Source organism: Corallibacter vietnamensis, from assembly GCF_039537875.1.
Taxonomy (GTDB): Bacteria; Bacteroidota; Bacteroidia; order Flavobacteriales; family Flavobacteriaceae; genus Corallibacter; species Corallibacter vietnamensis.
The window spans coordinates 1,697,642-1,755,312 of sequence record NZ_BAABBI010000001.1 but is presented as its reverse complement, the minus strand read 5'-3'; the positions used below and the strand labels follow the sequence as shown (position 1 = coordinate 1,755,312).

Here is a 57,671-nt window from a genome sequence, read left to right as displayed (position 1 = left end):
TGCTGAATTACTTCCTGTTGATTTTACGACCATATCATCTGGACGTACTATATCGTTATCTTCAACGTACTTTGCTATGAAATTCACAAAGTCTTTTCCGTATTTTTTAGCTTTTCCATCTCCTACGCCATGTACATTACTTAACTCTTCTAATGTAATTGGGTATTTTAATGCCATATCTTCTAAAGAAGGATCTTGAAAAATAACAAAAGGAGGTACGCCTAGTTTTTTAGCGTTCTTTTTTCGTAAATCCTTTAGCATTGCCATAAGCTTTTCGTCTGCCGATGCGCCTCCAGATTTTGATGCCGTTATGATACTATCATCATTACTTTCATCAAATACATGATCTTCAGTCATCATAAAAGACTGCGGATTATTAATAAAATCTGCTCCTGCTTTTGTGAGTTTTATAACACCGTAAGTTTCTATATCTTTCTTTAAATAACCAGCTACCAAAACTTGACGAACTAATGCCATCCAATAGGTGTTTTCTTTATATTTTCCTTTTCCAAAAAACGGCTGCTCATTTGTTTTATGAGATTTTATTAGCGCATTTTCCTTTCCTATTATAACGTTTACAAGATCTTTAGATTTATACTTCTCGTTTGTTTTTGAAACAATTTCTAACAGTAACACCAAATCCTCTTTAGCTTCATATTGCTTTTTAGGATGCCTAACATTATCATCTAAATCGCCACCTTCGCCTGTTTCGTTATCAAACTCTTCACCAAAATAGTGCAAAATAAATTTACGTCTAGACATGGAGGTTTCTGCATATGCAACCACTTCTTGTAACAAAGCATGCCCTATTTCTTGTTCAGCAACAGGTTTTCCTGACATAAATTTTTCTAATTTTTCTATGTCTTTATATGCATAAAATGCTAAACAATGGCCTTCGCCACCATCTCTACCTGCACGTCCTGTCTCTTGATAGTAGCTCTCTATACTTTTTGGAATGTCATGATGAATTACAAAACGTACATCAGGTTTATCTATTCCCATTCCAAAAGCTATGGTTGCAACAACAACATCAACATCTTCCATCAAAAACATATCTTGATGTTTGGCGCGTGTTTTTGCGTCTAATCCTGCATGATAAGGCACTGCATTTATGCCGTTTACTTGAAGCGTTTGTGCTAGCTCTTCAACACGCTTTCTACTTAAACAGTAAACAATTCCTGATTTGCCATCGTTTTGTTTTATGAAACGAATGATATCAGCATCTACTTGTTTTGTTTTAGGGCGTACTTCATAATATAGATTAGGACGGTTAAACGATGCTTTGAACGTTGTTGCGTCATTCATTCCCAAATTTTTAAGAATATCTTCTTGTACTTTTGGTGTCGCTGTAGCTGTTAGTCCTATTATAGGAATATCATCTCCAATACGTTTTATAATGTGTCTTAAATTCCTGTATTCTGGCCTAAAATCATGTCCCCATTCACTTATACAGTGAGCTTCATCTATAGCCATGAATGATATTTTTACAGAACGTAAAAAATCAACATGCTCTTCTTTTGTTAATGATTCTGGAGCAACATAAAGTAATTTGGTAACACCATCAACGATATCTTGCTTTACTTTCTTAACTTCAGTTTTATTTAGGGAAGAATTTAATACATGAGCAATGCCTTCATCATTAGAAATACCTCTTATGGCATCTACTTGATTTTTCATAAGTGCAATTAATGGCGAAACGATAATGGCTGTTCCTTCTTGCATCAATGCTGGCAACTGATAACATAATGATTTACCACCGCCTGTAGGCATAATCACAAATGTGTTATGTTTTGAAAGAATGCTTTTAATAACGGCTTCTTGCAGCCCCTTAAACTTACTAAAACCAAAATATTTTTTTAATGCGGCATGTAAGTCTGTTTGTACTGTAGACATGAATTACTATTAATTAATTTTTATGATTCTAAAAACGCAATACTTTTTGAATTAATTAAGAATGCATATAAAGAACCCTCATAATTTTTTTGTTAGCTTTGTAGCATACTTAAAACGTAACAAAAAATTATTCTATTTTCAACGATATTTTAAAGATAACAAAAACTTTAAAAGCATCAACCTAAAAAATTATTAAATTTTGAACAGTCAAAATTCAATCATAGATATTGCCAAGAAAACCATAGAGATGGAAAGCCAGGCAATTTTAAATTTATCGCAACTTGTCGATACAAATTTTTCAAAATCTGTAGAGCTTATATATAATTCTAAAGGTCGTGTTATTATCACAGGTATTGGTAAAAGTGCTATTATAGCTACAAAAATAGTTGCTACATTAAACTCAACAGGAACTCCAGCTGTTTTTATGCATGCTGCTGATGCTATTCATGGTGATTTAGGCCTAATTCTAGAAGACGATGTTGTTATTTGTATTTCTAAAAGTGGAAACACTCCTGAAATTAAAGTTCTTGTTCCGCTTATAAAAAATGCAAAAAATAAAATGATTGCCATTACTGGTAATCCAGATTCTTTTTTAGGTAAACAAGCTGATTTTGTTCTGAATGCTTTTGTTGAAAAAGAAGCGTGTCCTAACAATTTAGCTCCTACTACTAGTACTACTGCACAGTTAGTAATAGGTGATGCACTTGCGGTTTGCTTATTAAAATTACGAGGCTTCTCAAGTAATGATTTTGCTAAATATCATCCTGGTGGTGCTTTAGGCAAAAAACTTTACTTACGCGTTAGCGACATGTCTGAAGCCAATCAAAAACCTGCAGTAACACCAAATACCAATATAAAGGATATCATTATTGAAATTTCTGAAAAAATGCTTGGTGTAACGGCTGTTGTTGAAAACGATACAATTGTAGGTATTATTACCGATGGTGATTTAAGACGAATGCTTACAAAAACTGATGATTTTTCTTCACTAACCGCTAAAGATATTATGGGAACCAATCCAAAACGTATCAAAGCTAATGCTATGGCTGTTGACGCCAAAGATACTATGGAAGCTAATGGTATCTCTCAATTACTGGTTGAAAAAGATGGCAAATATGCAGGCATTGTACACTTACATGATTTAATAAGAGAAGGTATTATATAATGGCAAAAAAGGATATCAACAACATGTCTTTTTTAGATCATCTGGAAGATCTACGTTGGCACCTTATCAGAGCTACTTTAGCAATTCTTATTGTTGCTACTGTAGCATTTATTTTTAGTAAAGAGATTTTTAAGCACATCATATTTGCACCGTTAGATATGAGTTTTCCTACCTATAGCTTTCTATGTAAATGTGCTAACCTAATAAATGTTGAAACTAGTTTTTGTGGTGAAACACTACCCATGATGATACAAAACAGAACCATGGGCGGACAATTTTCTGCAGATATTTGGACTTCAATTTACACCGGATTGGTTGTAGCATTCCCATATGTTGTATATCAATTTTGGTCGTTTTTAAAACCCGGATTACATCCTAACGAACAAAAACATTCTCGTGGTTTTATCATTGTTACATCGCTATTGTTTTTTATAGGCGTGCTGTTTGGTTACTACATTGTAACACCTTTATCTATAAACTTTTTAGCAAATTACAATATTTCTGATGTTGTTGATAACCAAATTGATATTAGCTCATATATTGCTTTAGTTAGATCATCTGCTTTAGCTTCTGGTCTTATTTTTGAACTACCTATCATTATTTACTTTTTAACAAAAATTGGCTTAGTAACACCCGAATTTTTAAAACGTTCTCGTAAATTTGCACTGGTTATCGTATTAATATTATCTGCAGTTATTACGCCGCCAGATATTGCTAGTCAAATAATAGTTGCTATTCCTATTTTAGTGCTTTATCAAGTTAGCATATACATATCAAAAATTGTTATTAAAAATCAGAAAAAGCAACAAGCATAAGCTATGTCAGATATTGTAAATGAATTTAACGCCTATCGTTCTAAAATGAATGAAGAAATTTTAGGAGATAACAACAAAATAATTAAACGTATTTTTAATCTAGACACCAATGCGTTTCAAGCAGGTGCTCTAGATGTAAAAACCAAAGAGCTTTTAGGATTAGTAGCATCTGTTGTACTTCGATGTGATGATTGTATTAAGTATCACATAGGAAGAAGTTACGAAGCTGGTTTAAACCGAGAACAAATTGTAGAGGCTTTAAGTATTGCAACACTTGTAGGCGGTACTATTGTGATACCTCATTTAAGACGCGCTTACGAATATATGGACGCTGTTGAAGCACAGCGTTAAACTTATAATAAATACCACTACAAGTCTCTTGTAATTTTACTATTTTAGCACCTATTACTTTAATTTTATGAAATTAAAAGCAGAGCATTTAATGAAGTCCTACAACGGACGAAAAGTTGTAAAAGACGTTTCTCTTGAAGTAAACCAAGGAGAAATTGTGGGATTATTAGGACCTAATGGTGCTGGAAAAACAACATCATTTTATATGATTGTTGGTTTAATAAAACCTAATGGTGGTAATATTTTTTTAGAAAGTACAGATATCACCAAATACCCAATGTATAAGCGTGCTCAAAACGGTATTGGCTATTTAGCTCAAGAAGCATCTGTATTTAGAAAATTAAGTATTGAAGACAACATATTAAGTGTACTACAGCTTACAAAGCTTTCTAAAAAAGAGCAACAAATGAAAATGGAAGCTCTTATAGACGAGTTTAGTTTAGGACACATTCGTAAAAACCGTGGAGACTTATTATCTGGTGGAGAACGTAGACGTACTGAAATCGCTAGAGCTCTAGCTACAGACCCTAATTTTATTCTACTAGATGAGCCTTTTGCAGGTGTTGATCCTGTTGCCGTAGAAGATATTCAACGTATTGTTGCACAATTAACCAAAAAGAACATTGGTATTCTTATCACAGATCATAATGTGCAAGAAACATTAGCCATTACAGATAGAACCTACCTCATGTTTGAAGGAAGCATATTGAAAGCTGGAGAACCAGAAGAACTTGCTAATGATGAAATGGTAAGAAAAGTATATTTAGGTCAAAACTTTGAACTTCGTAAAAAGAAAATCAGAGATGATTAATACATTACTTTTTTATAGCCTTAAATAGCTTTTTTACAAGTTTAAATACAAGTAAAGCCAAAAACCCTACAACAACTCCTATTAAAAACTCCTTGATAATACTTGGCCAGTTTTCTAATATATGATGAAAAAAGTCAATATTATGAGCAAAAATGCCGCCAGCCACTAGCATTAATGCTATTGTTCCTACTATTGATAAACCTTTAATTACCAATGGTAAAGCTTTTACAAGCATATTACCAAAGGCATACAAAAACCCTTTTCCGTTACTAGCAGATACTAAACGCAACCCTAAATCGTCCATTCTTACTATAAGCGCCACAATACCATAAACACCTACAGTTGCTATAATAGCTACAATAGAAACAACTAATATTTGAACTGTTAAGGTTTCTTCTATAACAACTCCTAATGCGATAATAACAATCTCTACAGACAGAATAAAATCGGTTAATATGGCTGATTTTATCTTTTTCTTTTCTTGTTCTAAAATTTCTGATTTAGTAGGCGTTGTATCAGATATATGTTTACCAGATGGTTTATGAGGCACAAATACTTCGTATATTTTTTCAGCGCCTTCAAAAGCTAAATAAATACCTCCTATAACTAATATAACAGTAACAACCCAAGGCACAAAAGCACTCAATAAAAATGCAATTGGTAAAATAATAAGTTTATTAAGAAATGAACCTTTGGTAATTGCCCATAACACAGGTAATTCTCGTGATGATACAAATCCTGATGCTTTTTCTGCATTTACTGCTAAATCATCGCCAAGTATGCCTGCTGTCTTTTTTGTAGTGATTTTACTCATAGCAGCTACATCATCCATTAATGCAGCAATATCATCAAAAAGGGCAAAAAATCCTGAAGCCATAAAGTGAACTTGAAAAATTATTAATACGTTTTAGTAACTAATGATAACCCTATATAAAGTAAAATTATTAATGGTATCGCTGCAAATTGCAATACAATAAGTAATACAAAACTCAATATTATAAAGATGTAGCGTATGGCATTGTTCTTGAAACTCCAATCTTTAAATTTTAATGCAAACAACTTAACAGGAGCATTAAGTAAAAAGCAACTTAATACGGTTAAAGCCAATAAAAACCACTCATTAATTATAATCGCATTCATCGTGTCATTATTCTGAAACTCTAAAATAAGTGGTAACGACAATATAAGTAATGCATTGGCTGGTGTTGGTAAACCTTTAAAGTAAGACTGTTGGTCTTCATCTATATTAAATCGTGCCAATCTATAAGCTGATCCTAAAGTTATGCACAACCCAAGTAACGGAATAACTGCCACATGAACGTTTGCCCAATGCATAGAATCTCCCCAATCATGAGTTGATTGTAATGCTGGTGTTTCAGTTGCAAGCGTAAGTAACTTAAACATGACAATACCAGGAACCAAACCACTTGTAACCATATCTGCTAGTGAATCTAACTGTACTCCTAAAGCACTTTGTACCTGAAGTATTCTCGCTAAAAACCCATCAAAAAAATCGAAGATAATTCCTAAAAAAACAAAAAAAGCAGCGCCTACAAAATTAGAATGCACAGCTAATATTACTGCAATACAGCCACAAAACAAATTAAGTAGCGTAACAAAATTAGGAAGATGTTGTTTCATAAATAATGTGCTAATTGGTGTAAAAATAGCAAACTATTTTCGTCTAAAATAACAATTGGGCAATATCTGTTGTATTTTCAAGTTTAATATGTTGAAAAATAATAGCATATTTGCAAAAAAGAATTGTATTTGAAAACTTTACTAACTACAGTTTTATTGATTCTGTCCCTAACTTTTTATGGGCAAACAACGCGTAAATACTCCAATGAGTTTATGAATATTGGTGTAGATGCTGCTGCTTTAGGTATGAGTAATGCAGTTACCGCACACTCTGCTGATGTAAATTCAGGTTACTGGAACCCAGCAGGATTGATTCATCTAGAAGACAAACAACTCGCCTTAATGCACTCTAGCTATTTTGCTAATATTGCAAACTATGATTACATAGGGTTTGCCATGCCTTTAGATGAGAGAAGTGCTGTTGGTATTTCGGTCATTCGTTTTGCTGTAGATGACATTTTAAACACAACACAATTAATTGATGACCAAGGACAAATAAATTACGATCGTATCAGTATGTTTTCAACTGCTGATTATGGCGTAACATTATCTTATGCACGTTCATTACCGCTTGATGGTTTAAATTACGGAATTAACGCCAAGGTAATAAGACGTATTATTGGTGATTTTGCTTCATCTTGGGGATTTGGTTTTGACGCAGCCATTCAATTTCAAACGCGTAATGATTGGAAATTTGGAATCATGGCTAGAGATATAACTACAACTTACAACTCTTGGGCTATTGACGAAGATGAATTTGCTACTATTCAAAATGCTGTTGAAGGACAAAACCAAGAGCTTCCTGAAACATCAGAGATTACTATTCCTAAATTACAAATTGGAGTTTCTAAAAAGTATACCATCGCTTATGATTATGCTTTACTTGCAGAATTTGATTTAAATATGCGCTTTGAGCAAAATAATGATATCATTTCCACATCTATTGTAAGTATTAATCCAGCATTAGGTTTTGAGGCCTCGTATCTTGATATGATTTTCTTGAGAGGTGGTGTTGGAAACTTCCAAAATGAGTTACAATTTGACCAAAGTGAAGATTTAACCTTTCAACCTAGTTTTGGTGTTGGTTTCAAGTACAAAGGCATTCAAGTGGATTATGCATTTACAGATATTGGTGATCAAAGTATTGCATTATACTCTAATGTATTTTCTTTAAAATTAGATTTTAGCATTTTCAGATAACATATACTACCACATGAAAATAAAACTATTTCTCACATTCTTATTATTTGGTTTATTTTCAACAACAGCGCAAGAATTAACAAAAAACGCGCAAGTAAGTGTTTTAACTATTGGTCCAGGAACATCTCTTAATGATGCTTTTGGGCATAGCGCTTTCAGGATAAAAGACAGTAATTTTGATTATGTTTTTAATTATGGTGTTTACAACTTTAACACACCAAATTTTTATACAAAATTTGCAAGAGGAAAGCTTGAATACTTAATAGGTCTTGATTATTACGAAGCCTTTTTTAATGCTTATGTGAGACAAAATCGTACCGTTAAAGAACAAATACTAAACATCTCTCCTACTGAAAAGCAAAAACTTTTTGACTTTTTGGTCAACAATTACAAACCTGAAAACAGAGCATATCTTTATGACTTTTTTTATGATAATTGTGCCACGAAAATTAGCGATGTTTTACAAAAGACTTTAAACAATACTGTTGTGTTTCACACTCCAGAAAACTATAAAGAAAAATCCTTTAGAACACTTATTCAAGATAATTTAAACTATAATTCTTGGGGAAGTTTAGGCATTGATATTGCATTAGGTTCTGTTATTGACAAAACAGCAACACCTGAAGAGCACATGTTTTTACCTGAAAATATTTTTACATTTTTCAATGATGCAGAAGTACATAATAAGACCTTGGTAAAAGAGGTAAAAATACTCTATAAAAAACAAGAATCTAAAACCTCAACAAACTTATTTACGAGTCCGTTATTCATTTTAGGCTTGATATCTCTGGGAATTATTTTTATAACCTATCGTGATTATAAAAATAAGACTCGTGCTGCTTGGTTAGATAATACGCTATTTGTGCTAACAAGCATTATAGGTGTTCTATTACTACTACTTTGGTTTGCTACCGATCATACAGCAACAGCTCAAAATTATAATTTACTTTGGGCTTTTCCTCTTAATATTTTATTACTGTTTCAATTACAAAAGCCCCTTATTAAATCTTGGTCTATTAAGTTTATCAAGTTTTTAGTGATTATGCTTTGCCTTATGACGTTTCATTGGGTCGTTGGTGTTCAAGTATTTGCAATTGCTTTAGCACCTATAATCGTTGCGCTTTTTATCAGATACATTTATTTGATTTATTTCTTCCAGGATAAACAACAGCTTTCTAATTAAGCTAGGATAATTTAAAAATATTGATTTTTTATTTCAGCTGAAAATATAGCGTGTGATCTAAAATTATTGCCCTCTAAAGAACAACATTGTGCTAAAGGTTTTTATAATAACATTAGCATCCAAGAAAAAACTTCGGTGTTTTATGTAATATAAGTCATATTGAAGTTTCATTAAGCTATCCTCTACTGTTGACCCATAACGAACCTTTACTTGCGCCCATCCTGTAAGTCCAGGTTTTACAATATGACGCGTTTCGTAAAACGGAATGACTTGCGATAACTCTTTTACAAAATAAGGGCGCTCTGGCCTTGGCCCTATTAAACTCATATCACCTTTGAGGATATTTAGAAACTGTGGAAATTCATCTAATCTTGAACGCCTTAAAAACTTTCCAAAAACTGTTACTCTTGCATCATTTTTTGTAGCCCAAACAGCATTACCGCTACGCTCTGCATCAACCACCATGGTTCTAAACTTAATGATACTAAAAATCTTTCCGTTTTTACCAACGCGTTCCTGTTTGTAGAACAAAGGACCTCGGTTTCCTAATAGGTTTCCTATCAATATAAACGGTATAAATAACGCTCCTATAACAGCTCCTATGAAAGAAAAAACCAAATCAAACAATCTATGAAAAAACAAGTATAGCTTGTTGTGATTACTCCTACTAAAAGGGAAATACTTATAAAAATCTTTACCCACAAATTGCACAGGAACTCGATAGGTCATATCCTCATATACTTGAGTATATTCTTTTATTAAAAACCCTTTTTCTAAAAGTAACATCAAATCATTATAAATTTCTGAAGTAATTGTTTCGGCATTGTAGCTAGCTACAACAATTTCAGAAATATTATGTTCTTTTATAACGTCATGCATAGCACTTGGCGGATACTCTGTAACACCTTTATATTTCAACCCTTCTTGGTTTGTTTCCTCACAATTTATAAAACCAACAATTCTGTAATTTGGGTCAGAATCTTTAAATGTATTTACTATAGTATCAATATTAGATATCTCTCCTACAACAAGAACTTTTTTATAAAACCTAGGAGAGCTTATAAAGTTGATATAAAAAAACCTCCAAAGGAATAGCGCTATAATTATGGCTAAATAAAAGTAAACAATCTGTAAACGGTTGGTTGGTAGAAAAGGTGTATAAAATGGTGTCAATAAATAGAACAACACGGTTACCGAAGCTGTTAAAACCACACTTCCAATCATTTTATCAGACTTACTAGCCTTTTGCAAGTCGTAAAGTTCAAAAATGGTTCCAAAAACACTTAAATAAACAGCTAGAACCAATATCCAAGTCCAATTTTCCTTATCAATGGTAAAGTAGTCAAAATCAAACGAAGCACTTACTAAATACAGCATGCCTAAAATGGATAAAACATCTATTAGTCTTAATAGTATTTTACGTTCAGAAATATTAAAATGTATTTCTTGTTTAGCCATAATTTTTTATACAGATATAGGTGAGTAAATATAATAAGTTCAAAAAACGTAACAAGATTAAAAACCAATTATTTATAATATTTGTTTTACAAAAACACTTTTTTTTAATGTGATAAAAAGCCCTGCTGTTTTCACTTAAATCACTAAAAAAACATTTTGTAAAACACGATATTATAAGTTATCTTTTTGTAAAATTTTATGCCAACTATTACATACAGCTTGCCAATCAAAATGCATAACCTTTTGCCTAGCGTTATGAGCTATTTGTTGAGATTTTTCTGGCTTTGTTTTTAGCTGGATTATAGCATTTACAAAAGCATCTATGTTGTTTGGAGGAACTAACAACCCGTTTTTATCATGATCAATTAAAAATGGCATACCTCCTACATTTGTTGAAACTACTGGTAAACCAAGTGCCATAGCTTCTATAACACTTACAGGCATGTTATCAAAATTTGTTGTATTTATAAAAACATTATAATTAGCAGCTAAATCAATCCACATGCTTTTTGATAATTTTCCAGTAAAGGTTACAGAAACACCTAGTTTTGAAGCCAGAGCTTTTGCCTGGTCATAGCTTCCATCTCCGGTATCAGGACCAACCATACATAATTCAGCAGAATACCCTTTATCTTGTAATGTTTTTAAAACATGTATTGCCAACGATGGATTATAAATATGTGAAAACGATCTTACCCATAAGAGTTTTAACGTTTCAAATGATTTAATTAAATACGGATACTTTGTTATAGAAATACTATTTGGAATGTAGGTTATGTTGTCATAACCGTAATCCTTAAATATTTGTTGCATAAAAAGAGAAGGCGCTACAAGTACATCAGCATTATGAAAGAGTAAATGACTTAATTTTGGCGATTTTTTTAAACGATTTACCAAATTACCTCCGTGTAAAATAGGTATGTAAGGCAACCTAACAATACGACATAATTGACTAACAATTAAAGCAAAATAAAAATTTTGCGTACTGTACGTATCTATAAGTACCACCTGAACGTGTTTCGTTTTAAAAGCTACATGCCAAAGCATATCAAATAAACGCGCCAATTTATTGACCTTTGACGAGGCATACAACACCTTATAACCTTCTTTTTCAAGGGCAGGTCCTAACACATCAATAGCTGTAAGGTTTTTATGCTCTTGACGGCTTAATTTGTTTCCTATGTACAGGACGTTTTTCATTTGTAATATGTAATAATGCCAATGCATACATAAAAGCAGGCATGGCAAGTCGCATAGACATATGGTTTATAGTTAAAAACCAAAATGCTAAAAACGCATAAAAATAATAGTTTCGTCGGTTTTTAAAGCGTGCATCAAAAGGTTTAAAAATTAATATTAGTAAAATAAACACCCCAAATAGGCCATGTTCAGCCAATGTTCTACTAAACTCACTATGCGAAGTAACACCTTGTCCTTCAAGTTGAATACGCTGATCTTTAGCGCGGCTAGATCCTATTCCTAAAAATGGGCTTGAAACAAAACCTTCTAGTTCATGCTCAAACAACTCTAAACGTCCTGTTGACAAATCGGCTTTTTCACGCCCTAAATGATCTTTATTAGCATAACGCAGACTAACTAATCCGCTTGTTTGGCTAATACTTACCATCCAAGTCATTGCCAAACTCAAGCAAAACAACAAAAACACAGTAAGCACTTCATTTCGTTTTTTTGAAGATGCATGTCTATAATAATAAAACAGAAAAACCAAAATTGCTAAAACAGCTGTTAGCACTCCACCTCTACTTAAGGTTGTAATAGCCCTAAAAGATATTAATCCCAATATAGCCGCATTGAGTATTTTTAGGTTTAAAGTGGGCGATTTAGTAAACAATCGTATTGCCATAATAAACATCCCTAATCCTAAAATAGCAGATACTTGATTTGCACCCCAACCACCTGCAGCTGCCCTATTTGAAGCCACACTTGACAAGACATCTTTTAAGTTTGGTGTGTAGAAATAAATATAAACTGTATGCGCTATTATTGGTAGCACCATAAAGTATAAGATATTAGAGAGTTGACTGAATGAGATTCGCTTACCATAACAAAATAGTGCTGCTAACCCTAAACAAACAGGACCACTCAATACAAAAGCTATATTCGTTCTAAAATTTGCATCAAAACTTAATGTTGTTGAGGCTACAAATATAGAAGGCACTAAAAATATTAAATACATAAAATAAGGGTAACCTCTTCCCGAAATTCCTTTATAGAACATCCCAACAATTACAAAAAGAATTACCAGATATTTAGCAGCCTCATAAGATATAGCACCTCGTGTTGTTCTTAATAAAACTTCAGCACCAACAAAATATGCACAAGCTTTAAGGATTTCATAGGTTTTATCTTTGTTAGAAGTATTTACAATGCGATAACCAAAATAACAAAGTGCTGCAAAAAAGTACAATTTGGCTAATGGTTCCATTAAAAAAATAATAATTCCAATAGCCACATGAAAGCCTATAGCAGTAATGTACGTAATATTGGTTTTCAAAAGGAGTTATTCATTTTAATAGTCACTGCAAGGTAGCACAAATAGCATTACTTACAAAAATAGTATTTTAATGTTTTATAAAGATATTTTTATAATTGTCTAAAGGAAATTTGTAACTATAGCTTTTGTTGAGTAAGAAAACCGTGAAATGTGTTATAAAAACAGGAAGATAAGGCCTGGTAACCTTCAAAAACTTGTCGTATGTTTTATTGTGATATCCACAAATCAAAAACGGAGCAATATCAGGGTTCAAATAATTTTTGTACACGTTTTCCTTTTGCAATACCTCATTTTTATCAATTACAACATAATTTATTTCTGAAATATTTTCTCGTATTATTTTGTATGTCTCGATAACAGATAATGGCAACTTCAATTTATTAAAAAATAATATACCCCAATATGGGTCAATTAAAACCCATTTTGACAACTCTTTACAATACACCTCATTAAAAGAATGTCCTCCGTAGTTTTTACTAAAAGGAGCCAATGTAGCACCCCACTCTCTTACTTTTATATCATTTATGACACAAAAGTTATTAAATATTTGCACCATATCACTACAAACTCCGCCTTTACCCTCAAGCATAATTTTTAAAGCAACATCAGATGACACACTCAATCCTGGTCCTTTTTTTATATGTTTATGAAGCCATAAGCTTAAACATTTAACTTTATCTAAATCTGTTTTAGGTTTGTAAGATTCAAAAATTCTTGAGTTAATCTCATAAAAACATTCTGGAATCTCATCTTTACTATTATGGTTATTGTATGAGTAATCAGCTATTGTTTCGATATTCGTATTTTTTGATAGTAATCGAAATCGCACTAAATAAAGAAATGGATGTCTTTTAAACATCCACTGAATTTTCCTCCAAGACATTAACTACATGATATTTAAATAGTTTGGAATAAAAATATGATTTTTTTTTAAACTAAAAAGCTTTCTAATAATATCTTTGTGTCAAATAAAAAAACAGGTTGTTTTTTTAACTCTATTTATCATAATACACTTTGTATCAAATGTTCATTATAATAGTTGTATGAAAATTTATTTACGACCTGCACTCTAGCTTCAATGAGTTTCTGATATGTAACCGAATCAATCTTTAAAAACGCGTTTAAAACATTTGCTACAGCATGTGCAGAAAGTTCTGTTATTAAAAACCCGTTTTTCTCATGGATAATATAATCTCTAATTGCATAAATATCTGAAACCACAGGGATACAACCATAATTCAAAGCCTCTGCTATCACTTTAGGGAATCCTTCAGACTTAGATGGTAAAACAATACCATGAGATTTCTTATATATTTCATGAACATCATTTCGTGATAACACGCCATAAAATGTCATTGTTATGTTTAATTTTTCTGCCCATGTTTTATAATTGCTTAACAAAGTTCCTCCACCAACAACATGTACTTTTTTAATAGTTTTTTTTGTTTCTTCTGATAATAACGCCAAAGCATTTAAAAATATATCTAATCCTTTATTAGCCTCAAGTCTACCAACAAAACAAAGCTCTATAGCTTTTTCATTCCATTTTTTGATAGCAGTTATTTCATGTCCTGAAACAATTTCTTGGTCTGTTAAGCATGGATTCTCAAATGTAATACAGTTACTTTTTTGATTAGGCCATGAACCGTTTATTGTTACTTGTCGTTTTTGATTTTTGAGTAAATAATTTTGAAATTTATATGCAATAGGACTCTGTTTTGCAGACCAATCACCTGCATATTTAAACCAACCTTTACCATGATATAGGTATATAAGATAAGGCAACACAAAAACACCTATTCCTGTAGGCGCTCTAAATTGAAAGTAATCTGAATGTTTTAATGTTTTACTTATACGTTTCAGAATGGCAGGCATTTGCCCTACTATTGCTAGCTTATCTCTTATTTTTTTTCCACCAACTTTAGGTATAGGAACAAACGTAATAGCATTTGACGTATAAGGCAGACAACTGGCAGGTGCAGGATTCTTATACAACATTGCTACATGATAAATTTTATCAAAGACGCTCAACAACTGATTAATTTCCATAACAGTAGCACCAAGTCCAACTAACTGTCCTTCCTTATCATAATAATGCTCTGTATGTGATATAATTGTTAATGTTCTCATTTTAATAGTGCTTCATACTGTTCTATAATAGAATTCCAATCATGTTTTTTTGCCCACTGTCTTGCCTTGGAAGAAAACTTTTCAGGATTCTCTAGTAGCTTTTCAACTGCATGTTTTAAAGCCAATGTGTTGTCAGGTTCAATGAGAAACCCTGTTGCACCAGTATTTATAGCATCTTCAATACCACATCCTTTAGATCCTATGGCAGGAACTCCTACGGCATTAGCTTCAAGTATAGCAATGCCGAATCCCTCTACATCTCCAGAAACACTTTCTGAACTTAACATAACAAATATGTCGGTTGCTTTAAGTGCTTGTTTTAGTTGTTTTGACGATACAGCCCCATGAAACGTTACATACTTTTCAACACCTAGCTTTTTTGCTATAGCCGTAAAGGCCTCTGCTTGAGAAGGAATACCTATAGAGTGATAGTGCACGTTTGGAAAACATTTAATTAGCTCTGGAAGTTGTTTAATAACATTAAGCTGGCCTTTTCTATCACTTACACGGCCTACAGTAGTTAATACTGGTTTACCCGATAATAGTATATCACCATGGGTTGGTTTTTCCCAAAACGCCACATCAATACCATTAGGAATCACAAATACTGGCTTTTTTAGATGAGATACGAAATGCTTCGTAAAATGTGATACAGCTACTAATTTATTAAATCGTTTTAGGCTTTTAGTAGTAAGGTATTGTAAAACGCCATTCTTTAAGTTAACCTCGCTACCATGTAAAACAGCTATTGTCTCTCTATTAAAAAAGAGTGAGCAGAACGCTACGTTCCATAAAGAAAACTTTCCAGTTGCAAATACAATGTTTGATTTTCTAATTGCATTAGCAGTCATAAAAACTCGTTGTATGTACATTAAGAACCTGAAGCGTTTTAGTGCGATTCGTTTTATTTTAAAACGTTGAGATTCATCAAAAATAAAATCGGTATTATCATTAGCGCGTTGATCAGTAACCACTTGTATTTGATATCCTTTTTCACAAAAATAAGAAGCTAAATTATAGGCATGATTACCTATGCCTCCTGGCAATGGAGGAAATTCAGAAGATACAATAAGTATTTTTTTATTTTTCAAGAGTTTATACCGTGTTAACTAGTGGTTCTCTGATAATTTTTCAATTATAGGCCCTTGTTTTAATTTTATTGATGCTAATTTCCAAGATCTATAAACTTGAAGACATATTACAGGAGCTATGACAAGAGATAAAACCCCAGCTAATATCAACATTGCTTTATTTTTTTTAAACTGATACGGAAAAACAGACATTGGCACAGTACGCCATAATGCTCTTCGTGTTGCTTTTTTCCCAAAATAGCGTCTAAAAAAATAAATAACACTAGGTATAGGGCGAGGTGCCAAAAATGTTGAAGGCCTAAAAGCATCCCAACTTCCCATTTCACGAAGTCCACCAACACCTGCTTTCACATCAACACACGAAGCATCTGGATTTGAAACACTTTGTATTCCTTCTAAGAATAAACGCATACCAAACTCTCCGTCCCCCATTCGTTGTTTTTCAAATTGTCTGTCAAACAGTCCCACTATATTAAATACCTTTTTATACAACATAGCATTGCCAGTGGCAAACTGACTTGCAACTGAAAAAAAAGCACGGTCATTCGGTATATTTTGTCCTTCAGGATAAAACACACCAGCAGATACTTGAACTTGAAAAAAGTCTAAACAACGTATATGTGCCTCTATCCAATCAGGTTTTATACGAACATCATCTTCAGATAATGCTATTAATTTTCCTTTTGCATGCTTAATGGCTGTGTTTCTTGCTAACCAAAGTGCTTTTTCTTTTTGGTTGATATATTTAATATCTAGTTTAAAGGCTTTATAAAAATCTGGGGTAAATGGTTCTGACTGATCTACAATTATAACCTCAAAATTTGTATAGGTTTGTTGCTCTAAATCTTTTAAGACATTTTTTAAATACGCATACCTATTTAACGTAGGAATCACAACACTTACCAAGGGTTTGCTAGCTAATAAATTCGACTCAAAGCTTGTGTAATCCTCATAGGTTATGGGTTGTAATGTTGCAATTTTTCTTGATATATGCCGCGTTTTAACAAAAGCAGCAATCTCTTTAATAGGATTATGCAAACTTAAAACACGTAATAACAAGACATATAGCACCCAAGCTTTATGAAAGTGTTTACGAATAAACCTATAATTATCATACACTGGCACTTTATTGAAACTTTGATATGTTTCGGCATCACCTATATATCCTAGTTGTATAGCTTGCCAAGATATATCATAATCTTTAGCATGACTAGATAGGTAGTTAGAGTCTTGTTCTAATTTTTCTAAAACGCTTTCAGGTAAAGCTTCTACTTTAGGAAAAACGGTATCCCCTTTTAGGTTTTTTAACCTAAAATAATGTGTGGGTTGTAGATATTTTAGAAAAACAAAAGGCATTCCTAATAGTGTTTATTTTTTCCTGTAAGCAATAGCGACTAAATGTGCAGTACCGTGTGCTTGATTTTTCATTGCTTTAGATTGATATTTGTTCACCAGCGTTCCTAGAAGTGTTTTGGTTATACTGATTATATTTTTTGTTTTTAAACTTTTTAAACTCCACACCCGATATTTACCTGTTTTTACGGCATAGGATACGGTCACTTGGTCAAAGTATTTTTTTAGTAATGCTTCTAGTTGTGCTTTAGTATAATGCCTAACATGGTCTGGGTTTTTATTGGGGCCTTCGTTTTTTATAAAGTCTCCATTAGGCGTTGTTAAATACACCCAACCACCAGGTTTAATTACTTTAGCAATGTTTTTTATAAACATTTCATCTTCTGGCACATGCTCTATAACCTCAATAGAGACCACGGCATCATAACTGGCGTCTGGCAAGGTTGATTTTGTCATATCTTCAATAACCACATCAGTTATATTAGAGCGTTTTTTTTTAATGGTTTCTAAAATAGATGTCGTAAACCCCAATTGTAAGTCGGCTTTAACACCAGATTCTTGAGGTACATCTAGTAGTGTAATGTTTGCAGGCACACCTATAGTGTAAGGTGATTTTCTACCTCCTACATCTAAAATTTTTATAGTTTTTTGAAAGCTAGAGCTTTTTTTCACTAAATATTTAATATGCTGACGTACCGTTTGTAAGTGCACTGTCATTAATGGAAAGGTTATCCATCGAAACCATTCGTAGGAGGTCATATCAAAATTATTTTTATACAATAATAAAAGTTCTGATTATATTATATATACATATTTACATTTATTTATTGTAAAATTTTAAAAACTGCTGTTGTTGCTGTTCTAATGTAAACGTGTTTTGTACACGGTTCATTGCTTGTTTGGAAACTGACAGACGTTCTTCAGGTGTCAAATTATTTACCATGTTTATTGTTTTTGCTAACGATTTTGGTTGTCGTTTAGGCACTACCCAACCTGTTTTTCTGTGTATGATATTTTCAGCTAAACCTTCGGCGTCACTTACAATACAAAGTAATCCCATAGCTTGAGCCTCTAATACTGCATTACAAAACCCCTCTTGTATGCTATATTGGAGGTAGATATTAGACTCGTTTAGTTTTGCTCTTACCTGTTTTGGGTTTAAGCGCCCAGCAAACGTTACATTATCATGCAACTGAAGCTGATGGGTTGCAAACATTAAGCGTTCATAATCTTCTCCTGAACCAATAATGGTATAATGAAATAACACACCTTGTTTTTTTAATAATGCTAATGCCTCAAGTGTATATTCTAACCCTTTTTTCCAATGCAACCTAGCCACAGTTACTATGCGTATTGGTTGCTTATCAAAGGGAGCTGTTTGTAAAGGTTGTGGTTTAAAAAACTGCACATCTATGGCTGGTGTAATTATATGTATTTTTTTAACAGACACACCGTAACTAGATAAATCTGTACGCATTTCATTTGATAACACATGGTATTTCACTGATTTCATAGCAAATAATAATGCATAACACCCAGGATGTTTTAAAGGAGATAAGTATAAATCAAAACCTCTAAAGCTAACAGCCATTTGGGCTTGTATGGTTTTTGCTACATGCTCACGACCTACGGCTAACATTCCAAAGCCAAAATGCAGCCAATCTAGATTAAGGTGCATTATATAAGCGTTTTGCAATAATCTTTTAAACGCTTGTTTATTTGTTTGTCCTGATTTCTTATCTAACTGATAATGCGTCCAAGCTCGTTTAGGAAAAAGAAATGTTATTTTGAATAGAGCTAATAGCACTTGTATAATAACCCGCCAATAAGCCCCTTTAAAACTAGGAGCTACAATGACGTCACAGTTTAAGACTTTGGTGTTATTTTTTTCTGGATTTGTAACTATTAAAACAACCTTATATCCTGCTTTTTGTAATCCTAAAATTTTATTTCTAAAAAAAGTTTCAGAGTACCCAGGCACTTTAGATAATACCAAACCTATTTGTTGTTTCATATTACTTCATTTTTTAGCACATGCTTATAGAGTTTTAACATCTCAGAAGCCATTGAGGTACTTTGGTGCTGTTCTTTTATGGTTTTTAAAGCAGCTATTTTTATTTGTTGTTGCTTTACTGGTTTTAAATCATAAACATTAAGCAATTGTTTGGCTATAGCGTTTGAATCACGAATAGGTACTAAAAACCCATTCTTACCATGTGTAATTACTTCGTTCATCCCACCACAATTTGTACTAACTACAAGCGTTTCTTGTGCCATTGCTTCTAAAACTACATTAGCTATTCCTTCTTCTACGCTAGGCAATAATAACACGTTTGCTTGCTTCATTAATGCTTGAACCTCACTAAACGTCTGTTTACTTAATAAGGTTACACAGTCTTGTATACCTAAATCTTTACAATGGTATTGGTACTCTATAGTATTTGCAGCTCCTACTATGGTATAAGAGAAATTTAGGCCCTTATCTTTTAATAGTTTGCAAGCATCTAAAGCATATGTATATCCTTTTTTCCAGTGAGGCCTTCCAACAGAAAGAATATGTAACTTACTAGAACATAAGTTTTTTACAGGATTTAATGTGTTTTTTTGAGCTAGATTAAGACCGCTATACGCTACGAATATGTTGTGAGCTTGTGCGCCATAATTTTGAGCTTCAATTCCTATGGCTTTAGATACTGCATGAAAGCCATCTACTTTTGGGAAGGTTTCGCGGTACATTTCAGCCAATAATGGATCAGCTATAGGCGAGTAATTAATATGCGCGCCTCTTAAGCTTACAACTAATTTAATTCCAAATTGCTTAACCCACATCCATTCATGAATTCCTTTAGCCCACTGTACATGAAATACATGAGGTTTGTGCCAAAGTACAGGATAGTATTTTACTTTATCGTGTCGTGTTGTTTTTGCTGTTTTTTTTAATATGCTATCTAACTGTTTTTTTTCATGATATCGAAAGAGCGATAATAGGATGGTATATCTTAACAAGAACAGCCCTTTAAGAAATGTGTTAGATCTAAATCCTAAAACGGTTATGTTATTTAAGTCTTTTACTTTTTTATTCAATCTACCAAATAACAACACATGACAGCCAGATTTAGCGAGTTCGGCTATGAGACGTTCAATAAAGGTCGTGCTAGGTATTTCTCCTGAGTAGACTGCTATTTTTAATGGTCGCTGCAATGGGTATTTGTTTTGCGTTTAAAAGTACTAATCTTTACTAAATAAGTTATTTTTTTAAGAAATTTCTTAATCTTTTAAAATCATTTTATGGCAACATAAATGTTTTACTAAAAAAAAGAAAGGAGCTCAACAGCCAACTTTTCACTTGCTAGTTGTCTGCCGTAAATATTAACATGGATATCGTCATAAAAGTATTTCGTATTATTCAGAAGTCCTGTGTGATTTATAACATGGTAATCTGATTTTACAAATGTGGCTTGCTCCTTTTGCAAGGGTGGCAAGTAACAGATCAATTTTATATCATTGGCATCACATAGTTTTTGTATACGTGCTAAATATTTATTTCTAAAACGCACAGGCACTTGTTTTCTATTTATAATGTGCATATCTCTAATAGCCCTAACAGGATACGTATAATTACCTGCATTATCAAAGCGATTATGTTTATTAGGTTTTAACAAACTGATTATTGCGGGATAAAACAACTCGGTATTATAATATCCTATTCCAAACATAGGCACCCATTTAGAAAGCGCTAATAATTGTGCATGTTGTTCTGGGAACTCATTATAATAAGCACTTACATAATTAGTAAAAACATAAGGTAAAAATCTATAATCATTACTGCTTAACTTATTATGAAGCCTGTCATAATCTGATACGCTAGCAGATAACACACAAATTTTAGTTTTTTTACCAAGCGCTAAAAAATGCTGCAACATTACATACTGGCTAGATAATGCAGTATCATCAATTGATAAGTTTATACCTTTGCCTGGCAATACGGAGTCTAACACATTTGTATTAATAGTGGTAAGTCCCGTACTAGACCCTAAAACGATGTAATCAAAATCAGTTTCAGCAACTGAATTTTCTAAAAAAGATGGTTTATAAAAACTTCCATTTTTCAAGCACAACAAACTAGTAAAAGCTACTAGTTGAGAAACAACTACGAAGCCAAACAACATACCTATTATGTGCTTTACAAACTTTTTCATTAAAACTGAAAATAAATAAATTCTGACGGGTTTTTATAAACCCCCATAAAAACAATTAACACAGCAATTAAAAGCGCTTGATAATAGCCTAAAGTCACTTCTGTATTTCCTTTTTTCATACTTTTTAATTCATAAAAAAGCATAACACCAATACCTAAAGATGTTATTAGGCTTACTAATATGTATTTAGGCGTTTTATAAAAAAAGTGCAGTGAACTAGAGTCCATACTAAAAATATTATACACTATATTGATAGCAATACTTATGTTGTCTGCTCTAAAAAACACCCAAGCCATACACACCAAGACAAATGTAACTAATATATTAGGAAGCTGTTTGACAGATAATTTTATTTGATTTGTATAGGTTTTATTAGCTTTAAAAATCAAAAGAGGTAAAAACAACAAGGCATGAATACCACCCCAAACTACAAAAGTCCAGTTTGCTCCATGCCAAAAACCGCTAACTAAAAACACGACAAACACATTACGCAATTGTTTCCATATATTTCCTCTAGACCCACCTAAAGGAATGTACAAATAATCTCTAAACCATGTTGATAGCGAAATGTGCCAGCGCCTCCAAAATTCAGCAATGTTTCTAGAGAAATAAGGAAAGGTAAAATTGGTCATTAAAGAAAAACCAAATAATCTTGCAACGCCAATTGCTATATCGGAATATCCTGAAAAGTCTCCATAAATTTGAAAAGCAAATAAGACACTTCCCATAAACAACTCTATAGCACTATATCTTCCAGGGTCTTCAAAAATTTGATTTACAAAAAAAGCACAATTATCAGCTATGACCATTTTTTTAAACAATCCCCAAATAATTAAATAAAAACCACTTATAGCAAAGGTGTAATCAAAATTACGTTTTCTTTGAAACTGTGGTAACAATCTACTAGCTCTTTCAATAGGGCCAGCTACAAGTTGTGGAAAAAAAGCAACAAAAGCAGCAAACTCAACAAACTGCGGTGTAGGTTTCAAGCGTTTTTTATACACATCTATTGTATAGCTTAATGTTTGAAAGGTATAAAAACTAATCCCTACAGGCAATATAACATTTAGTGTAGCAGGCGCCATTGAAACCCCTAGAAGCTGCCAAGCATCTATCCAGCTAGAAACAAAAAAGTTATAGTATTTAAACACCCCCAATAAGCCTAAATTACAAACAAGGCTTACAGCTAGTAAGCGCTTTCTTTTTTTAGAATGTGTTTCTTTAAGTAATTGTTTTGCTACAACAAAGTCTACAACCGTACTAAAAAAAATTAATGTTAAGAAACGCCAGTCCCACCAACCATAAAACACGTAACTCACCACAACTAATAGCGCGTTTTGTATTTTAAGGGATTTATTACACACAAACCAGTAGAGTATAAAAACTACTGGAAGAAACCATGCAAAGTCTAATGAATTGAATAACATAGATAGTTTATAGCGCTCTTGGGTATAATGTTACATTAAAAACATCAAATATTGAATTGATTTTACCAATATCATTCTCTGAAAAATGTTTTTTATTTCTATTTTTTAATATCCTGGTACTTTCAGGGTGTGTTTTTGAGGATGGTTGTTTATAAAACTCTTGTAAATTTTCAACAGGCTTTAAGTTATAGTTTTCACACAACCTATAGAACTCTTCAATATTAAGAACCAAATCTTCGTAACGTATTACATTAATTTTTGATTGGTATTCAGTAAAAATGTCTATGGGTACAACATTTTCAATACACCATCGAATTGCCAGTATTTCGATAGGGCTCAAGGATTGATATTGGGTAATATCATAATGAAACGTTTCTTGTATAAGTTTAACTAAATGCGGTTGACTTACAAAATGTGATAAATCATACAGCCAAGGGAATTTCACCTGCTGTTGTGACCGTAGTACCTCATAAGGATTTCTTATAATATGTATAACGGGGATTTGAAATGTCTCTGTTAAATACATTGCAGCCAAGTTAGCTCTTACAAACTTGATGATAAATTTTTTAGGAATAAATGGCCATAAATGACGTTTAAAGCGTCTGTTGCTATTTTGCGCTATCCAGTTACAATCTACCCTGTTTTGAAAAACGCGTTTTAAATAGCGGTATGCTTTAGGTGCATCACTTTTAGTCATCAACCATTTATCACATACTAAATGCCCTTTTTGGGTACGCGTTTCTTGTTCAGGTTCAAACAACATTCTATATCTATAAGGTTGTGCTAATGTTTCACTCAACCAGCTAGTCCCACTTCTAGCACTACCTACAACTATTACATGTTTATTAAACCGTGTCATTTTTCAAGTAGTTTTTTATATAGGAATTCGTGTTTATTAATAAATGACTCCATTGTAAAATGTGTCTCACAATAGGTTCTTAAAGCATGTGCTAAATGCTTTCTAGATGATTCATCCATTGTTTTTATCATATTTATTTTTGAAGCTAAAGCTTTCGTGTCACCAGCTTTAAACAACAAATGATTAAAAGCTTTCAACACAAAGTTAATTCCGGTAATATCAGAGCCTAACACAGGAATTTGCATAGACATAGCCTCAACTAGTGCCATGGGCATTCCCTCTTTTCGTCCTTCATTTAAGGTTGGTATGACATATAAATCTGACGCGACTATATACGGTCTTACATCTAGTTTTTTACCCAAAAACCTTACCTGATTTTCGATACCCAATGTATTAGTAAACGCGCGTAATTTTTCACCATAAGCATTATCACAATCACCTACTATAGTTAATGTTACATGCTTATCATTTAATAAAGAAACAGCCTCTATGAGGACTTCAACACCTTTTACAGGGACCAAGTTTGCAACGGTAATTATATTAAAAATTGCCTCTTTTTTTTTTATGTTTTTAAATAGCGTTGGGTTATAATAAGACGTATCAATTCCAATTGGAATAAGCGTCTGTTGTTTTTTTGTTGGGAAATACGCACGCATTTCATCATTTATGGTTACGATAAAATTGGCTAAATAGCTTTTTATTTTCCAGTGTTTATTGTTGGCTCCCATAGCTTTTTTGGTATACATCCATTTTACACCAACAATTTTAGCAGCTAACGCTTCAGTCCAATCACTACTCCATTGCCAAGAATGAACGATATCGAATTCATGCTGTTTATAAAATTTAGCAATCTTCCATACTCTAGGTAATAGGGTTGTATAAGGGCGATAAGGTGTTTTAGTTTCAAAGATATGTATGGGTACCCCTAGCGTTTCTACCTCTTTAAAAAAAACACCTTTATTACTTCCGCAGGCAATGGCTATATCAAACTTTTGTTTATCAAGGCCTTTTACTAAATCATAAATAACTTTACCGCTACCTGCCGTATGAAAATTTGATGTGGTAAATAAAATTTTAATACGTTTAGTTTTCATCTAATCGTTTGATTATTTTAGCTGGATTTCCAGCCACGATACTATAAGGCGGTACATCTTTGACAACCACAGATCCTGCGCCAATAACAACCTGGTTACCGATTGTGATATCTCCTATAATAACGGCATTTGCACCCACCGTTACATTATCACCAATTACAGGTAACTTGCTATTATCATTACCTTTATTACCAATAGTTAAGCCATTTCTAAACTGAAAATTTTTGCCTATAGATTTTGCATTAATCACTGTTGCAAACGGATGATAACACATCATACCGCCTGCTATTTTAGTGCTTCTAAAAATTTTACATGATCGTGTATCAACAAATATAGATCGCCATAGCATGTTTAATTTATTTATTCTCCAAAAAAACACATAAGCATAATCTGGATAATGTATCATTAAGTGATTAAATTGTTTATTGAGAGGTTGCTTTATTTGTTTACTACCACGTACTTTTAAGCATTGATGAATATCAGCTTGAATAACTGGGTTGTCTTTCACATAACGTTTATACCAGATGTATAACAAACATCTTTTAAAGATATATTTGGTGTAAAATAAACTACGCAAACTCATTTACTTTTTTCTAATAATTGCTTTACTGCAAAAGGCACTATATAGTATCCATATACCTTACGCAATATTTCTAAAGGCAAGATACTTAATATTGTTATATATATATGCATATACCAAGGAATCTTAATAGGTTGCATCTCTTTCTGTAATTGATTTTTTAGCTGTATGCGTGTTTGTATCCCTTTGGTAAAAACTATTTGTCTACCTAAAGCTTGAAATAACTGACTAAACAAAATGGCATTAAATTCTTGAGACCAAGAGTTTTCTAAATAAAACGGTATATGCTCTTTTATTAATCTTGGCCATATCATAAATGCTCTGGGCATGCTTTTTTTAGCTTGTTCTATCGTTGAGTTTTGGTGCTTAAAATATAAGTACACATACCTATCTATAAATGCTACAGCTTGCGTCATTCCTAGTTTTATGTCAAGGGCCGTATCTTCGTTATTTTTTATAGCTTCATTATATAACCCTATTTTATCAAACACAGATTTTCTATATAAAAATGCAGGTGGTCCAACAACTGTTTTAAGGCTTTCAAACCACTTTAGTCCCCAATAAGGTGGTTTATTAATTATTACCTCATTGGTTTCGTTATCTGGTTTTTCAGTTTGCTCAATTCCTTTATGAGACTTTATCATTTTGCCAAAAACCGCCGTTACTTCAGGATGGTTATCTAAAACGTCAATCATCCGATTTAAAGCCCCAGGATAAATTTCGTCATCAACATCAAATACATAAATGTAATCACCTTTGGCTGAAGCAATTCCCATATTTCGTGCAGCAGCAGCTCCTTGCGTTGTTTGTTCTAAGAGTTTTACTCGATTATCAATTTTTGTAATTTGCTGAATATGCGTTACCGATTTGTCTGAAGAGTTATTATTAACATACAGCAACTCAAAATCAATAACATCTTGACTTAGGATTGTTTTATACGATTTTTCAATAAAGTCAGCAGCATTATAAACTGGAATAACCACAGATAATTTCATAAGCTTAGGTATTATTTTTTTTATACCATACAGCCAAGGTTAACAACATGCTTACCGCATGGGCTGTGTTTATAGGATCTTCTTTTAAAAACGTATTGTAAGTTGATTTTACGACATCTTTAGGTATCCAAGTATTAAAATTGTTATCAAACAAGTAACTTTCTAATTTTTCAGCATTGCTATCTCCAAGAAACTGCAATTCCCAGTTGCGTTGTATATAGGGTTTTCCTTGAACGTTTTTAATTGTTCGCTGTAGTTTATTTACTATACGATACGGGATATTGTAAGGTGTTTTATTGTAGGCATAATTAGCAACAGAAAACGGTTTTTGTGCCTGCCATGTAATGTTTGCTAGTGCTTTATCTTGATTTATATGAGCTATTTGCAATCGTCTATCAGCTAAATAAGATTCTGGTGTTTTGCAAACAAACTCACACATTCTATTATCATAATAAGGCAATGTCATGGGGTTAGCAGCTTCAAACACACTTAAATTGGTTGTTGTCCAGCGATGCGCCCATTGACTTGTTTTATAGGCACGCACTTTAGCACTGATGTTGTTTATGTTTATGGCGTTTAAATCTGTAGTAATGCGGTCTATTAAGTAGGTTTTAAAATCACCTTTTAATCCCCAATTACTCCATAACTTTTCAGCCAAAATTAAACCACGAGGTTTCACCATTTTTTTGAGTAATAGGGGCACGACATCTCCTTTTTGGGTTGCTTCAGGCACGCCTCGATCAAATAGTACGTCGCCCCAATGCCCTAAAGAGAAAACACCCGTCATTTTTTTTAGTTCAGGTAAGACCGCCATTTGTCTTGGGTGTGTAAATTCTGAATACCCTCCATTAATGCTTAACAAGTCATCAATAACCTGCCATAAATATCCAGGTGTTATATCAAACTGTTTAAAGCTAAAGCGACATTCTTTTGCTATTTTTTTAGCAATATGGTGTTCGGGGTATCCCCCTTGAAACGCATAACTAAACGCTTGAACTTCATTTTTAAAGTTTTTTAAAACAAGTGCTTGGCTACGGCTATCAAGTCCACCAGAAAGCGGTAGAATTACAGGATTATCTTTTACTTGGTTTTTAGTGATTGTGGTAAGTAGCTCTATGTAGTTACTTAATGTGTCTTTAAAAGGTTTTTGTTCTGGTTGATAATACCAATTAAAATTAGGTGTGCTTTTTAGGAGTCTTCCTTGAGCATCTAGTTCATGGTCATGTGCAGGCAAAAGACACACTTTGTTTTTCCAGTATGTATCTGCACCCATAAAAAAACCTGTAGCAACAAATACACAAATAGCTTCTAAGTTATAAGCGTTCTCTTTGTTTGCTACATTGGCAAAAATTTGCTTGCTGGGTATTATAGGTGTGCTTATCTTCATAGTGTTATGTTTGCTAATATAAAAAAAGCGTTTGTGAGATGTTATATGATAATAAGAAACTTTCTATATTTTATATTGCGTTAACATACGCATATTACATCGTGTTTTTTTAAAAACAACATTGCCGTTATGATGGGTGATTCAACCATTTTTATTTTGTCTATTTTATTTTTTGACACCATGAGCTAGCCACCATTTTTGCCAAGCATAAATATGCCAAACCCCCCAAGCATTATCGTGTTTATTGTCATAGAAATCCTGAACATAATCACGTAAGGCAGCTACATTTATAATCGTGTCTCCATAAAAATTAGTATGAAACACTGTTTTTATTACATCGGTTTTAAGTTGGTTGTGCAACCAATGGTTTAAGGGTACAGAAAAGCCCATTTTTTTCTGGTTAATAAAATGCTCTGGAACTTCATTAGCGAGTAATTGTTTTAAATCTTTTTTTAAGTCTTTTTTTGTTTTTACCACTCTAGATGTTTTCCAAGCCCACTCAATCACATTTTTATCTAAAAAAGGTACGCGCACTTCTAGGCTGTTTGCCATGCTAGCTCTATCAACTTTTATAAGCACACGTTGTAAATGTGCATAAAACTCATTGTACCTAAGCTGGTGTAATAGTTCTGTTTTTTTTTTGTTTTTGAATTTATAAAGGTCTTTTAGTGTACTTGAATATTTAACATTTTTAAAAGCCTTATCTAAAACCGCTTTCGGCAACTTGGCGTGCTTATTAAAAACAAACGCATTAAATACTTTAAAATACGGCGCCCATGTTTGCGTTATTCCTAATTTGTTTGTTAATGCAGCCAATGGTTTTCTTACGGTATATGGCATCTTAAACCACCATCGTTTTTGTAGTATATCTAACATTCTAGGATACCCAAAGAAGAGTTCATCACCACCATCACCAGACAACATCACCGTATGTCGTTTTCTTGCCTCTTTAGAAATCACATAGGTAGGGATACTAGAATAATCACCAAAAGGTTCAGAAAAGGCTAAAAAGTGCGCCTCTATTTCTGACCTTACATCTTCAGGGCTTACTGTTACTATATGCTGTTTTATTTTTAAATGCTTGGCATAGGCTTTAGCGATATCGCTTTCATTTAGTTTGGCGTCAGCAACTTGTAGTGTAAAGGCCTCAATAGCATTCTTTTGTTGCTTTGCATAAGCACCAATTAAGGGGCTATCTATACCACCACTTAAAAAGGTAGCAATAGGCACATCACTCACCAACTGTTTTGAAACCACATTTTTTAAAACCGAAGACAGAGGTTGGTTTTGAGAGGCATCTTGTTGATTTTTACTAAAATGACTTTGTTGTTTTTTATTAATATCGCCTTGTCTGTTAATACATATCAATTCACCTGGTTTTACTTGAAAAACATCTTTATAAACTGTATCAGGAGCTTGCATATACCCTAAAGCAAAATAAGTTTTAACGCTATCGGGTTTTAGTTTTAGATGGTTATTGTGCCAAGGGTGTTTATAGACTTGATTAAATTGAGATGCAGCGACCAATCCTGAAACCGATTTTCCAAAAAACAAAGGTTTTATTCCTGCGAAATCTCGCGTTAAATAACAAAGGTCTGTTTTGGTATCTATAATAACAATGGCAAACATGCCATTTAAAGTTTGAATGGTTGTTTCAACCCCCAACTTATCCAATAAATGCATGAGTACTTCGGTATCGGATGTTGATGCTAAATTGGTTAAGCCATGAGTTTCAGCTAAATCTTTATAATTATATAGTTCTCCATTAAAAACCACATGATATCTGTTGCTGGGGCTTTTTTTAGGTTGGTTTCCTTTGGGTGATGTATCTAAAATGGCCAATCTATTAAACCCTAATTGAACCCCATTGTTTTGTATGGTGTTCGTTGCATCTGGGCCGCGATGCTTTGATAATGCTAATAGTGTTTGAAACGTATTAGGAGGCGTTACAGGTGCACTAAACGTATACTCGGCTAAAAATCCGCACATAGGTTACTGTTTTTCAAGAATGGTTATTATGGATGAGGAAAAAAATCTAGAAGGTTTTTTTAGCAATAGTCTGTTAGCAACATATTTAAAAACAAGACGATGCCCTTTGTAAATTAACTTTTGAAATAGGTTACTCTTTTGGTGTACACCAAGAGGAAACCCTCCAAAATAACCTAAATGAATCACCTTAAGGTCATGTCTTTGAGCAAAATCTTTAAACACTTTAAGTTTCATGCATTTTAAGTTATGAATTTTTAAATTCTGATAATCTACTAGGTATTTATAAAACCTTATATAGCCGCGCATGTTAGGAATCATAATTAGCATTCTTCCTTTAGGTGCTAGATAGTCAACATGTAAATCTAAAATATGGTTATAATCTTCAAAATGCTCAACAAACCCATTAGACAACACATAGTTATAAGTTTGTGGTGTTTTGTATTTAGTAAAATCTTTTTGTAAAACCGAATAGGTTTCAACATTCATAATACGAAATGATGCTTCTATTTGTGAGGTATCTGAATTATAATCTAAACAGGTAGGCAAAAGCTTAAACTTTGACGATAGATACGCCAAGTACCTTCCTGGAAACCCACCAATTTCAATTATGGTGCTTGATTCATTTTTAGAATCAATAAAGGTTTTCCAGAAATCATTATAGTAACCACACACGGTTTTTATGTGTTTTTTATCCGCATGATTGTGGCTGTAATAGGATTCCCAGTATGTTTTGGTCGTTAGCTTATCACCCATATATTGCACATGTTATACATTATACTATAATTTACTTTTAATAAAGGAACTAAAAAGTTTTAAACCTAAAGTAATGTTATTAATACTAATGTGCCCTATAAAACTGATTTTGTCTTTCATATTAGGGCAGTGATTTTGCATTATTTGTAAATAGCGTTTTATTTCCACCTCATCAATAAGCATTATATCAGCTTTGGTAAAGCGGTGTTCACCCCACTTTAAAAGTGCTTTGGTGAGTTTACGATATCTCACAAACTGCTCTGATGGCTTTTGCGTTACTATGAGCGAGGTATTACTATCATGTTTACGCACGCAGGCTAATACATCTTGCAGGGCATAAAATGGGTAATAATAGGCTACCCGACGCCAATACTCCCAATCTTCAAAAATGACAAAGTTTGTATTAAAGAGGCCTACCTTATCAAATACCTCGCGTTTTACTACTGGTGTAATCATTGAAAGTCTGTTTTTTAACAGAATTTCTTCAAATACATATCCATGGTTTCCAGTTTGTTTTATCACTCGTCCGGTACGCAGGCCGTCACTATTTACATACTCTATATTGCCTGTTACTAGACCAACCTCTGGATGTTGCTGAAATATTGGTATTTGTTTTTCTAGTTTATCGTGTAACCAATAGTCGTCGTCGTCACAAAAGGCTATGTATTGCCCTTGCGCTAATGATAGGCCATAGTTTCTACTCCCATTACTGCCTTTAGGGTAGCTGTCTGGGCGGGTTGTATAACGGATTCTATCGTCTTTATCTTGATAGGCGCTAACTACAGTTTTGGTATTATCAGTACTTCCATCATCAATCACCAAACACTCCCAGTGGATATAGGTTTGATTTATAATACTAGTTAATGCCTCCCCTATATATGTTGCACGGTTGTATGTTGGAATGATAATAGATACTTGTACAGCGCTCATTATTTAACTATAAGTATTAATCCATTGTTGCGTTTTAGATACATTTTGCAAATACACTTTATAATTAAAAACCAAATAGTATAGTTTTTTAAAATATGTATAACTCATCATTTTTTGCTCGTAATTGCCAAGGCATAGTCTATAAACATTTTTTAACAAGCCATTTTTTAACAATACAAAAACACGTTGTCTCCGTAAAGTTTTACTCATCACACTTTTAGTTAGAACATCTTTGTAGGCTAAAATAACAAAATTAGAATAGGTCATAGCTTTACGTAACCGTGACAAATATTTTAAATTCAATCTACCTGCTGTCATATAATGCTGAAAATACAGGCGCTCATCATACCATATTTTACACCCTAATAATTGTAACGCATAGCAATATTCTGTATCACCACCAGAGCTTAAGGCCGTTCCTTTTCTACAGCTTAAAATATGTTGAAAACCATGATTTAACAAAGCAACCCAATGTGTTTTACGTAACACCATTCCAGCACCATAAAGATATCCTGTTGTATTTGTAATATCTCCTGAGGTCATTGCTTGTTTTCCAACAGCATAGTATTTAGAATAGTGTTGGAACCATTCTGGTTCCTTATCTTCAAAAACAGCATCACACCACCCACCTAACGCACCTATCTCTGGATGCTCTTGCATTATATCAAAGGCTGTTTGTACATAGGTATCACAAAGCCAATTATCATCATCACAAACCAATAGCAAACTATATTTTGCTTTATCATAGCCTAACTCTTGAGCATAAGACTTCCCAGGTTTAGGCTGACTAAAAGATTGATAGGTTATAGGAGTGTATTTTTTATTAGTGTCCCACCAATTATCAGCTAGCTTTTTACTACCATCAGTAGAAGCATTATCAACAAGAATAATTTCACAAGGTACTTTTATTTTTTGCAACACAATATGCTGTAATGTATCAGGTAATCTTGTTTTACCATTGTAAGTACAAATAATAATTGAAACCCCTAGCGGAGTATCGTTAGACATAGGCTTTGTCATACTTATTTTAAATGCGTTGTTTGTAATGTTAAAAACCTTTGTTGTTTTTTATAATAGTTCCCTAAAACATACTTGCGTATTTTAGTGCTTCTTGATAGAATTTCTATGATATATATTTTTATAAATTTTAGTCTAGATAATCCTGCTGATTTAAAAGGGATTTTAGTCATAAAACGATAAGGTAATGTAAAATACTTTAGAGATACAGGCCGTTTTATTAGCATGGAAAAAATAAGCACCTCTAAATGGACTTTCATATTTTGGTAATACTTCTTATCTCTGGTTAATAAATGAGATATTGTTATAATGGCGCTAGCCATAGCTTTTAAATAATCTTTACTTTTATAAGCGTTTGCTATTCCATCATCAGTAAAGTACCTGTAATAATTGTCTACCTCAACTATAGCTTTTAAGTTGGGTTGATATATTAATGCTCTACAGTGCAACTCCCAATCTTGCCAAGCCTTTAATGTAGGATGCCAAGCACCACCACTCTTTATGAAAAAGTCTCGAGACCAAGTTACACCTGTTGTTTGCCATGGCATATCAGCTTTTAAAAAACGGATTAAAGAGTGCGTAGCAGATATATTTTCATCAATGGTATTCCACTGTTTATCAGTATCACCTATTTTTAACTTAAACACTCCTGATAATGAAATAAGCATATCAATATTTTCATTACCAATATGAGTTATTCTATTTTGTAAAGCATTAGGAATAAGCAAATCATCTGAATCTAAAAATATGATATACATCCCTTTACTTACCTCAAAACCAAAATTCCTACAACTATTTCCTCCTTTAGGCATAACCCCTGGCCGTTTATGGTATTGAAAGCGCGAGTCTTTATCAATGTACGTTTGTAATAGGGTTTCTGTATCATCGGTACTGCCATCATCTACTACAATACATTCCCAATGGGTATATGTTTGAGCTAATATACTATCTAAAGTTTCCCCAATAAGGTGAGCGCGGTTATAGGTAGGAATAATAATGCTTACCAGCGGTTGCATAGCGAGTTTTGTGTTTGCTGCGCTAATATAAGTATTTTATGTTTAGAATTTTGAGGGTAGGAGGCGAGAATCGTGAGATGAGAGATGTGAGATGTGAGTCGTATGTTGTTGGTTGTGGGTTGATGGTTGACGGTTATCGGTTATCGGTTGTGGATTCCGTATCAAGTGCGGAATGACAGCGTGTGGGGTTTGAGCAGGGAGTGGTGCGTAGTGAGAATGGAAAATTGATAATTGAGAATGGAGAATGGATAATGGATAATGGAGAATGGAGAATTGATAATGGAAAATTGAGGATTATGGAGATCGGTTATCGGGTATCGGTTGTTGGTTGTATGTTGTATGTTGTGGGTTGATGGTTGACGGTTATCGGTTATCGGTTGTGGATTCCGTATCAAGTGCGGAATGACAGCGTGTGGGGTTTGAGCAGGGAGTGGTGCGTAGTGAGAATGGAAAATTGATAATTGAGAATGGAGAATGGATAATGGATAATGGAGAATGGAGAATTGATAATGGAAAATTGAGGATTATGGAGATCGGTTATCGGGTATCGGTTGTTGGTTGTATGTTGTATGTTGTGGGTTGTGGGTTTTGACACATAGGTTTCTTCTGGTATGTGCCTATTTTATGCGGTGCGTTTTTTGTTGATCTCATTAAACACATCGTCATACTCTAACCCCATATAGTCACAAAATTCACGTATGGTTACAACCTGATGCTTTTTCTTTTGGTAAACATCTTTTATAGTACGCACTAATGTTTGAGCCGTTTTTTTTGATTTCCCTGTGATTGCCTCTACATCAGATGGGTAAATACAAATTCTTTTCATAATAAATAACAAATCTTTAAAATCAACTTTTCATTTTTGGTTCATTAAGTTTCATATATAAAAGATCATTAGTTATTTACTTGCAAATTAGCATTTTATAGTATTCATTATAAAATCTACTAAAATATGTTCTTAACATTTTCTCAACATTTTTTATAATATTTTGATTTACAACACATTAAAAAACCATATATTTACTAAAAACTTGCTTTTTGGGCATAAAAAAAGGTGTTTTAGTCGTTCTAAAACACCTTTTTTACTACTGATAAAACACGCTGTTATAGCACTTCAACGATTTGAAGGGCGTTGAATGTTCCGTTTTTAAGTGGGTACTGGACATTGTTTATCTCTTGATAAAATGCTATTTTAAACAAATAAAATGCTTGTCCTGTACCCGCAGCTGGAGCTGCAGGCGTTAAGGTTACGGTTGTAGCTGTACCATTGATAGGTGCATTTACAACGTTACTTAACTGCATATCCTTTACCCTTGAATCAAAATCAAGGTTTAAGAAACCGCAACTAAACTCAACATGTGTTGCTCCTTCAGGAAAAAGTAGATGTTGATCAGGGATAAAATTGGTCATTGATATTTCTCCTGATGTGGTATTGAGATTAAAATCACTCAAAAGCACCTCTGATACGCTAGACTTTCTATTAAAGTCAAACCCTTTTAAGGGGCGTTTACCTTCTGGTGATTGTATCCCTACAGCTACATTACGTTTACCACGTGGTGAGGTGGTATCGGCATTTTTTACTTGCGACATTACTTGGGTAAGTCTAGAGGCTAGCTTGCTATCTTTGGCATTTGCCACCAAATCTATTATAGCACGCCTAAGTAGTTTACCACTTGATGCTGCTAATCCGAATTCGCTATTGTTTTCACGTGTTCTTTGAAATGCCGGATCTTTTTTGATACGGTCTTTACTTACTCCGCCTTTAGTTCTTACGCGGTAACCATCTTCTGTCTTGTAGAAGTTTACATCATCTAATGTTCCTTCAATCTTAAATAGGCTTTTATATCTTGCCATCTTTTCATTGTTTTATGTATGCTTCTTATTTGCATACTGTTAATATTTATTTATTGTGTTGCTTTTACTTTAGCTTTTAGATATGGTGCACTTATGTATGAGCTCCTACATAAAAATTTCTGTCTAAAAACTTGAGTGTTACAACACTTGAGACAAATGTAATGTACCAATATCAGGTGTGTTTCGCGTTTGTATGTGTTTGGGGTTTCTTTGCTTTTTATTTATGTTTTTAGGTGTTACTTGTGGGGTTATAGCTTTTAATGGCGTGAATGGTCTTGTTTGTGGTTTATAACGTGTATTTAACCTTTACGTGCTTTTTTAACCTTTTTGGTCTTTTTTGAGGCGTAATGGTATTGGCTGTTTGTACGGCGTATGTACGGGGTATCTACGGGGTATGTACGGGTGAGGCTTGGCGGGAATTGAGTAGTGAGTAGTGAGTATTGAGATCGGTTATCGGTTATCGGGTGTCGGTTGTGGGTTGTGGGTTGTGGGTTGTGGGTAGTTAGTAGTGAGTAGTGAGATGTGAGATGTGAGTCGTATGTTGTTGGTTGTATGTTGTGGGTTGTGGGTTGTGGGTTATTGGTTGGCGGTTGTGAGTAGTTAGTATTGAGTATTGAGTAGTGAGATGTGAGATGTGAGTTGTATGTTGTTGGTTGTGGATTCCGCATCAAGTGCGGAATGACAGCGTGTGGGATTTGAGTAGGGAGTGGTGCGTAGTGAGAATGGAAAATTGATAATGGAAAATTGATAATGGAGAATTGAGGATTATGGAGATCGGTTGGTGGTTGTGGGTTGTTGGTTGTGGGTAGTTAGTAGTGAGTAGTGAGATGTGAGTAGTGAGATGTGAGATGTGAGTCGTATGTTGTTGGTTGTATGTTGTGGGTTGTATGTTGTGGGTTGTGGGTTATTGGTTGGTGGTTGTGGGTAGTTAGTATTGAGTAGTGAGTAGTGAGTTGTATGTTGTTGATTGTGGATTCCGCATCAAGTGCGGAATGACAGCGTGTGGGATTTGAGTAGTGAGTAGTGAGACGTCAATCTTTAGTTATGGGGTGTAGTGGATTATTACATAGAGCCTGTAAAAATGCATCCCATTTTGCAGCTACGTTTTTGGGGTGGTAGTTTTGTAATGTTTCTTCTGGGTATGTATAGGGGTTTTTATACATTTGGAATGCTTTGTTTAAGGCTTTTGTTACACTACTTATATTATGAGGGTTGTACATAGGTAAGTTAAACTGGTGTAACACTTCAGATATGTTACCTATTTCTGGTCCTACAACGACTTTATTAAAGGTCATGCCTAAAAAGACTATACCGGAGTTTAGGGAGTTAATTCGAGGTATGAATACCACATCAGTAGCAGCCATTAGCAATGACAACTGTTCTGGTGGCACAAAACCATACGAAAAGCGATATTTTTTGTTATATTCTTTATTATGTATGTACTCTAGCAGACGTTTTATATCGATATATTTTCTAATTCTGTACCTCCCAGGGAACTCACACGATACTTTTTTATAGTACATATGTGGCGCTAGTAATAGCTTGTTTTTAATCTTTAATTTATTGAAAGCCTTTATTACTAAATCACGTTCTTTAAGCGACCTGACTGCGCCTGGTATAACAACCACATGCTGGTTTGGTTTTATGCCCAATTTCTGGCGTGCATAGGTTTTATCATAGTTTTTAAAGGGTGCTTGATATAGTGGATGCGGTATAACTACCTGTGTTTTTTGAGGGTACTTTAGTTTGTATTTCTCACAACTAAAAGCCCCTAAATGTACAATAGCATGGCAATAATTATAAACTAATTTATATAGCGTTTCAAAATTGGTGGTCATACCATAATGACGCTTTTCATTATGCATCATATACACTATACGTGTATTGTTTTGCCATATTTTAAGTCGCTGTTCTAGTAGATTTAGTTGCTCTTTTGTAGGCTCTTGCCAGTTGAACAAGTGTTCTGGCCAGTGTATTAAAACCACTGCATATCCTTTTACAGAGGTGTTTAAATTACCATAATGAAACTGCCATGTACTTGCTTTTTCAATACCATCAAAAAATACGTTTTCTGGTTTTAGTGCTGGTATCAAGACCCGTTTTTCCATACTGTATTAGCGTATTTTTTTTAAAATAGCTTTCACTAGTGTTTTAATACTATGCGTGTTTTTTAAGGTATTGGTGCTTAACAAACGTTTTTGTTCTTTGTTATAAAAGTCAAACAACAAGTCTCTAGATGTTTTTATGCCGCCCATAGATGCAATCATAAGGTATGTTTCCATAAGCATTTGTTCTACATCGGCCGTTGTTTTTGCTTGCTCATGTATATAAGCGTGAGCTATTTGCTGTGGTATTCGTAAAAACTTAAAATGCTTTGAAATTGCAATCCACAGCGCTACATCCATGCAATAGTTAAGCTCGGTATTTAAAGGACCGCAAGTATCCCAAGCGTTTTTAGAAAAAAAACAACTGGGCTGCATAAAATTTTTACCTTTTGTCCACATAAAGAGTTTGTCCGTTGTTATGTTCTCGTAATATTGAGGTGTATAAACAATGTTTTTATTTAAAGCCACCTTATGCCCTATACCCACTACCGCACCTATATCAGGCTGCCAATTGGCATTTGCTATATGAAACAAGGCTTTTGGCAACAAATAATCATCACTATTTAGCCACCCAAAAATGGTGCCTGTTGCTTTTGCAAATCCTTTGTTTATCGCATCGCTTTGACCTTGATCTGGCTCACTTACCCAATAGGTAATTTGTTTATCATATTTTTTTAAAATAGCTAGCGTATTGTCGGTACTACCACCATCTATAACGATATACTCTAGGTTAGGATATTGTTGTGCCAAGACCGATGTTATGGTTTCTTCAATAAAATCGCCTTGGTTATACGATGGTGTTACTATTGATATTTTTGGATAATGGGCTTGACTCATATAGATTACATTATACTATTACAAACATACTTATATTATTATAAAATATATTTTAAAAACATGCTTACCTAATTGCTCTATGCTTATCAATAAAACTGGTAATCTCGTTTTCTGTATAAAAATGCGTCACGTACGTATTAGTATATAAAGCTTTTAAATCGTCTTCTGGAAATTTAATTTCTTTCTTAAGCGCTTTATAAATAGAGGATATAGACTTATTTTCTGACTGATTAGCAACAACATTAAGTTTAATATTAGTTCCAAAAAATGTTTTCATTGCCTCTTCAAAGCACGCATCTAATGTTTCTAACTTCATAACTAAAATTTTGGTTGCATTATGCTCATAAATACTATAGCCTTTCTCCTTGTCAAATGGTTGCGCATATACATCAAAACCCGTATAAGATTTAAACTCTGAATCAAACCACTGTAATGTATAATCATAATCTAACTTATTCAAATATGCCTTTTTTAAATCTTCTGTGGTATAGGATAGGATATCATTATCAACAAAATCATTAGGGTTTTGCATAAAATTAGACAACTCTCTAGAAACTGGTTCTCTCACCAAAGTGATAATATGTGTCACGTTATTAGGGTTCTGGTCTATATATGAAAACACCTTATTAGCCGCTGCATTATTAGCTTTAAAATGATTTGTCTCCTTTAGTTTTATTTTCAACCAATTATCAGACAAAAAATGCACATGAAATACATTATTCCAAATACTGTAACGTTTTAATTGACTATAAACTGTTGATGACCCTACTTTTCCTAGTGTATACACTAATATCGTTTTGTTTTTAAGATTCCTAAAAACAAATGATTTACAAATACGCTTTACTTTATTAACAATACGGTTTCTCATAGTTTACATTATCTTTTTTAACTGTGTATAGGTATTTATAATAGCATATAGTTTTGGATACGTTGGGCAATAATGCATTAAGGCTATCTGTAAATGAGGTTTCCATAACACATGGTTTTTTAGTTTTTTAGATATCGCCGATTTTAAATAAAAAAGACGCTTTCTAACCGAGATAGCATCAACCTCATCACCAATACCCTTTTTTATAAACCAGTTATACAAACCCAAAACATCATGAGAAGCCTTATGACCTGCCATAAGTTTCTCTAAATAAGCATCGGTAAGTCGCTTTTTTGTAATATAATGTTTAAAAGTAAGCGTCTCTAAATACCATAATTTATACCCCATAATAATAAACCATTTACATAGCTCACTATCGCCTCCTGAACTTAATAATTCTCCTTTTCTATCTGATAACATAGACACAAACCCAGCATCATACAATCTCATAAACAGTACTTTTCTGAATACCATCCCTGCGCCCCACACATAACCTCTATGTGTTATATCGCCACTGCTTAAGGCTTGCTCGCCTACGGCATAGTTCCTTTTCATGTCATCCCACCATAATGGTGTATCGCCTTCTAAAACTCCTTGAGATGCACCTCCTAATGCAGCTACGTCAGGATTTGCTACCATAAAACTATAAGCCGTTTGTATATAATCTTTACACAACCAATTATCATCATCACAAAATATAACAAGATATCCTTTACTCTGTTTTACACCTGTTTCTCTAGCATAAGCCAAACCTGCTTTAGGTTCAGCAACTATATGTAATGGCACGGCTGTTTGTAATGTGTCCCATATAGTTCTTGCTATGGTTGCTGTGTTATCCGTTGAGTTGTTATCTACCAAAACCACCTCATAATTAAGAGACTCCGTAATATGTTGATTAGCTAAATGTGTAAGTGTCTCATCAAGCAAATGCGCACTATTGTAACAGCAGATTATTACTGATATATTAATCATATCGATATGAAAAGTATTTTTTTAAATTATTTATAGGCTTCTCAAAAAAATACCAAGAAGCAGAAGATATTAAAAGTAATAATAAAAGTCCAACTGTATTTTTCTGTATTGGGTTTGATATATTTATCCCTACATACCTCATTATTAAAAAAACAATACTGTGATATAAATAAAGACCATAGCTAATTTTACCTAAGTATATTAAAACTTTACTTGACATAAGCTTACCCAAAAAGCCAGTATATCCTTTTATCGCCAATAAAACCAATGATAAACTTATAAACGTACAACCTATAGCCTTTAAATTAACAGGAAATAATTGATTAGGAATACTATTTTGTGGACCCCAATGAGAATAAATCACAAATATAACAGCAAGTGCTCTTAAGGTATCAATTTGTTTAAAATACATTAATCGTTTCTAATTAAATCAAATAATTCTTTACCTGCATTAACTTTATAACGCTTCATAGCACGCTTATGAGCTACAACACCCATTTCCTTCCATTTTTCTTTATTTTTCCAAGCGTTTTCCATTGCCTTTTCTAAATAAGTTTTTAATGGTGCTTCTGCTATCCAGCCATTTTCATTTTCAACTATAACTTCGGTATTACCTCCTACATCAGTTACTACTGCTGGACGACCACAAATATTAGCTTCTACTAAAGACAAAGGTGTACCTTCGCTAATTGATGGTAAAACCAATAAGTGATTAGCTCTCCATATATCTTCTACAGAATCTACATGTCCTTTTAAAAACACTTTTTCTTTTAACCCATAATGATCTATTAAATCTTTTAAATAGTTTTCATCGTTTCCTTTACCATATAAATTACAAGTCCAATGTCTTACTTTCCATTTATCTTGACTTAAAACTTCAATCAGTATATCTTGACCTTTAAAACGACAATCTAATCTGCCTACTACTGCAAAACTTGGTATTGATAAATCAGGATATTCTATAACGACTTTTCTATCTAAATTAACGGGATTATTAACTAAATGAAAATTATAGCCGTCAGAATTTAAATATCTTTTTGTAAGATTTAAAGAACGTTGAGACACGAAACAGAAGTGTTTAATTTTACTTACAGTAAGTCTTGCTTTTTTTCTTAAATCTTCATTTGGAATACCTACATCATGCAAATGTTGACTTACCAAACTTACAGGAACATTTAAAGTAATTAAGTTAGCTAATAAAGTAGAACCAAATGCTGAAAAAGTATCTCCTTGACTCATTAAAATTCTGTCAGTTTTTTTTAAGCCTATGGCTTTTATTGTTTCAAAGACAGTTAGAGATGTTCTGCTTATTAGTTTTAATATTTTTTTCTTTGATTGTTTTGGGTCTGTATCTAAATAATTAATTTTTGCTCCAAGACTTCTTAAGTTATGTATTTTATCATAATCTTCATCCCATTTTTTAATAAAAACATTCACAACAACACCCTCTTTTAAAGCATAAACAGCTGTGTTATACCACAACTCTTCACTTCCTCCCCATGGAAAACCTTCCATAAGTGATACAATAACTAATTTATCCTTTCTTTTCATAGATAACTAATAAACTATCCCCTTTGTTTAATTTATTTTGATTAAGTTTTTTATAGAGTTTAAGCAAATATTTATTTTGTCCTATTTTACTTTTAACTATCTGATTATTTAATGTTATTCTACCTTTATTTGCTGGCTCTTCATAAATTTCAACCAATGATAATTTACTATAAAAATTAGTTAATTTTTCAAACACATTTCTTCTCCACAATCCCATATGGTGAGGTGGCATGTTAAGAGCTAGGGTTTGTAATTGATTAATATATCTTGGATTAGTTTTTGGTAATTTTTTTTGTTCTTTAAAAAAGACGGCTTCATTATTTGGAACCGCAAAAATTAATTTTCCATTTGGCTTTAGAAGCTTTATACATTGAGAAATAAAATCGTTAATATTCCAAATATGCTCTAAAACCTGAAAAGCACACACTACATCAAACTTAGCATCTTCTTTTTCAGAATAGGTTTCTAACGGTATATTTAAAACTTGTAAACCATTTTTATTTGCCTTTTCAATTGCTTCGCTATTTAATTCTAGACCTAAAGTATTAACCTTTTTTTTGTTTAAATGAGAAAGAAAATAGCCATTACCACAACCAATTTCTAAAACGCTTTGTCCTTCTTTCACAAATGCATCAGTAACTTCATACTCCCATTTCCATTTTTGATAATACCAACTATGTTTTTCTAATGCTTTATAAAACGTTTCGTTACCATAAATAGTAAACGGATAATAAAAGTCATAACCTGTATCTAAACATTTATATAAACAAATTTGGTCTAAATCTTTAAAATAATTTTTAACGTCTAAATCTAAACCTTCTCTATAAATAGAAGCTATTTCTTTAGTAGCTATTTCTTTTAGTAGTTTTACTCTGCCAGAGGTAATAGGTGATTTAGTTATCATATTTTAATTTTTATAAATAGACTCAAACATTATTGACAAATCACTTTGGGTAGATGTGTTTATTGTTAATGCTTCTTTTGATTTTAATTGAATTGAAAAATCATAACTATTGTCAAATAATTCATCTTTAATCCCCATAAATTCTAAAATCTCATTTAGTACAGATATTGTTTGGTTTGAATATCTTGAAAAATCTATTTCTAAAATATTTTCTTTAGGGAAAAAATTTAAAAAGCGATTTAATTGTTGTTCATAATTCCCTCTTGCAATAAAACTTGGTTCATAGATAAATTCTTTTGTTTTTAACAAAATTTCATATTCTTCTTTAACAATATCTATAAATTCAGGAAATGGTTTTCTTTTTAAAAAATCAATCATTTTATCCCCATACACATTATTATACTGAATTACTTTTCTCTTATATTCTTTAGACCACAACTTACCTTCACTTAAAGACTTATACATTTTATAAGCTGAAATTGCTCTTTTAACAGGATCTCTTTTAATAATAATAAATTTTGATTTAGGATTGTACTGTTTTATTCTTTCAGCACAATAAGGTATATATAAATATTCAGTTGAAGAATCAAACCTTATAACTTTATTCTTATTATTATTTCTAAAAAAGGTATGATATTTATTTAATCCCATTTCATACAATCCATCAAAACTAAAAAAATCTGTTTCTTTTGGTATTGAACCTTGAAATGATGGGTGTTGATCTAGGTAATAGTGCAATGATGTAGTACCACATTTTTGAGCTCCCAAAATAAACAGCTCAACCTTATCTCTAGAAATCTTTTTGTTTTTCTTAAACTTCAGTCTTATCATTTTTTTCTTTAAAATAAAATGGCGCAAATACCAACCTATCATTACCTTGCACTTTAAATTCTTTATAATTTATATAGTTAGATAAAACTTGTATATTACCTTCATCAATACAACTATCAAACCTAACCGATATAAAATAAGCGCTTATAGATAAATTAAGCACCCCGAAATCAAAATCAAAATCTTGGTTACTTTCTGCTTTAATACTTATTAACCTTGTCTCTAGTATAGCTACATTTATTTGGGCCATATTATAAATTAGAATAGCTACTCTTACTTTTTTATATTCTTTATTAGAACTTAAATTAAGTTTCAATTTAAAATTTTTATCAGATTCTATATATCCATCATTATCCAAATCTCCTGAAAATACATTAGCATTATTCAAACAAATAACATCTTCTTTGAAGTTTAGTTTACCTGACAAGCTCTGTCTATCAAAATAAGCCTGTATTCCCTCACCAACATTACCTGTATTCATAAGCATTTCTCCTTTATGTAATAAAATAACATGATTACATATTCTAGATATAAAAGGCATACTATGTGACACAAAAATAACAGCAGTATTTTTAAGTATTTCACTAATTTTATTAAAAGATTTCATTGCAAAAGACATATCTCCCACCGCCAATACCTCATCTATAATGAGTACATCGGGTTCCATTTGGGCTGCTACGGCAAACCCCAAGCGCACTTTCATACCAGAGCTGTAATGCTGTACGGGCATATCAATAAACTCTTCTAATTCTGCAAAAGCTATAATATCATGTAACTTGGTATCTATTTCTTTTCGGCTAAAGCCTAAAATAGCACCATTGTTATAAATGTTTTCACGCCCTGTAAGTATGGGGTTAAAGCCAGCACCTAGCTCTATAAGCGCTCCTACTCGCCCTTTGATGGTTACGGTACCAGCATCAGGATTTATGAGTCCGTTAAGTATTTTAAGCAAGGTACTTTTTCCGGCGCCATTATGCCCAATTAAGCCCAAGCACTCTCCACGACGTAATTCAAAATTAATGTCTTTAACCGCCCAAAACTCTTTAGGGCGCAACTGCCGTTCCTGACTGGAACCACGCACACCGCTCACCAAATCCTTAACACCATACCACAGGCTGGTTTTTAGGTCTTTGCAAAACTTTTTGCTTAAGTTTTCAACTTTTACTAAAATTTCACTGTTGTTCATTTTTTTTGGTTATTGGTTGTCTGTTGTCGGTTGTGGGTTATCGGTTGTCGGTTGTTGGTTGTCTGTTGTCGGTTGTCGGTTGTGGGTTATCGGTTGTCGGTTGTGGGTTATCGGTTGTCGGTTGTCGGTTGTTTATAAGCTTCAAACTTTCCAATGTTGTTCTACATATTTTTTAAAGCTATATAATTTTGCTCCTAAGGTATCATATTTTTCAATCAATACTTGAGTTTCTAATTCCGGATAAAGTTTCTGAATCATTTCTAACTGCGATAAACATTCTAATAACGATGCATGTGCATACACTAAAAATTTTATGAAATCTTGTTTGTAACTACGTCTTCCGTATCCTTCTACAATATTATCTTTTATAGATTTAGATGATCTTCGAAGCTGACTTCCTTGTTCATAAAGCTCGTACTTTGGCAGCTTTAATGTGAGTTCATGTACTTCAACAGCATATTGGAAAGCTAAGAGATACATCTCTAAATCTTTATAACTTTTCATTTTTCTTTATTTTTTTGTGAGTTTGCGTTATAACCGAAACTCACGCCTCCCTACGCACTCAACCGTTCTACAATAATAGGAATGGCAATACGGTATATGACTAAACCTAAAAATAATAAAGGTACGCATAGGGCAAGGACTCCTATAAAATAGTTTAAAAATTCCGGCTGAAACCCAACAACCAAATCACGTGTTGTTAGTATAATAGGTGTAATTGGGTTGTATGTCATAAGTGTTTTCATAATCCCTGTTTTAGGAATGGCGTATACCACCGGTGTGACATACATTAAAAACTGCATTCCAAACGAGATGATTTTACTTATATCTTTATACAACAACCCTAAAGGCGTTAAAAACAATCCTAATGTACTACCAAAAAGTACTGCTGCTAAGACGGCAAAAGGCAGTAACAACAAGCTATAATGAAACCCTACACCAAAAATAAAAACAAAAGCCACTAACAGGAGTATTTTTATAGCACTATCAAACAACAGTTTATAAATACCTGAAAGCAAAAGGGCTTCTTTTGGGAAGTTTATTTTGGTTAAAATACCTTTGGCAGCATTGGTACTTTGCATAGGCGAATTTATAGAAGCTACAATTATAGACCAAATCAGGGTTCCTGAGAAGGCGTACACGGGATAAGGCACACCGGTATCAGATAAGCGTACGGTACCACTGTTATTGAGAAAAATCCAAACGGCTGCTGTTGCCAGCGGTGTTACAAACGCCCATAAAATCCCTAAATATGACTGACGGTATTGCGCCTTGATATCGCGCTCGGCTAATTGACGGGCTAAAAATCGTGAACGATACATATCGGTAAGGCTTGCTTTTAAAAGCGCCCCCATTTTTATTGTTCGTTCTTTTTTATATACTCGGGTTTCTAAAGCCATATATTGATTCTAATCACCATCACACTTTGTGTTTTTTTGATTAGGGCTAATATAATAAAACCATTGAAAACCTTTTATGTAGAATATGTATTTAATGTAAAGGTAATAGAGAATTGATAATGGGGAATTGATAATGGAGAATTGATAATGGTTGTGGGTTGTCTGTTGTCTGTTGTCTGTTGTCTGTTGTGGTGTTGGTTGTCGGTTGTGGATTCCGCATCAAGTGCGGAATGACAGCTTGTGGGATTTGGGTAGGGAGTAGTGAGAATTGATAATGGAGAATTGATAATGGATAATGGATAATGGAGAATGGATAATGGGGAATTGATAATTGATAATTGATAATGGGGAATTGATGATTGAGAATTGATAATGGTTGTCGGTTATCGGTTGTTGGTTGTGGATTCCGCATCAAGTGCGGAATGACAGCGTGTGGGATTTGGGTAGTGAGTAGTGAGAATGGAGAATGGAGAATTGAGAATTGAGAATGGAGAATTGAGAATTGAGAATGGTTGTGGTGTTGGTTGTCGGTTGTGGGGTTGGTTGTCGGTTGTGGATTCCGCATCAAGTGCGGAATGACAGCGTGTGGGATTTGGGTAGTGAGTAGTGAGAATTGATAATGGAGAATGGATAATTGATAATGGATAATGGAGAATTTATAATGGGGAATTTATAATGGGGAATTGAGAATTGAGAATGGTTGTGGGTTGTTGGTTGTTGGTTGACTGTTGTGGGTTGTTGGTTGTGGGTTGTGTTTACATGTTATTTGTGTTTAAAAACACTGGTAAGTCATGTAAGGCTAACCAATCCTCATCTACATCATCTTTTAAGAACTGATAATTTAGGGCGCACAGTTTTTTACCCGCAGTAAATTCGCCTAACACGTCTAATAAAATCGTTGTCATATACTCGTTGATCTCCTCTACGGGTCTTGATTGAAGTGATTTAGCTAGATTATTAAATCCCAATAGCAGTCCGTATTTCCCGGTATTATCATCAATAAAATCAGGTTTCCAAACAATATCACTGGCCTTAATAGACATACCACTAAACAGATAAGGCGGGTCTGTTCGTTCTATAAGTTCATCAATTGTGATTTTTGGCTGTATAAAGGCTTGTATTTTCCAATTAGGAATATCTGGTGCCATAGCTACTAAATTTTGAACCATCATAAACCCTTCTGAGTCGCCATTGGTTGTTAGGGTAAATTTTGATAAAGCAGCCGGTGCACCACTTGAAATAACATAACTTACTGTTGCCTCAAATTCTTGCAGTTTACTAGCTAGGGTATGATAGTAGTAAGCTTGTTCAGATTCAGGAAGCGTATGTAAATCATAAAATATATCACGATGCTCATTAAACCAATTCCAAAACATCTTTATTGACGCCATATTACAAGATAAAACAAATTAGCAATTAACTGAAAATTAACGCAATATATTTAATTTTTCATAAACCAATCCCAAGTAAACCTCAACCCTTCTCTAACATTATATTCAGGTTTATAGCCTAAAAGCGTTTCAGCCTTTGAAATATCAGCAAGCGAATCACGCACATCACCCTGTCTTGGTGGTCCGTAAACAGCTTGTAAATCAGTGTTGGCTGCTTGTTGTAAAGATTCCCAAAGGTCATTTACCGAAATACGTTCACCACACGCTACGTTAAAGACTTGGTTTTTGGCAGTTTCTGGCGCAAAAAAGCCGCGCACATTTGCTTGCACTGCATTAGCCACAAAAGTAAAATCGCGAGTTTGCTCGCCATCGCCATTTATTTTCGGTGCCTTATTATCTTTCAAAGCTTGCATAAACAAAGGTATCACAGCAGCATAAGCCCCATTAGGGCTTTGTTTAGGGCCAAATACATTAAAGTATCGCAACCCAACAGTATCGGTATCATATGTTTTACCAAAAACATCGGCATACAACTCGTTTACATATTTTGTTACCGCATATGGCGACAAGGGTTTCCCAATCGTGTCTTCAACTTTAGGCAGCTGCTTACTATCACCATAGGTAGAGCTAGACGCTGCATAAACCATACGCTTTACCGTAGCACTTTCCTTTAGTGCAATCATCATATTAAGAAATCCAGAAATATTCACCGCATTGGTTGTTGCCGGATCATTTATAGAACGTGGCACCGAACCTAAAGCTGCTTGATGACTTACATAATCCATATCCTGCATGGCCGTTTTACAAGTATCTAAATCTCGTATATCGCCCTCTATAAGCTCAAAATTGGGAAGCTGCATAAACTCGGTAAGATTCTCCCTATAACCGTTTGAAAAATTATCAAGTACCCGTACTTTTTTTGCATTATGCTTTAGTAAGTACGCCACAAGGTTAGACCCAATAAAACCTCCTCCACCAGTAATTAGGAATTTCAAACTAGAGATCTCTTGATTATGAAAAGCATTATTGTACATAGTATTTATAAATATGATTTTACAAGCTAAAAATACTATTAATTATAAGAACCCTAATAGAATACCATAAGTATTAGTTAAAACGGCAACCAGCACCGAGTAACTACAACAACACACAACATCATAACTACTAAACCGACTTACTTTGTTACACTGTCTCATCCTGAAATAAGACTATAGGTTAAAAACTGATTTGAGCTGTTAATTTGTATGCCATATTTGGTTGTATAAAAAACGAGCACAAAGTGAAAACTTCGTGCTCGCAATTTTTTAGTTTTGGCGTCGCTAAATTTTTCAGAATACACTGATAGCGAACACTTACTTATAGGCTATGCTGTAAATGTTTATTCTTTTATGAATTTTAAGCTATTTCCGTTTTCAAACATTAAGAAATATATGCCATTTGATAGGTTTTGAATGTTAATCGTGTTATTTTCTTGAATGGTACCGTTTTTAAGTTTTGCTCCAAGCGCATTATAAATTGCATATGCTTTTTTGCCTTCATTAATTCCTGAAACTTGAATGACATTAGACGCAGGGTTAGGAAAAATTGCTATTTTATTCTGATTAAGATTCGTATCATTAAGTGATAGTGTAGATTCAAATTTAAATATCTCAATATCTTTAGGAAAGTTGCCTGTATAGTTATGAACAGTAGTTTTATTAGAACCGTTTAAATTGTATCTATCTAGTAAATCTCCATTATCAGAAAGTAGGTACATATAATTGTTTTCTACATCCAATTCTATATCAATATACAATAAAGAAGCACCAGCCGTATATGTTGTTAAAACAGTTTTTGTATTCCCTGACAAATCCGTTGTAAAAATTTCTGCTGCTGTATTATCTCTGCTTATGTGATAAATTTTGTTATTAGCTATATCTATTGTAAAATCACTAGGATATTGTGTACCTCCAACATAGTTATATATGGTTGTACTGTTATTACCGTTTAAATCATATCGCGTTAAACTATCGCCATTTACATCTAAAGCGTACACATGGTTATTGATAAGATCTAATTGTATTGTATTTAAGAGTTTAGTACCACTTGGTGTATAAGTGATTAAGCTGTTTTTGTTTGTGCCATCTAGGTTTGTTGTAAAAATTTCACCATTCATGACATGATAAATTTTTCCGTTTAATAAATCTAACTCAATATCTCTTGGAGTGGTTGGGTACGTGTATATTAATGTATTGTTAGCACCATTTAAATCGTATTGTATTAAGTTTTTTCCATTTTGGTCAAGCACATACATTTTATTGTTATTTGCATCAATTTCAATATCATTTGCTAATGAGGAAGAGCTAGGTGTGTATGAAGCCAATAGGTTTTTTGAAGTACCATCTAAATTTGTCGTAAAAGCACCTTCGCCAGAATCTATATGGTATATTAAATCAGTTTGCGCATTAATTGCATTTACAATTAAGGTAAATAAAATAAGTAAAGTGTAAGTTTGTTTCATGGTAATAACTGTTTTTTATTATGTTGGTTAATAATAGTTTAGGGGATGTTTTTTTAAAAAATTTTTCGCAACCAAATGTAGTAAATAAAAACGAAAATAAACTAGCACAAATTGCCAACCATGTGTTAACTAATTTTCACAAGTTTTAGCAAAATATCGTTTAAGAACCGAAGCTCACTAGTAAGCTATTTTATCTCTAGATGCATCCTTATTGTTGTTGTAGCACGTTATTTATTAAAGGTTTAACCTTTATTTTTCTAATTTTTCTTTTTCCAGAGTTTATTTTGAGATTATTCCAGATGACATTGATTTTTCGACTTAACATATCCATTGGCAAAAGAATGTCTTGTTCAGCATCTGACTTTAATTCAATTCGATGAGTTGTCTTGTCAATTTCAACTATTATTAGGTAGTCAAACCCTTTATAACTAAATGTTTTTTCTGTCCATCCATTAGTAAATAGGTTGTCCAAAAATTCGTTTAAGTTTTCTATGTTAGCTTTATTATAAGTCAAAACATAGTTTTCGTTATCATCAACCTCAAACAGCTTTTGTTTAACTTTAGTAAAGTTTGGTGCGCTACTGTCAAATAAGATTTTATAGTCGTTACATATTCCGTTTGTGTATGTGCCAAGCTCAACTTTATTTATAGTCGTTGAGTCTAAAAACTCTATTGTCAAATAAGAAGTATGGAAATAATAAGTTTGAGAAAATTTATATTCAGTTTCTAGATTCTCAACATTCGTTGGATTCAATTGAGTTAGTTTTTGTTCCAAATATTTAATCCAATTATCAATCATCTCAAAATGTATTACAACAGTCTCATACAACCGCTAGTTACGTGTTTAAATACGTTAATTTTATTAAAACAATATACTTAATTAAAAGTAAAAGCGGTTGAGAATTATATCTAAACCGCTTTTTTTAACAGATTGTTGGTAGCCGTATTTATTTATGCTTGTGTTTAGGTTCCCATATTAATCTTAAGAAAGAGCTAAATCTTTCGTTTTCTCTGCTCACAGGAATCCCTGCTACAATCCCAATTAATAGGTTGTTGGTTACACCTACACGCATTTGTGGTCGTATTGTCATATCAAAGTCACTATTGTCAATAGTTTTATTGAATTCGACACCAATGAAGTTTCTTGTACCTGTTATCATATAATGAAAACTTGTGTTGATATCATAAGTTGTATGAAATTTATTGGTAATGAAATTCTGTTCAACCATTGGACCTGTATAAATCAATGAATGAAAGTTGTTTCCCCAACGTTTTGCAACAACTAAAAAAGGGTTATAGATATTTCCTTTAATGAAAGGACTTCCAAAATTACTAAAATCTGAAAGCTCAAACTCATTGATATATCCAATAGCCATTGATGTTGCCATTGGTTCACTAACAAAGAATGACCATTGAGTTGCTATTTTAATACTATTTAAGCTGTTTGAAGGAACTGAATCTCGACTTACTCCACTTTGAGGGGAGTAAAAAGTAAAAGGTAACTCCACTTCAAAACCCAACCTGTTAATAGGTGCCCATTCATATTCAATTAATGCTTCATAAGCATCAAATTTTAAATTATCAGTCAAGCCTAAACCTAGGTTCCATTCTTTCTCTCCTTTTCTCGCTCCCAAATCGCGTATAAGATCAATGTAGAGTGGTTCAGCATGTAGAACCTTGTCAGGTTCTTTATGGTCTTCTACTTGTTGGATATAAATACTGTCTTTTTCAGCCTTTGTAATTTGGGCAATTGAATATGTTGAAGATGCCAATAGTATTATTAGCATTAATAATTTTTTTAAATACATTTTTTGATTTGTTTTTTAAGCATTATGATATTATCCCACACCTATTTAATAGGCAGGGATTAGTCTATTCGTAAAACAAATCAAACCTTGGGTGGTGGAATATCGAGCTTTAGAAAGCCTTTTGTTAAATTAGTCGTATACTCTGGAAATTTGTGCTTTTTTATTTCAATGAATGATTGATTTAGGTTATTGTCAACTATGTAATGCGTTGCTAAATCAATTTTAACATTTGTCTTTGTGTTGTGGTCTTCAGTATCGTAATCATCATATTCTTTTATAGCATCTTCATAACCCAATACTTTTTCAATAATTATTTCAATTATACTTTCTTGGTCATTGAAAGTTAAATCTTCAGGAATATGTTCAGGGTTTGGGTCAGCGGGATCAACACTTATGTTTAGCATATATAATCCCATAATTCCCCAAAGGATTTTTGTAAATACGCTATTTCTTATTTGACTTAACACAGGTCAAATATAATGTTATTTTTCATATGGCTAACAGCGACAGTGTTAAGCATAGTTACTTTTTGAATTTAAAAAATAGCATATTTATTTGTTGTTTTTTATAAATGATAGATAAAACATAATAGAGATTCATGAGTGCAAATTAGCAATATAAGATAGGTAAACTAAATTGTGTTTAATGATAATTGATTCAAGTTCCTTCTCGATGTGCAGCGAAAGCTGTGATTAGTACAATACCCAAGATTCCCGTTTTGAGAACAATTTGATACAACGGTCTCATACAACCGCTAGTTTACGGAATTAAAGATAAGGTTTTTCGGTTTGGCACTCACGTTAGTAAACCTTTAGGTTCAGCCCAGCGACCAATGAACTCCTTTTTTTTAATCTAACAATTTGTTCAATCCTTCTTTTTCAAATAAAATTCGACCAACTTTTATGTCAGACCAACCTTTTTTTAGTTGATAAGTAAACGTTGGTATATTTTCAATCAGTTCACAATCTATATAATAGTTTTCAATTTTTTCGTTTGAAACATTTTTAAGTTCTTGAATGTGAGTAGAAATAAAAAAATAAGACTGATTGAATTTACTTAATCCGTTTATTGTTGTTTTGCAAATTTCAAAACCATCTTCCACATTTGTACCGCTAAAAAGTTCATCAAAAACTGCGAAGCATTGTTTTCCTTTTGTTGCTTGCTCGACAACGTTTTTAAGGGTCATCACTTCGGTCATAAAATGGCTGTATCCGTTTAAAATATCATCTCTTCTATTTTAATTAGGACGATACGCGATTGTATTTACAACCTCGCATCTACCTGATTTGCTGGCAGCAAGGATTTAACATCAAAAATAACAGCATTCGTAGCTTTTAACGCCTGAATATCTATTTGTAAAAACTCTTTATGAGATACTGCAAGAACAATAGCATCATAGTGTGTTTTTAATGCATGGGTTGTTGTTATTAAGTCAAGACCATATTCATGCTTCACTTCGTTTACAGAAGCCCAAGGATCATAAACATCTACCTGAACATCATAGGTTTGAAACTCTTTAATGATATCTATAACGCGTGAATTTCTGATATCTGGGCAGTTTTCTTTAAATGTAATGCCCAATACCAAGACATTAGACCCTTTGATTGTAGCACCCTTTTTTATCATGAGCTTTACGGTCTCGGTTGCAACATAAGCTCCCATGCTATCATTCATTTTACGGCCGGCTAAAATAATTTCAGGGTTATACCCAGATTCAATAGCTTTTTGGGCTAAATAATACGGATCTACACCTATACAATGCCCGCCAACCAAACCAGGTTTAAAGTTGATAAAATTCCACTTGGTTCCAGCTGCTTTAAGCACAGCCTCTGTATCAATATCTAATAATCTAAATATTTTTGATAACTCATTAACAAACGCAATGTTGATATCACGCTGTGAGTTCTCAATAACTTTGGCAGCTTCAGCTACTTTTATTGATGGCGCCATATGCGTTCCGGCTGTAATAACAGACTTGTATAAATCATCAACAACCATGGCAATTTCTGGCGTAGAGCCAGAGGTGACTTTAAGTATTTTAGTTACCGTATGCGTTTTGTCACCGGGATTAATACGTTCTGGAGAGTAGCCTGCATAGAAATCTTTATTAAAGCTTAAACCAGAAACACGCTCTAAAATAGGCACACAAATATCTTCAGTAACACCTGGATATACGGTAGACTCATAAATAACAATATCTTGAGGTTTTAATATGCTACCAACAGTTTCACTAGCTTTAATAAGTGGTGTAAATACCGGTTTATTTAAGTCGTCTGTAGGTGTAGGGACTGTTATAATATACACGGTAGATTGCGCCATATCATTTACATCGCTACTTACATACAATCCATTAGATTGGTTGGCTGTGTTTACCAAAACCGTTTTTAAATCAGCATCTGCTACTTCTAGAGTTCGGTCTTTACCTGCTTTTAATTCGGCAATACGGTTGTCATTAATATCAAAACCTACTACAGGATACTGCTTTGCAAACTCTACCGCTAAAGGTAAACCGACATATCCTAACCCAATAATTGCAATACGATGTGAACTCATAATCATGTATTATGTTTTTTTAATAAAGCTTTTTATACGCTGAAAAACCGATTTTTTAGCGTCGGCATGGTATGCATTACCATACACGCCATACCCATAACCATAGCCGTAGCCGTAGCCATAGCCGTAATTATGGTTTGTTTTATGCTTGTAAAAGTTAAGCACAAAATTGATGTTTTTAATCTCACCGCCATGATGTTTGGCATTAATGAGTTGTAACATCCCTTTTTTGGTATAATCTAAGCGCACCATAAAGATTGATGTGTCTGCATACTTAACTAGCTCTAATGCGTCTGTTACCAAGCCTAAAGGCGGTGTATCAAGAATAATAATATCATAATTTTGACGTAAATGTGTCATTAACTCTTTCATACGATTACTCATTAAGAGCTCTGATGGATTAGGCGGAATTGGTCCAGACGGAATAACATCTAAATTATCTACATGCGTGTGATTATTTACTTCGTCAAAGGTTTTTTCTCCAATTAAATAGTTGACAACTCCATGATCATTTGTCATGTGAAAATCATCAAATATTTTAGGTTTTCTTAAATCTAAGCCTAAAAGGATGGTTTTCTTTCCAGATAGCGCATACACGGTGGCTATATTGATAGAGCAAAACGTTTTCCCTTCGCCACTTACTGAAGAGGTAATCATGATTGTTTTACCTTGTTCAGATTCGTCTTTATTTAATATAAACTGTAAGCTAGAACGAATGGCTCTAAATGATTCTGCTACGGCCGATTTAGGTTTCTCAAAAACCACTAAATTATTATGATAACGATACTTACCAATAAGCCCTAAAATAGGAATGCTTGATAAGCGTTCAATCTCATCAGAACCATGAATGGTATTATCTAAAAGAAAAACAACAAATATGATAAACATAGGAATAAAAAAGCCCATCATTAAAGCCATCATATAATTGAGAGACTTATTAGGCCCAATTAATCCGCCTCCTATATCTTTAGCCTCATCAACAATAGATATATCTGATATATTCGCCGCTTTTACAATAGCCGCTTCGCTGCGCTTTGCCATATACACATTGTAGGCTTCTTGACTAATAGTAAGTTTACGTTGTATTCTTAAATATTGTTGTTGGTCTTCAGGGAGGTTACTTAATTTGGCCTCTAAAGCTGCTATATTTCTATTGATGGTATTAAGTTGTAGTCTTATGGTTGTTTTGGTAGCATCAATAGTTTCAAGTAAGACATTTTTTTCTGCATCAATTTGTCTATCTAAATCCAAGAACAAATCAGATCCTTCACGTGTTGTGTATTCAAGATTCTGTCTTTCAATAGCTAAATTAGTTATTTTGCTTACACTATTTAAAATGTTAGTTTCATCAATTCCAACTGAAGTAGGCGCCGCAATATTGATATAATTTGTTTTTGTTTTAAGGTATTGTTCTAGTGATTGCAAATAGTTAAGCTTGGTATTTTCAGCTTCTTTTTGAGCTTCAAAAGCCTGTAACTTGCTAGAAGCTTCGGCCATTTCAGCACTTACATCAAAGACTTTATTCTTTTTTCTAAAGTCGTTCATTTCCTTATTAACATCTTGTAAATCTATATCAACAGCAGCTAGGCTACTATCAATAAATTTAATAGTATTTGTTGCATATAGGTTTTTACGTTCTAATTCGTTTTTACTTAAAATAACCGCAGTTGTATTTAAATAATCAACAATTTTTGCCTTATTACTACCCGTTAACACCAGTTTAATTACCGAAGACGATGCGTTAAAAGGAGCAACGCCAATTGTTTGTTTATAGCCATGAACAACGCTATCATAGTTACTAAAAAGGATAAAAAACTCTTTTCCTGTCTGGGCAGTTTTTGATTTATTACGCCATGTTAAGCTACCATTTAAAAAAGGTAAGTTTATCTTTTGTCCTATTTTATACTGCTTGGTAAAATCTCCTTGCGGTAAATCAACACGTGATTTCGTTTTGGTATCATAACGCTGAACTGTAGCTTGAGGTTGCTCAAATTGAGCAAACAGTTCAAATGTGTTAGCATCTAAAAAACGTATTCCTATGTAGTGTCCTAAAATTTGTGGTTTTTGCAAGTCTAAATTAAACACAAAAGGTGCCTTTTTGTAGATATCAACCTTACGGTATTTTCCTTCAACAAAATAGTTCATGTATGACTGCAAGGAATCTACCACCTTTTCATTGTGCGTTCTGGTTTGTAGGGTTGTTATTGTTTTTCCCATTTTGCCGGAAACGCCGCCCCAGTTAAACGAAATACTCGTATTGGCTGTAAAAAAAGGGTTCTGGTCATTCTCTACAGAAACCAGCGATTCTAATCTGTAAACATTTTGTTTTCTAACATTGATAAGATATGCAATAACTAATGCTATACCAATACAAGCAACAACAAATTTCCAGAGATTCAGTACTTTAAAGAGGTATCCTCTAAAATCAAATATTATGCTACTAGATTCATGAGATTCTATATCGTAATGCTCCTGATTTGACATGGACTAAATACGGTTGATTAATAATACGGTTGTGGTTACTAGTGATAATGCGGTAATAATAGTACCTAATGTTTGTACACCGGTAGTTCCGGTACCCCAGGTTTTTTGTTTTAAAGGCTCTACATAAATAATATCATTAGGCTGAATGTAGTAATATGGCGACTCCATAACCTTGACATCTGTTAAATCAATACTATGTATTTTTTGCCCTTGCGGATACTGCCTAATAATTTTCACGTTCTTTTTATTTCCTGTGACCGGTATTTCACCAGAATTGGCAATAGCTTGAAAGACATTAACGCGCTCTTGATATAAGATATTTGTTCCAGGTTTTCCCACTTCGCCACTTGTTGTATACCGCAGTCCTGTAAGTTTTACAGACACAAAAATATTTGCTGTTTCTTTAAATTGTTCTTTCAGCAATTTATCTTCAATCATTTTCTCAATCTCTTCAGTTGTATATCCTAACACCCCTATTTTGCCTAAAATAGGAATGCGAATTTCGCCGTGTAGGTCAACTGTAAAGCCATCAAAATAAGCACGCTCTTCCCTATCAGCATCTAGATTTTCATCAC

The 57,671-nt window shown here is 33.2% G+C and carries 54 protein-coding genes (2 of these 54 running past the window's edge); 6 read left to right on the top strand and 48 right to left on the bottom strand.

All coding sequences use genetic code 11. The features are described 5' to 3' along the window. Window positions 1-1,893, bottom strand: partial view of a DNA helicase RecQ gene (gene recQ / locus ABD690_RS08105; RefSeq protein ID WP_344729149.1) — the 5' portion only. 309 nt of this gene lie to the left of the window's left edge; 1,893 of the gene's 2,202 nt are visible here — the first part of the coding sequence; it begins with the start codon at window positions 1,891-1,893; the stop codon falls past the left edge of the window. A 247-nt stretch (window positions 1,894-2,140) separates the two neighbouring features. Between recQ and ABD690_RS08100 the strand changes: the two genes are divergently transcribed. The 4 genes from ABD690_RS08100 to lptB all read left to right on the top strand — a co-directional run bounded on the left by ABD690_RS08100 (window position 2,141) and on the right by lptB (window position 5,035). After that, window positions 2,141-3,058, top strand: a complete 918-nt coding sequence (locus ABD690_RS08100) for a KpsF/GutQ family sugar-phosphate isomerase (protein ID WP_344729317.1) — start codon at window positions 2,141-2,143, stop codon at window positions 3,056-3,058. Next, window positions 3,058-3,873 (top strand): twin-arginine translocase subunit TatC, encoded by an 816-nt coding sequence (tatC, locus tag ABD690_RS08095; protein WP_344729147.1) that lies wholly within the window; start codon window positions 3,058-3,060, stop codon window positions 3,871-3,873. Before ABD690_RS08100 ends, tatC begins: the two co-directional genes overlap by 1 nt. Before the next feature lie 3 nt (window positions 3,874-3,876). After that, a complete protein-coding gene (locus ABD690_RS08090; RefSeq protein ID WP_344729145.1) occupies window positions 3,877-4,224 on the top strand; it encodes a carboxymuconolactone decarboxylase family protein in 348 nt (115 codons plus the stop codon). Between the two features lie 67 nt (window positions 4,225-4,291). Next, window positions 4,292-5,035 (top strand): LPS export ABC transporter ATP-binding protein, encoded by a 744-nt coding sequence (lptB, locus tag ABD690_RS08085; RefSeq protein ID WP_344729143.1) that lies wholly within the window; start codon window positions 4,292-4,294, stop codon window positions 5,033-5,035. 4 nt (window positions 5,036-5,039) lie between these two features. Here the strand turns inward: lptB and ABD690_RS08080 are convergent, their stop codons facing one another. Together ABD690_RS08080 and ABD690_RS08075 are read right to left on the bottom strand one after the other, a co-directional pair. After that, window positions 5,040-5,912 carry a DUF808 domain-containing protein gene (locus ABD690_RS08080; RefSeq protein ID WP_344729141.1) on the bottom strand — a complete coding sequence of 291 codons (873 nt, stop codon included), beginning with the start codon at window positions 5,910-5,912 and terminating at the stop codon, window positions 5,040-5,042. Window positions 5,913-5,932: 20 nt separating this feature from the next. Then, complete coding sequence (locus ABD690_RS08075) at window positions 5,933-6,676, bottom strand: CDP-alcohol phosphatidyltransferase family protein (RefSeq protein WP_344729139.1); 744 nt, start codon at window positions 6,674-6,676, stop codon at window positions 5,933-5,935. A gap of 129 nt (window positions 6,677-6,805) precedes the next feature. Here ABD690_RS08075 and ABD690_RS08070 point away from each other — a divergent pair, with 129 nt between their 5' ends. Beyond that, on the top strand, window positions 6,806-7,876 hold the full coding sequence (locus ABD690_RS08070) for a putative type IX sorting system protein PorV2 (RefSeq protein ID WP_344729137.1): 1,071 nt from the start codon (window positions 6,806-6,808) through the stop codon (window positions 7,874-7,876). Window positions 7,877-7,889: 13 nt separating this feature from the next. Further along, window positions 7,890-9,059: a lipoprotein N-acyltransferase Lnb domain-containing protein gene (locus ABD690_RS08065; protein WP_344729135.1), complete on the top strand. Its 1,170-nt coding sequence runs from the start codon at window positions 7,890-7,892 to the stop codon at window positions 9,057-9,059. A gap of 63 nt (window positions 9,060-9,122) precedes the next feature. On the opposite strand, the gene ABD690_RS08060 is transcribed toward ABD690_RS08065, so the two are convergent. From ABD690_RS08060 to ABD690_RS07840, 45 genes are all read right to left on the bottom strand, one after another. Next, the gene (locus ABD690_RS08060) at window positions 9,123-10,517 is read right to left on the bottom strand and encodes a sugar transferase (RefSeq protein WP_344729133.1); all 1,395 of its coding nucleotides are present in this window, start codon (window positions 10,515-10,517) and stop codon (window positions 9,123-9,125) included. A 171-nt stretch (window positions 10,518-10,688) separates the two neighbouring features. Continuing rightward, window positions 10,689-11,717 carry a glycosyltransferase family 4 protein gene (locus ABD690_RS08055; protein WP_344729131.1) on the bottom strand — a complete coding sequence of 343 codons (1,029 nt, stop codon included), beginning with the start codon at window positions 11,715-11,717 and terminating at the stop codon, window positions 10,689-10,691. Then, entirely contained in the window at window positions 11,668-13,032 is a 1,365-nt protein-coding gene (locus ABD690_RS08050; protein WP_344729129.1) for an O-antigen ligase family protein, read from the bottom strand. The genes ABD690_RS08055 and ABD690_RS08050 overlap by 50 nt, the downstream gene beginning before the upstream one ends. Before the next feature lie 67 nt (window positions 13,033-13,099). Continuing rightward, window positions 13,100-13,915 (bottom strand): transglutaminase domain-containing protein, encoded by an 816-nt coding sequence (locus ABD690_RS08045; RefSeq protein ID WP_344729127.1) that lies wholly within the window; start codon window positions 13,913-13,915, stop codon window positions 13,100-13,102. Between the two features lie 119 nt (window positions 13,916-14,034). Continuing rightward, entirely contained in the window at window positions 14,035-15,162 is a 1,128-nt protein-coding gene (locus tag ABD690_RS08040; protein WP_344729125.1) for a glycosyltransferase, read from the bottom strand. Beyond that, window positions 15,159-16,253, bottom strand: a complete 1,095-nt coding sequence (locus ABD690_RS08035; RefSeq protein ID WP_344729123.1) for a glycosyltransferase family 4 protein — start codon at window positions 16,251-16,253, stop codon at window positions 15,159-15,161. The genes ABD690_RS08040 and ABD690_RS08035 overlap by 4 nt, the downstream gene beginning before the upstream one ends. An 18-nt stretch (window positions 16,254-16,271) precedes the next feature. Then, window positions 16,272-17,609: a glycosyltransferase family 2 protein gene (locus ABD690_RS08030; protein WP_344729121.1), complete on the bottom strand. Its 1,338-nt coding sequence runs from the start codon at window positions 17,607-17,609 to the stop codon at window positions 16,272-16,274. 12 nt (window positions 17,610-17,621) lie between these two features. Continuing rightward, window positions 17,622-18,365 carry a methyltransferase domain-containing protein gene (locus ABD690_RS08025; RefSeq protein ID WP_344729119.1) on the bottom strand — a complete coding sequence of 248 codons (744 nt, stop codon included), beginning with the start codon at window positions 18,363-18,365 and terminating at the stop codon, window positions 17,622-17,624. Between the two features lie 61 nt (window positions 18,366-18,426). Further along, on the bottom strand, window positions 18,427-19,620 hold the full coding sequence (locus ABD690_RS08020) for a glycosyltransferase family 4 protein (RefSeq protein ID WP_344729117.1): 1,194 nt from the start codon (window positions 19,618-19,620) through the stop codon (window positions 18,427-18,429). Next, window positions 19,617-20,807: a glycosyltransferase gene (locus tag ABD690_RS08015; RefSeq protein WP_344729115.1), complete on the bottom strand. Its 1,191-nt coding sequence runs from the start codon at window positions 20,805-20,807 to the stop codon at window positions 19,617-19,619. Before ABD690_RS08015 ends, ABD690_RS08020 begins: the two co-directional genes overlap by 4 nt. A gap of 107 nt (window positions 20,808-20,914) precedes the next feature. Next, a complete protein-coding gene (locus ABD690_RS08010) occupies window positions 20,915-21,805 on the bottom strand; it encodes a hypothetical protein (protein WP_344729113.1) in 891 nt (296 codons plus the stop codon). Then, the gene (locus ABD690_RS08005; RefSeq protein WP_344729111.1) at window positions 21,805-23,232 is read right to left on the bottom strand and encodes an MBOAT family O-acyltransferase; all 1,428 of its coding nucleotides are present in this window, start codon (window positions 23,230-23,232) and stop codon (window positions 21,805-21,807) included. Before ABD690_RS08005 ends, ABD690_RS08010 begins: the two co-directional genes overlap by 1 nt. Before the next feature lie 7 nt (window positions 23,233-23,239). Beyond that, window positions 23,240-24,091 (bottom strand): sulfotransferase family protein, encoded by an 852-nt coding sequence (locus ABD690_RS08000; protein ID WP_344729109.1) that lies wholly within the window; start codon window positions 24,089-24,091, stop codon window positions 23,240-23,242. Then, window positions 24,088-25,185: a glycosyltransferase family 4 protein gene (locus ABD690_RS07995; RefSeq protein ID WP_344729107.1), complete on the bottom strand. Its 1,098-nt coding sequence runs from the start codon at window positions 25,183-25,185 to the stop codon at window positions 24,088-24,090. The genes ABD690_RS08000 and ABD690_RS07995 overlap by 4 nt, the downstream gene beginning before the upstream one ends. Beyond that, the gene (locus tag ABD690_RS07990) at window positions 25,175-25,693 is read right to left on the bottom strand and encodes a serine acetyltransferase (protein WP_344729105.1); all 519 of its coding nucleotides are present in this window, start codon (window positions 25,691-25,693) and stop codon (window positions 25,175-25,177) included. The genes ABD690_RS07995 and ABD690_RS07990 overlap by 11 nt, the downstream gene beginning before the upstream one ends. Window positions 25,694-25,764: 71 nt before the next feature. Continuing rightward, the gene (locus ABD690_RS07985) at window positions 25,765-26,760 is read right to left on the bottom strand and encodes a glycosyltransferase family 2 protein (RefSeq protein ID WP_344729103.1); all 996 of its coding nucleotides are present in this window, start codon (window positions 26,758-26,760) and stop codon (window positions 25,765-25,767) included. A 4-nt stretch (window positions 26,761-26,764) separates the two neighbouring features. Continuing rightward, window positions 26,765-28,147, bottom strand: a complete 1,383-nt coding sequence (locus ABD690_RS07980) for an asparagine synthase-related protein (protein ID WP_344729101.1) — start codon at window positions 28,145-28,147, stop codon at window positions 26,765-26,767. A gap of 165 nt (window positions 28,148-28,312) precedes the next feature. After that, window positions 28,313-30,136 (bottom strand): asparagine synthase (glutamine-hydrolyzing), encoded by a 1,824-nt coding sequence (gene asnB / locus ABD690_RS07975; RefSeq protein WP_344729099.1) that lies wholly within the window; start codon window positions 30,134-30,136, stop codon window positions 28,313-28,315. Window positions 30,137-30,139: 3 nt separating this feature from the next. Then, entirely contained in the window at window positions 30,140-30,889 is a 750-nt protein-coding gene (locus ABD690_RS07970; RefSeq protein ID WP_344729097.1) for a methyltransferase domain-containing protein, read from the bottom strand. A 24-nt stretch (window positions 30,890-30,913) separates the two neighbouring features. Beyond that, complete coding sequence (locus tag ABD690_RS07965; RefSeq protein ID WP_344729095.1) at window positions 30,914-31,819, bottom strand: glycosyltransferase family 2 protein; 906 nt, start codon at window positions 31,817-31,819, stop codon at window positions 30,914-30,916. A 3-nt stretch (window positions 31,820-31,822) separates the two neighbouring features. Next, a complete protein-coding gene (locus ABD690_RS07960; RefSeq protein ID WP_344729093.1) occupies window positions 31,823-32,839 on the bottom strand; it encodes a glycosyltransferase in 1,017 nt (338 codons plus the stop codon). 2 nt (window positions 32,840-32,841) lie between these two features. Beyond that, window positions 32,842-33,852 (bottom strand): glycosyltransferase family 2 protein, encoded by a 1,011-nt coding sequence (locus tag ABD690_RS07955; RefSeq protein ID WP_344729091.1) that lies wholly within the window; start codon window positions 33,850-33,852, stop codon window positions 32,842-32,844. A 622-nt stretch (window positions 33,853-34,474) separates the two neighbouring features. Then, window positions 34,475-34,678: a hypothetical protein gene (locus ABD690_RS07950; RefSeq protein ID WP_344729089.1), complete on the bottom strand. Its 204-nt coding sequence runs from the start codon at window positions 34,676-34,678 to the stop codon at window positions 34,475-34,477. Window positions 34,679-34,956: 278 nt separating this feature from the next. Continuing rightward, window positions 34,957-35,706, bottom strand: coding sequence for a hypothetical protein (locus ABD690_RS07945; RefSeq protein ID WP_344729087.1), 750 nt, complete (start codon window positions 35,704-35,706; stop codon window positions 34,957-34,959). Window positions 35,707-36,737: 1,031 nt separating this feature from the next. After that, window positions 36,738-37,814: a glycosyltransferase family protein gene (locus tag ABD690_RS07940; RefSeq protein WP_344729085.1), complete on the bottom strand. Its 1,077-nt coding sequence runs from the start codon at window positions 37,812-37,814 to the stop codon at window positions 36,738-36,740. A gap of 6 nt (window positions 37,815-37,820) precedes the next feature. Further along, the gene (locus tag ABD690_RS07935; RefSeq protein ID WP_344729083.1) at window positions 37,821-38,648 is read right to left on the bottom strand and encodes a glycosyltransferase family 2 protein; all 828 of its coding nucleotides are present in this window, start codon (window positions 38,646-38,648) and stop codon (window positions 37,821-37,823) included. A gap of 64 nt (window positions 38,649-38,712) precedes the next feature. Then, window positions 38,713-39,516: a putative capsular polysaccharide synthesis family protein gene (locus tag ABD690_RS07930; protein ID WP_344729081.1), complete on the bottom strand. Its 804-nt coding sequence runs from the start codon at window positions 39,514-39,516 to the stop codon at window positions 38,713-38,715. Window positions 39,517-39,519: 3 nt separating this feature from the next. Next, entirely contained in the window at window positions 39,520-40,488 is a 969-nt protein-coding gene (locus ABD690_RS07925; RefSeq protein WP_344729079.1) for a glycosyltransferase, read from the bottom strand. Further along, window positions 40,481-40,900, bottom strand: coding sequence for an acyltransferase family protein (locus ABD690_RS07920; RefSeq protein ID WP_344729076.1), 420 nt, complete (start codon window positions 40,898-40,900; stop codon window positions 40,481-40,483). The genes ABD690_RS07925 and ABD690_RS07920 overlap by 8 nt, the downstream gene beginning before the upstream one ends. Further along, window positions 40,900-42,039, bottom strand: a complete 1,140-nt coding sequence (locus ABD690_RS07915; RefSeq protein ID WP_344729074.1) for a glycosyltransferase — start codon at window positions 42,037-42,039, stop codon at window positions 40,900-40,902. Before ABD690_RS07915 ends, ABD690_RS07920 begins: the two co-directional genes overlap by 1 nt. Next, complete coding sequence (locus ABD690_RS07910) at window positions 42,023-42,943, bottom strand: class I SAM-dependent methyltransferase (protein ID WP_344729072.1); 921 nt, start codon at window positions 42,941-42,943, stop codon at window positions 42,023-42,025. Before ABD690_RS07910 ends, ABD690_RS07915 begins: the two co-directional genes overlap by 17 nt. Window positions 42,944-42,946: 3 nt before the next feature. After that, a complete protein-coding gene (locus ABD690_RS07905; RefSeq protein WP_344729070.1) occupies window positions 42,947-43,816 on the bottom strand; it encodes a sulfotransferase family protein in 870 nt (289 codons plus the stop codon). Further along, the gene (locus ABD690_RS07900; RefSeq protein WP_344729068.1) at window positions 43,755-44,960 is read right to left on the bottom strand and encodes an ABC transporter ATP-binding protein; all 1,206 of its coding nucleotides are present in this window, start codon (window positions 44,958-44,960) and stop codon (window positions 43,755-43,757) included. The genes ABD690_RS07905 and ABD690_RS07900 overlap by 62 nt, the downstream gene beginning before the upstream one ends. Before the next feature lie 141 nt (window positions 44,961-45,101). Next, window positions 45,102-45,464 (bottom strand): four helix bundle protein, encoded by a 363-nt coding sequence (locus ABD690_RS07895; RefSeq protein WP_344729066.1) that lies wholly within the window; start codon window positions 45,462-45,464, stop codon window positions 45,102-45,104. A gap of 50 nt (window positions 45,465-45,514) precedes the next feature. Further along, window positions 45,515-46,360 carry an ABC transporter permease gene (locus tag ABD690_RS07890; RefSeq protein ID WP_344729064.1) on the bottom strand — a complete coding sequence of 282 codons (846 nt, stop codon included), beginning with the start codon at window positions 46,358-46,360 and terminating at the stop codon, window positions 45,515-45,517. 755 nt (window positions 46,361-47,115) lie between these two features. Then, the gene (locus ABD690_RS07885; RefSeq protein ID WP_344729062.1) at window positions 47,116-47,751 is read right to left on the bottom strand and encodes a hypothetical protein; all 636 of its coding nucleotides are present in this window, start codon (window positions 47,749-47,751) and stop codon (window positions 47,116-47,118) included. 50 nt (window positions 47,752-47,801) lie between these two features. Beyond that, on the bottom strand, window positions 47,802-48,785 hold the full coding sequence (locus tag ABD690_RS07880; RefSeq protein WP_344729060.1) for an SDR family oxidoreductase: 984 nt from the start codon (window positions 48,783-48,785) through the stop codon (window positions 47,802-47,804). Between the two features lie 344 nt (window positions 48,786-49,129). Further along, window positions 49,130-50,251, bottom strand: coding sequence for a T9SS type A sorting domain-containing protein (locus ABD690_RS07875; RefSeq protein ID WP_344729058.1), 1,122 nt, complete (start codon window positions 50,249-50,251; stop codon window positions 49,130-49,132). A gap of 208 nt (window positions 50,252-50,459) precedes the next feature. Beyond that, window positions 50,460-51,005 carry a hypothetical protein gene (locus ABD690_RS07870; RefSeq protein WP_344729056.1) on the bottom strand — a complete coding sequence of 182 codons (546 nt, stop codon included), beginning with the start codon at window positions 51,003-51,005 and terminating at the stop codon, window positions 50,460-50,462. A gap of 193 nt (window positions 51,006-51,198) precedes the next feature. Then, window positions 51,199-52,059, bottom strand: a complete 861-nt coding sequence (locus ABD690_RS07865) for an HAEPLYID family protein (protein WP_344729054.1) — start codon at window positions 52,057-52,059, stop codon at window positions 51,199-51,201. 80 nt (window positions 52,060-52,139) lie between these two features. Further along, complete coding sequence (locus ABD690_RS07860) at window positions 52,140-52,526, bottom strand: hypothetical protein (RefSeq protein WP_344729053.1); 387 nt, start codon at window positions 52,524-52,526, stop codon at window positions 52,140-52,142. A gap of 380 nt (window positions 52,527-52,906) precedes the next feature. Further along, on the bottom strand, window positions 52,907-53,281 hold the full coding sequence (locus ABD690_RS07855; protein WP_344729315.1) for a MutS-related protein: 375 nt from the start codon (window positions 53,279-53,281) through the stop codon (window positions 52,907-52,909). 41 nt (window positions 53,282-53,322) lie between these two features. Further along, window positions 53,323-54,612 (bottom strand): nucleotide sugar dehydrogenase, encoded by a 1,290-nt coding sequence (locus ABD690_RS07850; RefSeq protein ID WP_344729052.1) that lies wholly within the window; start codon window positions 54,610-54,612, stop codon window positions 53,323-53,325. Between the two features lie 9 nt (window positions 54,613-54,621). Continuing rightward, on the bottom strand, window positions 54,622-57,096 hold the full coding sequence (locus ABD690_RS07845) for an exopolysaccharide transport family protein (RefSeq protein ID WP_344729050.1): 2,475 nt from the start codon (window positions 57,094-57,096) through the stop codon (window positions 54,622-54,624). Window positions 57,097-57,099: 3 nt separating this feature from the next. Beyond that, window positions 57,100-57,671, bottom strand: the 3' portion of a protein-coding gene (locus ABD690_RS07840; RefSeq protein ID WP_344729048.1) for a polysaccharide biosynthesis/export family protein. Its footprint extends 223 nt past the window's final position; the window shows 572 of its 795 coding nt (coding positions 224-795); its start codon lies beyond the right edge, outside the window — the gene reads right to left on this strand; it ends in the stop codon at window positions 57,100-57,102.

Excerpts from the sequence above, each read along its gene's own strand:
- ABD690_RS08100 (WP_344729317.1), top strand. The coding sequence starts at position 2,141 with ATGGAAAGCCAGGCAATTTTAAATTTATCGCAACTTGTCGATACAAAT.
- tatC (WP_344729147.1), top strand. The coding sequence starts at position 3,058 with ATGGCAAAAAAGGATATCAACAACATGTCTTTTTTAGATCATCTGGAA.
- ABD690_RS08090 (WP_344729145.1), top strand. The coding sequence starts at position 3,877 with ATGTCAGATATTGTAAATGAATTTAACGCCTATCGTTCTAAAATGAAT.
- lptB (WP_344729143.1), top strand. The coding sequence starts at position 4,292 with ATGAAATTAAAAGCAGAGCATTTAATGAAGTCCTACAACGGACGAAAA.
- ABD690_RS08080 (WP_344729141.1), bottom strand. The coding sequence starts at position 5,912 with ATGGCTTCAGGATTTTTTGCCCTTTTTGATGATATTGCTGCATTAATG.
- ABD690_RS08075 (WP_344729139.1), bottom strand. The coding sequence starts at position 6,676 with ATGAAACAACATCTTCCTAATTTTGTTACGCTACTTAATTTGTTTTGT.
- ABD690_RS08065 (WP_344729135.1), top strand. The coding sequence starts at position 7,890 with ATGAAAATAAAACTATTTCTCACATTCTTATTATTTGGTTTATTTTCA.
- ABD690_RS08060 (WP_344729133.1), bottom strand. The coding sequence starts at position 10,517 with ATGGCTAAACAAGAAATACATTTTAATATTTCTGAACGTAAAATACTA.
- ABD690_RS08055 (WP_344729131.1), bottom strand. The coding sequence starts at position 11,717 with ATGAAAAACGTCCTGTACATAGGAAACAAATTAAGCCGTCAAGAGCAT.
- ABD690_RS08045 (WP_344729127.1), bottom strand. The coding sequence starts at position 13,915 with ATGTCTTGGAGGAAAATTCAGTGGATGTTTAAAAGACATCCATTTCTT.
- ABD690_RS08040 (WP_344729125.1), bottom strand. The coding sequence starts at position 15,162 with ATGAGAACATTAACAATTATATCACATACAGAGCATTATTATGATAAG.
- ABD690_RS08030 (WP_344729121.1), bottom strand. The coding sequence starts at position 17,609 with ATGCCTTTTGTTTTTCTAAAATATCTACAACCCACACATTATTTTAGG.
- ABD690_RS08025 (WP_344729119.1), bottom strand. The coding sequence starts at position 18,365 with ATGACCTCCTACGAATGGTTTCGATGGATAACCTTTCCATTAATGACA.
- ABD690_RS08020 (WP_344729117.1), bottom strand. The coding sequence starts at position 19,620 with ATGAAACAACAAATAGGTTTGGTATTATCTAAAGTGCCTGGGTACTCT.
- ABD690_RS08010 (WP_344729113.1), bottom strand. The coding sequence starts at position 21,805 with ATGAAAAAGTTTGTAAAGCACATAATAGGTATGTTGTTTGGCTTCGTA.
- ABD690_RS08005 (WP_344729111.1), bottom strand. The coding sequence starts at position 23,232 with ATGTTATTCAATTCATTAGACTTTGCATGGTTTCTTCCAGTAGTTTTT.
- ABD690_RS08000 (WP_344729109.1), bottom strand. The coding sequence starts at position 24,091 with ATGACACGGTTTAATAAACATGTAATAGTTGTAGGTAGTGCTAGAAGT.
- ABD690_RS07995 (WP_344729107.1), bottom strand. The coding sequence starts at position 25,185 with ATGAAAACTAAACGTATTAAAATTTTATTTACCACATCAAATTTTCAT.
- ABD690_RS07985 (WP_344729103.1), bottom strand. The coding sequence starts at position 26,760 with ATGAAATTATCTGTGGTTATTCCAGTTTATAATGCTGCTGACTTTATT.
- ABD690_RS07980 (WP_344729101.1), bottom strand. The coding sequence starts at position 28,147 with ATGAAGATAAGCACACCTATAATACCCAGCAAGCAAATTTTTGCCAAT.
- asnB (WP_344729099.1), bottom strand. The coding sequence starts at position 30,136 with ATGTGCGGATTTTTAGCCGAGTATACGTTTAGTGCACCTGTAACGCCT.
- ABD690_RS07970 (WP_344729097.1), bottom strand. The coding sequence starts at position 30,889 with ATGGGTGATAAGCTAACGACCAAAACATACTGGGAATCCTATTACAGC.
- ABD690_RS07965 (WP_344729095.1), bottom strand. The coding sequence starts at position 31,819 with ATGAGCGCTGTACAAGTATCTATTATCATTCCAACATACAACCGTGCA.
- ABD690_RS07960 (WP_344729093.1), bottom strand. The coding sequence starts at position 32,839 with ATGACAAAGCCTATGTCTAACGATACTCCGCTAGGGGTTTCAATTATT.
- ABD690_RS07955 (WP_344729091.1), bottom strand. The coding sequence starts at position 33,852 with ATGCAACCGCTGGTAAGCATTATTATTCCTACCTATAACCGCGCTCAC.
- ABD690_RS07950 (WP_344729089.1), bottom strand. The coding sequence starts at position 34,678 with ATGAAAAGAATTTGTATTTACCCATCTGATGTAGAGGCAATCACAGGG.
- ABD690_RS07945 (WP_344729087.1), bottom strand. The coding sequence starts at position 35,706 with ATGGCAAGATATAAAAGCCTATTTAAGATTGAAGGAACATTAGATGAT.
- ABD690_RS07940 (WP_344729085.1), bottom strand. The coding sequence starts at position 37,814 with ATGGAAAAACGGGTCTTGATACCAGCACTAAAACCAGAAAACGTATTT.
- ABD690_RS07935 (WP_344729083.1), bottom strand. The coding sequence starts at position 38,648 with ATGAGTCAAGCCCATTATCCAAAAATATCAATAGTAACACCATCGTAT.
- ABD690_RS07930 (WP_344729081.1), bottom strand. The coding sequence starts at position 39,516 with ATGAGAAACCGTATTGTTAATAAAGTAAAGCGTATTTGTAAATCATTT.
- ABD690_RS07925 (WP_344729079.1), bottom strand. The coding sequence starts at position 40,488 with ATGATTAATATATCAGTAATAATCTGCTGTTACAATAGTGCGCATTTG.
- ABD690_RS07920 (WP_344729076.1), bottom strand. The coding sequence starts at position 40,900 with ATGTATTTTAAACAAATTGATACCTTAAGAGCACTTGCTGTTATATTT.
- ABD690_RS07915 (WP_344729074.1), bottom strand. The coding sequence starts at position 42,039 with ATGAAAAGAAAGGATAAATTAGTTATTGTATCACTTATGGAAGGTTTT.
- ABD690_RS07910 (WP_344729072.1), bottom strand. The coding sequence starts at position 42,943 with ATGATAACTAAATCACCTATTACCTCTGGCAGAGTAAAACTACTAAAA.
- ABD690_RS07905 (WP_344729070.1), bottom strand. The coding sequence starts at position 43,816 with ATGATAGGTTGGTATTTGCGCCATTTTATTTTAAAGAAAAAAATGATA.
- ABD690_RS07900 (WP_344729068.1), bottom strand. The coding sequence starts at position 44,960 with ATGAACAACAGTGAAATTTTAGTAAAAGTTGAAAACTTAAGCAAAAAG.
- ABD690_RS07895 (WP_344729066.1), bottom strand. The coding sequence starts at position 45,464 with ATGAAAAGTTATAAAGATTTAGAGATGTATCTCTTAGCTTTCCAATAT.
- ABD690_RS07890 (WP_344729064.1), bottom strand. The coding sequence starts at position 46,360 with ATGGCTTTAGAAACCCGAGTATATAAAAAAGAACGAACAATAAAAATG.
- ABD690_RS07885 (WP_344729062.1), bottom strand. The coding sequence starts at position 47,751 with ATGGCGTCAATAAAGATGTTTTGGAATTGGTTTAATGAGCATCGTGAT.
- ABD690_RS07880 (WP_344729060.1), bottom strand. The coding sequence starts at position 48,785 with ATGTACAATAATGCTTTTCATAATCAAGAGATCTCTAGTTTGAAATTC.
- ABD690_RS07875 (WP_344729058.1), bottom strand. The coding sequence starts at position 50,251 with ATGAAACAAACTTACACTTTACTTATTTTATTTACCTTAATTGTAAAT.
- ABD690_RS07865 (WP_344729054.1), bottom strand. The coding sequence starts at position 52,059 with ATGTATTTAAAAAAATTATTAATGCTAATAATACTATTGGCATCTTCA.
- ABD690_RS07850 (WP_344729052.1), bottom strand. The coding sequence starts at position 54,612 with ATGAGTTCACATCGTATTGCAATTATTGGGTTAGGATATGTCGGTTTA.
- ABD690_RS07845 (WP_344729050.1), bottom strand. The coding sequence starts at position 57,096 with ATGTCAAATCAGGAGCATTACGATATAGAATCTCATGAATCTAGTAGC.